Below are 57,671 nucleotides of genomic sequence, written 5' to 3' on the forward strand. Positions count from 1 at the left end.
CCGTCGCCGCCGCTGCCGGGGGCCCCGGTGCCGCCCGCGCCGCCGCCGCCGGCCCCGCCCGCACCCCCGGCGCCGCCGAGGATCTGGCCCGTGTTCACCACAGTCACCGCGCTGGGGCCCGCCAGCGTGAGGCCGGCCCCGCCGGCGCCGCCGCCGCCGCCCGCGGCGTTGCTGCGCGCCGGCAGCAATTCAGCGCCGCCCGCGCCGCCGGCCCCGCCCGCGAGGGTGCCGCTGTGGCTGAAGCCCAGCCCGGGCGTGGTGGCGCGCAGGAACAGCCCGGCGCCGGCGCCGCCGCCGCCGCCGCCCTGGGAGTAGGCATCGCCGCCCTGGCCGCCGGCCCCGCCGGTGAAGACGCCGCTGCTGGAGAAGGTGCTGGAGAGCGGGTCGAGCAGCGTGCCGCCGTGGCCGCCGGCGCCGCCGCCGCCCGCGGCCCAGTAGCCGTGGCCGCCCGCGCCGCCCGCACCGCCGGTGGCATTGCCGGTGGACACCGTGGTGGCCGGACTCATTGCCTCGCCGATCTGGCCGCCGCCGCCACCGCCGCCGTAGCCGTGGGGGCTGGCCTGGGACTGGCCCGCGCCGCCGGCGTCGCCCTGCCACACGCCGGGCAAGACCTGGGTGGTGGAGGCGCCGGCGGCGCCGCCCGCCCCGGGGGTGGCACCGCCGAAGCTGCCGATGTCGGCGGCGGAGCCGGCCGTGGGGCCAGCCTCGGTGGAGGCGCCGCCGTCGCCGCCGTGGGCGTTGACGGTGCTGTCGTTGAGGCCGCCCGTGCCGCCCTGGCCGTCGCTGCCGCCTGCGCCCGCGTGCAGGGTGAGGTCGCCCACGGGCTGGCCGCCGGCGCCGCCCGCGGCGCCGGCGGGCAGCGCCGCACCGGCGGCCAGCAGCAGCACCGACACGGCGATGGCGTGCAGGTGCAGATCGCCCAAGGTGGGGGCGCGGCTGAGGACATTGCCGCGGGCACCGCCACTGCTTGCCGACCGGGCGTGGCCACGCGAGTGTTCGGGTGCAGCGACCCATGCGCCGAGCGACGAATTCCAGAGGGTTCGGAATACTTTGTTCATGGCTTTACCTTTACGCGGCGTGTTCCCGATGACCTGCCAACGGGAGGCGTCGCCCTTGATCCGCATCGGACCGCAAGCGTTCTGCCGTGAGGCCACTGTAGAAATTGCGCCGCCCGCGGGCATGAGCGATGCGCCCCTTCTCCAGGGAGACAAACGCCCCCGACCGTCCTTCTGCAGACCATGACAAAGCGCCTGCCGATGCGAGCAGGCTTGCCTCTCGTCCTACAGGCACCGCGCCGCCCAGCCCCCAGGATCAGGTCATGAGCAAATTGATCCTTGCAAGCGTGAGCGTGGCCGCATGGTGCGCAGCCGCCGCCGCAATGGCGGAGCCGGTGAAGGTGCCTGTCGACAGCGACGAGAAGGGCACCGTCTACGTGGCGCCCAACGTCAACTCCACGGAAACCTCGGCCTACACCAAGGGCGGAATCGTCGGCGTGCAGCGGCCCGACGGCAGCGGCACCTACATCGGTACCGACACCTCCACGCCGCGGCCCACCTACTCGCTGGGTGCGAGCACGGGTGGCAACGTGTCGCTCACAGGCGGTGTGTTGAGCGACGGCAAGAACAACAACGGCGTGAAAGCCGGCGTGACCATCAAGTACTGAGATTCAGCCACTGATATTCAGCCGCGGCGTGCGCCGGGCTTTCCGCTCAACCGATCAGCCGATCGGTCAGACCAACGTGCCGTACACGATGAATCCGTCGTGCGACGCGACCTTGTCGTACAGCGTGCGCCCGGCGGTGTTGGTGACGTGCGTCTGCCAATACACGCGGTGGGCGCCCACGCACTTCACGTGCGCGCACACGCCTTCGATCAATTGCCGCCCCACGCCGCGGCCGCGTTCCGACGGCAGCGTGAACAGGTCCTGCAGGTAGCAGTTCGGTTCGATGCGCGTGGTGCTGCGGTGAAAGAGATAGTGGGTGAGCCCCACCAGTTGCCCGTCGCGTTCGGCCACCAGCGCGTGCACCGGCTCGTAGGCATCGAAGAAGCGCTGCCAGGTTGCCTTGGTGATTTCGTCGGGCAACGCGGTCGGGCCCTCGCGCTCGTAGAAGGCGTTGTAGCCGTCCCAGAGCGGCTTCCATGCCGCATAGTCTTCCGGCGCCGGCGGGCGAATCAGGAGAGAAGAGGAAGAAAGAGAAGAGGTCGTCATGCGTCAGCTGCCTGCACGTTGAAAACATGCGATTGCAACACGACTCGGCTCGGCTCAGCGTCCGAAGAAAGGATTCAGCGCTTCTTCTTCGGCAGGCGATGGATTCGTTCGACCTGCCGCTGCAGCGGTTCGCGGGGCTGAAACGGCGGCGTCCTTGCGCGGCGTGGAAAGGGCGCATGCAGTCGGCGTCACGCCCCGCAGCGGCGGTATGGGCGGAAGCACAGGCGGTTCTCCGGCCGGACCCATCGACCGCTCGAGAAAGTCGAGCATCGTGCGCATTGCGGCGCTGTTGTGCCGGCGCTGCGAATAGGCGGCATACAGCCAGTGGTCGTGCGGCATGTGCTCGCGCAGCACCGGCACCAGAGCGCCGCGCTCCAGGTGCGACTGCGCCAGCGGCTCGGGCACATAGGCCACCCCCGCACCGCGCAACGCCAGTTCGATGAGCGCGACGGCGTCATTGGCTTCCATGCGGCTGTGCACCTGCACGTCGACCGGCTTGCCCTTGGTCTCGAAGGGCAGGTGCGTGGTGGGCTTTACCGAATAGCTCAGCACGTCGTGGCGGGCCAGGTCTTCGGGCACCTTGGGAATGCCGCGCTGGGCCCAATAGGCCGGGCTGGCGCAAACCACCATGTCGAACGGCACCAGCCGGCGCACGATCAGGTTCATGTCGTCGATGCGCCCACCCGTCAGGTGAATGTCGATGCCTTCCTCGATCAGGTCGATCTCGCTGTTGGTGAACACCAGGCTCACGTACACGTCGGGATAAAGCTTGATGAACTCGGCGATCACGTCGGAGAGCCAGCCCGCAATCAGCCCATGCGGCGCGCTCATGCGCAGGCGCCCCTGCGGGTGCGAGCCATGGGCCTGCAGGTCGTTCAGCGTGTTCTCGGCCATGGCAACCAGCTCGGCGCTGCGGTCGAGCAGCACCTGTCCGGCGTCCGTCAGGCTCAGCGAGCGCGTGGAGCGATTCAGCAGGCGAACGCCGCTGCGCTCCTCGAGCTCGGCCACGTAGCGGCTGACCGTGGCTTTCGACATGCCGAGCGAAATGGCTGCGCGGGAGAAGCTGCGCCGGAACGCCACTTCGCGGAATGTTTTGATGAGATCGAGGCCGTCCATGGTGGCTGCATTGTTTCAGTTTCTCCAAAACGCCGCAGAGCGGGGACAACAAGGGCGGTGCGGCCGACGTATGCGGCCGCACTTCACTTCATGCGCGTGCCCCGGCTTATACCGACCGGCCGTCGAAGTGCGTGACGGGAATCGCCTGCAGGTCGATGCCCTCGATGCAACGGATGTTGATGGCTGCCATCGGCTCGCCGGATGGCGCCTTGGCTTCCCCGTAGGGGTGAATGCCGCAGACGGGGCAAAAGCGGTGCTTGATGGCGTGCTTGTTGAAGAGATAGGTGCTGGCGTCTTCGTCGGGCGTGAGCAATTGCATGTTGCTGCGCGGCACGAACCACATCAGCGTGCCCTTGCGCTGGCACATGGAGCAATTGCAGGACATGGCCGAGGCGATGTCGCCCTCGGCCTCGAACTTGATGCGGCCGCAGTGGCAGCTTCCCTGGTATTTCATGCGGGGTGTCCTCTCATCCAATAGTCAACCATTAAGTTGAGTATTGATGGCTGCGGCGGCATTGTCAAGGCCCGCGCCGGAAAACGGCGCCGGCGCTGCCTCTTATTCCGCAGCGATGCCCGCGGCCTTGATGATCTGGCCCCAGCGGCTGAGTTCCGCCAGCTGGAAGCGTGCCAGTTCATCGGGGGTGGAGAGCGCGGCTTCCATGCCGGCCTGCTCGACGAGCTTTTGCACCGCGGGTGTTTCGATGGCGCGGTGCATGAGCGCGTTCAGCCGCTGCACGACGGGAGCCGGTGTGCCCGCGGGCGCATAGAGCGCATTCCAGTAGCCGAACTCGTAGCCCGGCAGCGATTCGGCAACGGCCGGAACGCCCTGCACCAGCGGCAGGCGCTTCGGGCTGCTCACGCCCAGTGCGCGCAGCTTGCCCGCCTTGACGTGGGGGAGGGTGGTGGCAAGGTCGGCAATCATCAGGTCGGTTTGGCCTGCGACCAGGTCCAGCACGGCCGGCGGGTTGGCCTTGTACGGCACGTAGTTGAAGCGGGTGCCCGTCATCTGCTGGAACAGCTCGGTGGCCACCTGTGCGGACGAACTGCCCGAGCCGTAGTTGAGCTTGCCCGGCGCAGCCTTGGCGGCGGCAATCAGTTCGGCCACGTTGTTGGCCTTCACCTGCGGGTTCACCACCAGCAGCTGATAGCCCTTGGTCAGGAGCGACACCGGCGCGAAGTCCTTGATGGGGTCGTACGAGAGTTTTTTCTGCAGGTGCGGGTTGGCCGATTGCGTGGTGTTGGTGGTCATGAACACCGTGTAGCCGTCGGGCTGGGCACGCGCGACAAACTGCGCTGCAATGCCGCCGAAGGCGCCGGCCCGGTTGTCGACGATCACGGGCTGGCCCGTTTCCTTGGTCAGCTCCAGCCCGATGGCGCGCGCCAACCCGTCGGTGGCGCTGCCGGCGCTGGAGCCCACCACGATGGTGATGGGCCGCGCGGGAAAGTTCTGCGCGCTGGCGGCGCCGCAGAGCGGAAGGAGCATGGCAAGTGCCAGGAGCGATCGGCGATGGTTCATTGGTTTGTCCTTAATAGTTATGGAGAAAAAGAGAGAGCGGCAACTTCGAATCCGTGCACTGCCCGAAGAGATCAGCGCAGCAGATTCCAGCCCGACATGAGCGCATGCAGCTGCCGGTGCTGGTGGTCCGTCAGAGGCCATGCCGAAGGCGGGCGGGTTGCGCCGCAGTCGTTGCTCATCAGCTGCAGTGCGGTCTTCACCACGGTCACGTTGGTGCCGTTGTTTTCCTGGGCCCGAAGCTCTTCGAACGGCAGCATCTCGCCGATGAGCCGCATGGCCATTGCATGGTCGGCCGCCTCGAGCGCGTTGTAGATGGCCACCGAGCGCTCCGGCAGCACGTTGATGAGGCCCGAGGTAAACCCGCGCGCACCCACGGCGTAGAACGGCGGTGCCCACACCTCGGCAAGTCCGCCCACCCAGGCCAGCTTGCGGTCGGCCGTGCGGCGCATGGCCTCGGCCAGCACCAGCGGCGTGGGCGAAGCCCACTTCACGCCCACGATCTCGGGCATGCGGCACAGCGCCTCGATGGCGGCCAGGCCGATGTTCTCGTTGCGCAGGTACAGCACCATCGGCAAGCCATCGGCCGCTTCCGCGATCTTTCGCAGGTACGCCACCACGCCGCGCGGCGCAACGAAAGGGTCGGGGGGCTGGTGCACCATCAGCGCGTCGGCACCCGCCGCGCGCGAGGCCTTTGCAAGTGCGCAGGCTTCGTGAATGCTGCGGCCTACGCCGGCCAGCAGGGGCACGCGGCCCGCAATGCACTCGGCTGCCGCATGCACCATGCGCTCGGCCTCGTGCGCCTGCAGGCCGTAGAACTCGCTGGTGTTGCCGTTGGCAACCAGCACATGCACGCCGGCCTGCACGGCACGGTCGACCACCGGCTTGAGGGGCGCAACGCAAATGGTGTCGTCGGCGTCGAAGGGCGTCACCAGAATGCCGGAGATGCCGTTGAGTGCCTCGCGCAACGCGCGGCCTTGGAAAGAACTCATGTCGAATGCAGGAATGGAGAAAGGAATGAAACGCGGAGAACGGCTACTCTAGGAGCCACCGGCAACAGCGTCCAATCCATACATGGGATGCCGCCATTCAAGATTTGAATCGTGTTCCAGCTCACCCAACTCCGATGCTTTGTGGCCGTTGCCACCGAACTTCACTTCGGCCGTGCCGCCGCCTCGCTGAACATGACGCAGCCGCCGCTCACGCGGCAGATCCAGCTGCTGGAGCATGAGGTAGGCGTGCTGCTGCTCGAGCGTGCCGGCGGAAGCGTGCGGCTCACGCCCGCCGGCGCCGTGTTCCTGCGCGAGGCGGAAGACATCTTGCGCCGGAGCCAGGCGGCCACGCTGGCCGCGCGCCGCGCAATGCGCACCGATGCCGGCAGCGTGACCATGGGGTTCATTCCCGCGGCCAGCTTCACCATGCTCCCGCAGCTGCTGGCTACGGTGCGGGCCCGGTTGCCGGACGTGCAGGTGATGCTGCGCGAGATGCAGACCGCCGACCAGATCGAGGCCATCGGCGCCGACCGCATCGAACTGGGCATCGTGCGGCCGTTTGCGCCGCGCAGCTTTACCGAATCTGCCGCGATATTTCGCGAGCCCTTTGTGCTTGCGATACCCGCAGAGCACCCACTGGTGCAGCTTGAATCGATACCGCTGAGCGCGCTCGAAGGTCAGGCCTTCATCGAGTTCTGCCCGTCGGAGTCGCGCTACCTCTACGAGCTCGTCGCCGGGCGGCTGCGTGCCCAAGGTGTCGCGCCTGAAGTGGTGCAGACGCTGAGCCACACGCATTCGATACTGTCGCTCGTGGATGCGGGAGTCGGCGTGTCACTGGTGCCGCGTTCCGCGCAGAAGCTGCGCTATGCCGGAGTGGTGTTCAAGCCGCTGCAGGATGCGGACGGGCTCGATGTCGAAGTCCACCTGGCATGGCGCCGCGGCGGCCGGCACGGCGTTGCCGATACGCTGCGCGCGCTCATCCAGCAGGCTTATCCGGCCCCCGCAAGGCAGTAGGGCCGATAGCGCTGCTTACCTGGGCGCCGGCACTCGCCGAAGGACGTCGTCGTAAGGCGCAAGGTCGAGAAAGGCGATGACCTCGGTCGCGCGCCTGTCTTTCATCCGGAAAATCCACACATAGCTGTTGCTGTACGGCACGCCGTCGGCCGCGGTCGTGCTGCCGTCCCAGTGCACGACAACGTCGTTGCCGTTGGCCCAGATGTCTCTCACCGTGGGGCGGATGGGTGCGGCCAAGCGGTCCGCGAAGGGCTTCACCGCGCGATCCAGAAAATCCTGCCGGCCGCGGTAGGTTCCCGCGGCAGGGCTCGTTCCCTTGATGGTCCAGACCACGTCGGGCGACAACACGTCCTGGAAGAACGTTCGACCGCCTTGGGACCATTGCGTGAACGCCTCGGCGATGAACTGCCGATTGCGCTGCGCTGTCGGCTGCGGCGGATTGGCCAGCGCATCGAAAGAAAAAAGACCGCCGATGCCGAACAGTGCGGCCAGGGCGAGCGACCGCAGGCTGGAAAGATATCGTTGCGTAGTCATGCAAGACTCCTTGATAAAGCAGGTTGACGAACGGCTGAGAACTCCAGGGAAGTCTGCCGCCGCAGGGCCCGCAGCGGTAGCAAGCTTGTCCAGCTTTCTTGTACGATCCTCCGAGAAAGCGGGCCTTGCCACATTGGCCTCATTGCTCTTCCCATGACAGATTCGCTGCTCACGCTGAATGCCGGGTCGTCATCGATCAAGGTTGCGCTGTTCGATGCGGCCGGCGATGACGGCTCGTTGCCCGCCGCGCGCTGGTCGGGTGAGGCCGATGGGCTGGGCGCGGGCCTCAAGGCACGGTTGCGCGTGCAAGACGCAAGCGGCGGCACGCTGCACGATGCGGCGCTCGACGGCGCGCAGGCTTCGCACCAGGGCGCACTGGCCGCGCTGCTCGACTGGCATGCCCGGCAGGGCGAAGGCGGGCGCATTGCCGCGGTCGGGCATCGCATCGTGCATGGCGGAGTCAACTTCATGGCACCGGTGCGTGCCGACGAAGCCGTGCTTGCCGAACTGGCCGCGCTGGAGCCGCTGGCGCCGCTGCACCAGCCGCACAACCTTGCGGGCGTGCGCGCCGCCATGAAAGCCTTTAACGGCGTGCCGCAGGTGTTGTGCTTCGACACCGCCTTTCATGCCGCGCAGCCCGATGTGAACCGCCGCTTCGCATTGCCGCGTGCGCTGCACGATGCCGGTGTGCGCCGCTATGGCTTTCATGGGCTGTCCTACGAGTCCATCGTGGCGCAGTTCGCTCGACTCGCGCCCGAGCTCGCGCAACAACGCGTGATCGTCGCGCACCTCGGCAACGGGGCTTCGATGTGCGCGATGGCGCAGGGCCGATCGGTCGCGACGACGATGAGCTTTTCTCCGCTCGACGGCCTCACCATGGGCACGCGCTGCGGGCAGCTTGACCCGGCCGTAGTGCTCTACCTGATGCGCTCGCGCGGCATGTCGGCGGACGCCGTCGAGAAGCTGCTGTTTCGCGAGTCGGGCCTGCTGGGGCTTTCGGGCGTGTCCAGTGACATGCGCGAACTCGCGGCTTCCAAGGTGCCTACCGCCGCCGAAGCCATCACGCACTTCGTCGAGCAGGTGCTTCAGCACATGGGCAGCCTTGCCTCGGCGCTGCGCGGTGTCGATGCCATCGTGTTCACCGGCGGCATCGGCGAAAACGCCGCCGCATTGCGCGAGCGCATTCTCGAAGAATGCGACTGGCTGGGCGTGAACGTCGATGCGGCCGCCAACGCTGAAGGCGCAACAAGGCTGACCACGCCCGAGAGCCCCGTGAGCGCCTGGGTGTTCAAGACCGACGAAGAGGCCGTGATTGCGCGGCACACCGCGCGGGTGCTGCGCCAGTAGACGAGGCGTTCACTGCCTCGCTGATTCACGCCCAGATCGAAGCTGCCTTACGGCGTTGCTTCGAGAACGCCGTCTTTCGCCAGTCCTTCGCGCGGTTGCTTCTGCACCAGCCAGTTCGTCGCGACCAGCGCAAGAAGAACGGCCACCGCGGCGCAACCGAACACCGATTGCAGCCCGTGGGCGAGCGCGGCCGTCACGGCATCTGCCGCTGCACCGCGCGACAGTGCACCCGGTGGGGCAAGTTCGCGATTGACCAGATGCGCGAGCAGCGCTGCCATCAATGCCACACCCGCTGCGCCGCCAAGGCTGCGCAGCATGATGGGTGCCGCCGTGGCAATGCCCATGTGCTGCGCAGGCGATACGCGCTGCGCCACCACGGTGACGATCGGAAAGAGCAGCCCGAGCCCGAGTCCCAGCGGCAGCAGCGCGGCCGACAACGCCAAGGGCTTTGCAGGCAGCAAGTGCAGCACGCCCGCCATCAGGCCGAAGGACAGCAACATGAGCACGCAGGCTGCACGCGCTATTGAAACAGCGGGCCTCTGTGTGCGCAGCAGCTTGCCGCTGGTGACGGCCGCTACGGTGATGCCGGCCATCAACGGCAGCAGATGCCACGCGGAACCGGTGGGCGACAGGTGCAAGCCAATCTGTAGGTACTGCGGCAAGAACACCACCGCGGCGTAGAGCGCAACGCCGGTCGCCGTTCCGATGAAGCTGACGGCTGCATAGGCCGGGCGCGCGAACAGCGACAACGGCAGCAAAGGGTGCGCGGCTCGCTTTTGCCGCCAGACAAAAGCCAGTGTGAACGTTGCTCCCAGCACCAGCAAAAGCCACAGCGAAACGCGCTCTGGCAGGTTCAACTGGCCGCGCTGGGTGGCCAGTAGAAGCAGGACAAGAGCGGCCGTGAGCAGCACCGCGCCGAGCCAGTCGATGGCCATGCGCTGCCCCCCTTGCGTGGCCGGGGGCTGCGCGGCTGTCGGCTTCGATGGAAGGGTCGATGCAAGCACGCCCCAGGCCAGCGCCGCCGGCGGAACGTTCATCCAGAAAGCCCAATGCCACGACAGGTGCTCCACGAGTGCGCCGCCCATCAACGGGCCGAACATGGTCGAGACACCGTAAGCCGCGCCGAGCAGCGCCTGGTAGCGCCCGCGCTGTTCGGGCGCGAACAGGTCGGGAACGGTCAGCATGGCCAGCGTCATCAAGCCGCCGCCGCCCGCGCCTTGCAGCGCCCGCGCAAGCACCAGTTGCTGCACGTCCTGGCTCGCTCCGCAGGCCAGCGACCCGGCCAGGAACAGGCCGATTGCCAGCAGCAGCATCGGCTTCTTGCCCAGCACGTCAGCCAGGCGCCCGTACAGCGCAATGACCACCGTCGCGGCCAGCAGGTAGGCCGAGAACACCCATGCCAGCGGCCAGCCGCCCGGTAGTTCGCGTGAAATGACCGGCAGTGCAGTGGAAAGAATCGTTTGGTCGAGCGCCGCCAGGACGAGCGTCAGCACGAGCATGGCAAAGGGCAGCAGGGGCGAAGAGGTGCGCAGGGCTTTCATGAAACCGTTCGGTCAGAGCAAGGGGGCGCCAGTGTCCGTAGCCGCAATCTTTTTGTACAGTGCAACATATTGAACATATGATTTCGTATGGCGAACACATACGACCTCAATCTGTTGACCGCGCTCGATGCGCTGCTGTCCACCGGCAGCGTGACGGCCGCCGCCGCGCGCATGCACCTGAGCACGCCCGCCATGAGCCATGCCCTGGCGCGCATTCGCGAGTCGTTTGGCGATCCGATCCTGGTGCGTGCCGGCCGCAAGCTGGTGCCCACCCCGCGCGCCCTTGCGCTGGCAGAGCCCGTGCGCACCTTGCTCGCGCAAGCGCAGGCGTTGCGCGCACCGGCAGATGCGCAAAGCCTGGCGGCGGTGAGGCGGCGCTTCGTTGTGCGTGCACCCGAAGGCATCGCCGTGGTGTTCGGGGCCAGCGTGTCGCAGACGCTGGAAAAGGAAATGCCGCTGGCCTCCCTCCAGTTTCTGCCGGAAACCTACGCTGACCCTGGCGCATTGCGCGAAGGCCGCATCGACCTGGACGTGGGCAGCTTCAGGAGCACTGACCCTGAAACCGAAACCCAGGTGCTGTCAGAGCAAACATTGGTGGGCGCGGTGCGCGCTGGGCATCCGCTGCTCAAGGGGTTGAAGAAAACGCCGATGACGGCTGCCCGGTATGCCGATGCGCGCCACGTCGGTGTTACGCCGCGCCAGGGCGAGCCGTCGCCGGTGGATACGGCGTTGGGCCAGCTGGGCTTGCAGCGTCAACTGGCATTGCTGGTGCCCAGCACTTTTTCGGCATTGATTGCAGCCTCGCGCACGGAGCTTGTCGCCAGTGTTCCCGAGCGCACAGCTCGGAGCATGGCCGCTTCGCTGGGCCTCACCATTTTCGAGTTGCCTGTTGCGGTGCATTCGGAGCCCTTGCGTATGGCTTGGCACCCGCGTCACCACGTCGATCCGGCGCATCGGTGGCTGCGCGAAAGCATTCGGCGGCTGCTCGGCGACCGGCACTGGATTGTGCCGTCCGTCACGTCGCTGACCGGCGCTGCGAAGAAGCGCGTGGTGTGAACGAGGCCGTGTGGCGTCAAGCCTGGAAGTTCAGCCTGAGCCCCGGCGTCGGCCAGTCGTCGATGGCAATCAGCCGTCCGCTGCCCGACAGCGTGACGTAGGCCGTGCGCATGTCGCGCCCGCCGAAGCAGATGTTGGTGGTGTAGCGGTCAGGCAGCGGCACGTGCTCGCAGGTGCTGCCGTCCGGCGCGACGATGGTGATGCCGCCGTGCAGCAGCGTGGCCACGCACAGGTTGCCCAGCGCATCCGCCGCCATCGAATCGAAGCGCTGGTAGTGCCCGCCCGGCGATGCGCACAGCATGCGGCCGCCGTGGGGCGAAGGCCAGCCGTCCTTGCGCACCCGCCCCGGCGCCGTGATGTCGAAAGCCCAGAGCCGCGCGCCTTCGGTCTCCGCGTAATAAAGCGTGCGGCCATCGGGTGACAGCGCGATGCCGTTGGGCGTCATGGCCGGCCGCGCGACGGCATGCACAGCGCTGCCGTCGCTGTGGCCGTAGAACACGCCGCCGCGGTCCATGTCGCGCTCGCGCGTCTTGCCCAGGTCGGTGAAGTAGAAGCCGCCCTGCGCGTCGAACACGATGTCGTTCGGCCCGCGCAGCGCGCTGCCGTCGACGGTGTCGTACAGCCGCTCGGCGTGGCCGGTGGCAAGGTTCACGCGCTCGATGCGGCCGCCCGAATAGTCTTCGGCCTGGCCCGCCGGGCGGTGGCAACCGTCGGCCTCGGTGTGCCAGCGAAAGCCGCCGTTGTTGCAGACGTACACCGCGCCGTCCGGCCCCATGGCGGCGCCGTTGGGGCCGCCGCCCAGGTCGGCCACCACCTGCACCAGCCCGTCGTGCCGTACGCGCGTGAGCGTGCCGCGCGCAATTTCGACCAGCAGCACCGAGCCGTCGTCCATGGCAATGGGCCCTTCGGGAAACTGCAGGCCGGTGGCGAGTTCGCGGATTTGCATCGGAGGCCCCTTTTTCTTTGCAAGGCCACCGAGTTTGCTTCTTCCCGGCTACTTCGTCATGCCTGAATGGGCGTGAGCAGTTTGTCGGGCGTGATGGGCAGGTCGCGCACGCGTCGCCCGGTGGCGTTGTACACCGCGTTGGCAATGGCGGCGGCCACGCTGGTAATGCCGATTTCGCCCACGCCCTTGACGCCCATGCGGTTGACCCGCGTGTCGGTTTCGGGCGCAAAGAGCACCTGCACGTCGCCGATGTCCGCGTTCACGGGCACGTGGTAGTCGGCCAGCGTGCGCGTGACGAAGTGGCCGCTGCGCTCGTCGAGCACCGACTCTTCCATCAGCGCGTTGCCGATGCCCCAGACCACACCGCCGATGATCTGCGACGCCGCGGTCTTGGGGTTGAGAATGCGCCCGGCCGCAATCACCGCCAGGTAGCGCGGCACGCGGACCAAGCCCAGGTCTTCGTCGACCCACACTTCGGCAAAGTTGGCGCCGAAGGCGTAGTGCGACCAGGTGGCGATGTCCGCACCCGGCGCGGCCGTGTTGCTGGCGCGCCATTCGTTCAGCTGGGCCGCCTGCAGCAGCTCCGCCACGCTGGGCTCGCGCACGAAGCGCAGGCTCACCTTCTCGCGCAACTGCTGCTTGGCCACTTCGCAGACCGCAAGCGCCGCGGTGCAAAAAGTGTTGGCGCCCCAGGAGCCGCCCGAACCCGGCGTGGGCGGAAGCGCCGAATCGCCGAGCCGCACCTCGACCTTGTCGAGCGGCAGCCCCAGCGTTTCGGCGGCGGTTTGCGCAATGACGGTGTAGCTGCCGGTGCCCAGATCGGTCGCGCACATTTCCACCACCGCCCGCACGTCGCGGCCGCTGCGCGTGAGCAGCAGGTTGGCCGAGGCGCCGCGGTGCGGTGCGCCGCGGGATGCGGCGCTCATGCCGTAGCCCACGAGCCAGTGGCCCTGCCTGCGGGCGCGCGGCATCGGGCTTCGGTTGCTCCAGCCGAATTTTTCGGCGCCGATGCGCATGCATTCGATGAGCGATCGGCTGCCGAAGGGCTTGCCCGTGTCCAGGTCGGTCTTTACGTCGTTCCTCGCGCGCAGCTCCACGGGGTCGATCTTCAGTTGCTCGGCAAGCTCGTCCATGGCGGATTCGAGCGCAAAGCTGCCCGGTGCCTCGCCTGGTGCGCGCGTCCACTTCGGCGTTTGCACGTTGAGGCGAAAGGCCCGGTGGGTGACCTGCGAGTTCGGCACGTTGTACATCATCCGCGAGATGACGCCGGTCTGCTCCACGAACTCTTCGTGCACCGAAGTGTGGGTGACGGTGTCGTGGCCCAGCCCCGTGAGCCGGCCACCCGCGTCGGCACCGAGCCGCATGTGCTGGCGGTTGTGCTGGCGCAGGCCGACCACCATGAACATCTGCTGCCGCGTGAGCACGTGCTTGACCGGCCGCTTCACCATGCGCGCGGCCAGCACCGTGAGCATGGCGTTGTCGCGCGTGAGAATCTTGCTGCCGAAGCCGCCGCCCACGAAGGGGCACACCACGCGCACGTTCTCGCGCGGAATCTCGAAGGTCGATGCAATGGCGGGGACGGCCTCGCTCACCATCTGCAGCGAGTGGTGCACCGTTACCTTGTTGTCGCCCTCCCATACCGCGACGGTGGAGTGCATCTCCATCGGGTGGTGGTGCTCGATGGGCGTGTTGTACACGGCATCGACAGTGCCCGCCGCGGCCTTGAGGCCCTGGTCGACATCGCCGCGCCGCGTGTCGGTCTTGTAGCCCGCGTTGATGGCGGCCGGCGCGTAGGCGTTGCGCACGTTGGCATCGAAGCCGATGCGCGGCTCGGCCGCGTCGTAGCTCACCTTCACCAGCGTGGCCGCATGGCGCGCCTGCTCGATGGTCTCGGCCACCACGAAGCCGATGAGCTGGCCGTGGTGGTGAATGACCGTGTCCTGCAGCAGCGGCGTGGCGCGCGTGAAGCGGTTCTGCGGCGTTTCGGGCGGAGGCGGCGGCATCTTCGGCGCGTTCTTGTGCGTGAGCACCAGCAGCACGCCGGGCGCTTTTTCTGCCGCCGTGGTGTCGATGTCGCGCACGCGCCCGGCTGCAACAGTGCTGCCCAGCGAAACGCCGTGCACCAGCCCCGGATAAGAAAACTCGGCCGCATAGCGCGCCTGGCCGGTTACCTTCAGGCGGCCGTCCACGCGGTCGACCGGCTGCCCGACGAGGGGGAGGGCTTGTCTGTTCATGCGGTGCTCCTGCTCGTGGTTTCCAGCGCGCGCACCACGGCACGCTTGGCCAGTTCGATCTTGAAGCGGTTGTGCTCGAAGCCCGTGGCACCGGCCAACGCGGCTTCCGCCGCCTGGCGGAACAGCGGCATGCCGGGCTCGGCGCCTTGCAGCAGGGCCTCGGCCTCGCGTGCGCGCCATGGCATGTGGGCCACGCCGCCAAGGCAGATGCGCGCCTGGCGGATGCGGTTGCCCTCCATGTCGAGCGCAGCCGCCACCGACACCAGTGCAAAGGCATAGCTGGCCCGGTCGCGCACCTTCAGGTAGTGCGAGCGCTGCGCAAAGCGGGCGCTCTCGGCCGGCAGGTCGATGGCGGTGATCAGCTCGCCCGGCGCAAGGTTGGCATCGAACTCGGGCGTGTCGCCCGGCAGGCGATGAAACTTCGCAATCGGAATGGCCCTGCGGCCCGATGGCCCCTGCAGCTGCACCACCGCATCGAGCGCATGCAGCGCCTGCGCCATGTCGCCCGGGTAGCAGGCAATGCACTTGGGGCTGGTGCCCAGCACCGCATGGTTGCGGTTGAAGCCCTGCAGCGCGCTGCAGCCCGTGCCCGGTTCGCGCTTGTTGCAGGGCTGGGTCACGTCGTAAAAGTAAGGGCAGCGCGTGCGTTGGCGCAGGTTGCCGCCGTTGGTCGCGGCATTGCGCAGCTGGCCCGAGGCACCCGCAAGAATGGCTTGCGCCACGAGCGGGTAGCGCGCGCGCAGCTGCGGGTGGTTGGCCGTGTCGCTGTTGCGCGCCAGTGCGCCCAGCCGCAGGCCGCCCGCAGGCTGCGCCTCGATGGCCGCCAGCGGCAGGCGGTTGATGTCCACCAGCTGGTCGGGCGCTTCCACGCCTTCCTTCATCAGATCGACGAGGTTCGTGCCGCCGGCCAGGAACCGGGCCCCCGGCTGGGCGGCCGCCTGAACGGCTGTATCTACGTTCGCGGCGCGGGTGAACGCGAAGGGTTTCATGCGCGGCTCCTTCGGCTGGCGCCCGCGCGGGGCATCAGGCTTACTTCGCGCACCGCGGCCACGATGCCGGGGTAGGCGCCGCAGCGGCAGATGTTGCCCGACATGCGCTCGCGAATTTCGGTGTCGCTCAGCTGCACCACCGGCCCCGTGCGCCGGACGTCTGCAGTGACATGGCTCGGCGCGCCTTGCCCGGCTTCGCGCAGCATGCCGACCGCCGAGCAGATCTGCCCCGAAGTGCAATAGCCGCACTGGAAGCCATCGTGCTTGATGAAGGCGGCCTGCATCGGATGCAGCTCGTTGCCGCGCGCCAGCCCTTCGATGGTCGTTACCTCCGCACCGTCGTACGACAGCGCGAGCGCTAGGCAGGAGTTGATGCGCCGCCCGTTGATGAGCACAGTGCACGCGCCGCACTGCCCGTGATCGCAGCCTTTTTTCGTACCCGGCAGCGCCATCTGCTCGCGCAGCAGGTCGAGCAGGGTCGTGCGCGGATCGACCTCCAGCGCATGCTGCTTTCCGTTGACGCGCAGGTTCAGCGCGACGGAGGAAGAAGAAGAGGGCGGCGCCGCATTGGAGCTCGCCGGTGCGGCCGCCGCCACCGAAGCCGCCATGGGCGCCGAGGCCAGAACACCGGCGATGCCGGTCGTTCCGCTTTCCGCAAGAAAGGCGCGCCGGGTCAGCTGGCCTGCGGGCGATGGGAGAAGAAGAGGGAGAAGTGAGGTGTCATCAGGCAAGCCATCGGACTGCCGTTCATCGGAAAGGATGGATGTCATCGTGTGTGGTAGCTGCTGAATGATTCTTCAGCTTAGCTATCGGCAACTTGTTGCAGGCATCGGTTTTTTTTATACCTGCGGGGTGCGCGTGAATGCGTGCGTCAATCCCCTCCGCACCCGCTGCGCTCGAGCACCGGCAGCAGCTGCGGCCCCAGTGACTTCAACAGTTGAGTCGGCAACGCACTCGTGAACCGGTAGCGGGCGGCGTACGGCTCGTTCACGTAGGCCATGATGGTGCCGAAGTAGCGGTCGCCGATCATGAATACGAAAGTAGCCGAGCGGCTGATCTTGCGCTCCGCGCCCGCCCGTCCGCCGCGGTGCCCATAGCGATGGTCGCCGGTGCCCGTCTTGCCGCCGATCTCGATCACGCGGCCGTTCGCATCCACCAGTGCGCCCTTTACGCGGCGTGCCGTGCCGTCTTGCACCACCTGGAAGAGCGCGCGGCGCACCGTCGAGGCCACCTCGGCGGGCAGCACCTGTTCGGCGCTTGCGTCGCGCTGCTCCAGCCGCGTTTCGTAGGGCGTGTCCCGCGCAAAGTGCAGTGCGCCGGCACGTTGCACCGGCCGCCGCACGCCGTCGTTGGCGATGATGCCCATCAGCTCCGCCAAGGCGGCAGGCCGGTCGCCCGATGCGCCGATGGCGCTTGCGTAAGACGGCGTCAGCGATTCGAACGGATAGCCCACGCGCTGCCACGAGCGATGAATTTCCGCAAAGGCGTCGAGCTCGACCAGCTCGCGCAGGCGCTTGTCCTGCGCGCTCTTGTGGCGTGTCTTGAAGAGCCAGGCGTAGACCTCCTGGCGTTCGCTTGCGCTTGCGTTCAGCACATCGGTCAGCGTTGCGCCGGGGTTGCGCCGCATGAAGCCGACCAGCCACAGCTCGAGCGGATGCACGCGCGCCACGTAGCCTCGATCGGCCAGCGACAAGCCGGCATAGGTGGTGCGCAGCGCTCGCAATGCGCGCGGCGATTCGGCGCCGCGGCCCAGCCGCTGCGTAAGCAACTCGTCGAGCCGTGCGTCGCTGGCATCGGGCTCGATCGTGAACAGCGCGCTCGCGAGCCGCGGCGCCGATGGCTTGAGGCCCCGCAGCAGCAGTGCCTCGGCGCCAGCGGGCGACTGGCGCTGGTACTTGCGATAGAAGCGGATGAGAAAGGCCGAGCCCTCACGGTCGGCAAAGCGCGCGAGCAGCTCGCGCCGGCGCGGGTCGGCAAGGTTTTGCAGCAGGTGCTCGGCATCGGATGCGCCGCCGAACATGCGGTGGCGCACCAGGTCGCGCATCAGGCGAATGAACACCAGGTTGACCGAATGCTTGAAGCCCTCGCGCACCGTGATCGATTCGCTGTTGCGCGAGCGCTCGAAATTTTCGAACTGGTGCAGGCCGCCGCCGGTGAAGAAGGCCTCGCCCGGGTTTGCCGAATACTTGCGCTCCATGGCCGCCTCGAGCATCGGCGTAAGGCGGCGATCTTTGGTGCGCTGCAAGTATTGCCGCGCCCACGCACCCAGCGGGTCGCGCGGGCTCGGCTTCAGCGCCGACAGCTCTGCAGGGCTCAGCTCGCCCCAGCGGCCATGCAGCTCGGCCACCAGCTCGAGGTAGCTCACCAGCGTGCGCAGCTTGGCGGTCGAGCCAAGGTCCAGCCGCGCGCCCTGGTTCACGTCGAAGGGCTGGTCGATGTTGTCGGCCTGAACGCGCAGCAGGTTGGCCTGGGCGCCGCGCTCGAACAGCGTAAAGCTGTAGATCAGCGGCGCCGGGTCGGCTCCCGCATCGAGCAGGTGGGGGCCGAACAATCCCGCTGCCTTGGCCGCGGCGGGCATCCGCAGGCCGGCCAGCACCCGCGCCGCGAGCGCCTGCGCTTCGCTGTCCAGGCTGGTTTCGGCCTCCAGGTCGAGCCGCTCCAGGTCGTAGGCGCGCGGCACATGCAGCAGCGTGGAGATGTGCGTGCGCAGCGCGGTCGCGGCCTTGCGCTGCACAAAGTCGGGCCGGGGCGTTGCCGGCAGTTCGGGGCGCAGGTGCAAGGGCACGGCCAATGCCGCATCGCGCAGCACGGGCGTGATCAGGCCCGCCTCGGCCATCAGCCGCAAATAGCTGTCGGTGAGCCGCGCCAGGCCCGTGCCGTCGCCGAGCAGGTGCTGCGACGGTCGGCGCTGCGCAATCATCAGCGACAGCGCCTGCTTGAAGGCCTCCGCTTGGTGCTGCAGCGCTTCGGGCGTGGGCGCCGCGCCCTCTGCGTTGTCGACGAGCAGGCGGTTCACTTCGCTGAAGTCGCGCCCGTACCAGGTCCACAGGCCGTCGCCCAGGCCGTGCACCTCGCCCATGCCCGGGCGCGCGGCCAGCGGCACGGTGTCGAGGTAGTCGACCACGATCTGGCGGCGCCGCGCCAGCGTGTTGTCGCCGTCCTGGTAGGCGCGCACCGAGGCCGACGCCATCTGGCGCAGCTTTTCGCGCACCGACGCGGTGCGGCCTTGCGGCGAATGGCGGTACTTTTCGATCTGCGTGGCCAGCGTGCTGCCACCCGTCGCCGTCCCGCCCGGGTTGAGCACCCGCAGCGCCTGCTCCACGGCGGCCTTGGCAAAGCGTTCCGGGTCGAGCGCGGGGTTGCGCTGCAGCGGCTCCGCGTCGAGCAGGTGGCGGTCTTCGACGAACAGCAGGGCGCTGACGAGCAGCGGCGGCACATCCTCGAAGCGCTCGTAGGCGCGCTTGGGCACGCGTGTGTGCAGCAGCGTCGCATTGCGGCAGTCGCGCACCGTCAGGCCGGCCTGGTTTTTCTCGCGGTAGGGCGTGAAGAGCCCGTGCTCCTGCAGCTCGATGAGCCGCGGCGACATGCGCGCCTGCCGGGTGACCACGTAGCCCTCGGGCTGCAGGCGTTCAATGAAATGGGGAAGATCGTGATAACCCATCCGCTCGTCATACGGCCCGGTCTGGGGAAAGCGGATGGCGTTGCTGGCACCGGCTTCGACCGTGTAGCCGGCACCGCCGGCAAAGTCGCGCCAGAAGGCCGATTGCAGCCGCGAAGTCTTCAGTTCGCTGACGACCGCGAACGCGGCGAGCGCACCCACGACGGTGAGCCCAGTTCCGATCCAGAAGACCTTCTTGAACCTTGTCATGCTCTGCCTCGCACACAGTCCGCAACGCGGATTCGTTCATGGCGATGATGCGCTTTTTGTAGCGCTTTGTGTTGCACATGAGGGGCTTCAAAGCGGGAGAACTACCTATGCGGGCTGCCGGCATGTCGGCATAAAAAGGCGGGTTTCCTGTCGATTCCCGATGGCGCGCGTAATCCTTTTTGCTAGTGCCTAAAGACTCTGGTGGGCTCGTCGTTACTTGACTATCTTTGGACATCGGCTGGCCGGTTCGCGAATGTGCATTCACTTCGTCGGGCCGACCGGTCTTCGATGTTGCAGCCAGCGATGGCGGCAATTGTTCAAGATGCCCGAAGTGGGCGCGATAAACCAGGGAGCGATCAATCATGGCAGTAGACATGTTCATGCGCGTTGAGGGCGCAAACGGCGAATCCAAGGACTCGAACCACAAGGACTGGACGGATATCAAGTCGTTTGCATGGGGAGCGACGCAGCCTGGAAACATGGTCAGCGGCGGTGGCGGCGGTGTGGGCAAGGCAAGCTTCAACGACCTGCAGGTGCTCGCACGCATCGACAAGGCGGCCCCGTCCGTCATGAAGAACTGCGCCAGCGGCAAGCACCTGAGCAAGGTCGAAGTGTCGGTGTGCAAGGCGGGCGGCTCGCAGATCGAATACACCCGCGTCACGCTCGAAGAAGTGCTGGTCACCTCGGTGCAGTACACGGCCGAGCAGGGCAGCGATGCGGTGCTGGTGCAGTTCGCATTCCAGGCCGCCAAGGTCAAGCAGCAGTACTGGGAACAGACCGACAAGGGCGGCAAGGGCGCTGAAACCGTGCTGGCCTGGAACATCAAGGAGAACAAGGAAAGTTGATTTCGCCCGGCACGACCTTCGGATGACCCGCAGTTTCATCGCCCACAGTACGCTGGGCGAGCGCCTCAAGTTCCGCTCGATGACGGGGCAGGAGCGCATCTCCACCCTGTTCGAGTCGCGCGTGCGGCTCGTGAGCGACATGCCCGGCATTGCGCCCGGCCGCATGCTCGGCGAGAACATGACCATCGAAGTCAACCTGGCCACCGAGCTGGGCGGGCCGGGCCGGCGCTTCCTGAGCGGGCAGGTCACGCGCTTTGCCAGTGTCGGCAAGGACGACGGCGACATGCACATGTACGAGGCCACCCTGCGCCCATGGCTCTGGTACGCCACGCGCCGGTCGGACTTCAGGATCTTCCAGTTCAAGACGGCCCCACAGATCCTGCAGGAGGTGCTCTCGCCCTACGGCTTCGTCATCGATGCCCGGCTGGGCGGCAACTACCGCACGTGGGAATACTGCGTGCAGTACGCCGAAACCGACTTCAACTTCGTCAGCCGGCTGATGGAGCAGGAGGGCATCTACTACTTCTTCTCGCACGCCAAGGACGGCCACCAGCTCGTGCTGTGCGACGGCCCCGACTCGCACGCCGAGCTGCCCGGCGGCCCGGTGCGGGTGCCGTACCACGCGGGCGTTCGCGCGGCGCAGATCCTGGAGCAGGACTTCATCGACACCTGGCATCACGCCGAGGACATCGCCAGCGGCCACTTCGCCGCCGACGACTACGACTTCAGGAAGCCCAACGCCAAGATCGACACCATGCGCCGCCAGCCGGCCGGCCACAGCCACGACAGCTTCGAGACGTACGACTGGCCCGGCGGCTACACCGAACTGGGCGACGGCGAGAACTACGCGCGCCTGCGGCTGGAGCAGTTGGCCGGACGCCGCGAACTGATCAGCGCCGAGGGCAACCTGCGCCACATGGCGCCCGGCTACCTGTTCGAACTGACGCGCCATCCGAACGCCGAGGACAACCGGCGCTACATGATCGAGGCGGTGAGCTACGACTTCCGGGAGAACGCCTTGCGCGTGGTCGGCGCCGTGGACGCGGCCTACAGCGAATCGACCAGCAGCACGAGCTACCGGCAGACCTTCGAGGTGCTGCCCGACAACGCGAGCTACCGCACCGCCCGCGTCACGCCCAGGCCGCGCACCACCGGTCCGCAGACCGCCGTCGTGGTGGGGCCGGCGGGCGAGGAGATCCACACCGACGAATACGGTCGCATCAAGGTGCAGTTCCACTGGGACCGCCACGGCCGGCGCGACGAGAACTCGTCGTGCTGGATTCGCGTGTCGCAGACCTGGGCCGGAAGCAACTACGGCGCCATGCACATCCCGCGCATCGGCCAGGAAGTGATCGTCGATTTTCTCAACGGCGACCCCGACCATCCGATCGTTACCGGCTGCGTCTACAACGCCGCCCAGATGCCGCCGTGGGAGCTGCCGCGCCACAAGACGCAGACCGGCTTCCAGACCAACTGGAGCAAGGGCGGCGGCGGCAAGCACATGCTGCGCTTCGAGGACAGCCGAGGCACCGAGCACATCGAGCTGTCGACCGACCACGGCAACACCCACCTGCACATGGGCTACCTGATGAACCAGGGCTCCGGCGTGCAGCGCAGCTACGGCTTCGAGCTGCGCACCAACGAGTGGGGTTCCATCCGCGCCGACAAGGGCCTGCTGCTGACCACCTACACGCAGGACCACGCACAGCGCACTTCGCGCGACAACCCCGACGGCCACGAGCACATGGGTGCCGCGCTCGCGCAAAGCAATGCACTGATGCAGGCCGCGGGCCAGGCCATCTCGTCCACCAAGGCGCTGGTCGGTGCGATCGCGCAGGGCAAGAACCAGACGCTCATGGGGCTGGTGCAGGGCGTGCAGGCCGCGGGCGGCCTCTCGCAAGCCATTGCCGCGCTGGCCGGCGGCGCATCGTCCGAGGCGGGCGTGTCCGACAACCCCGACCCGGCCATGGCCGACGCGCAGCACATGCTCGACCTGTCGCGCAAGATCGACAAGCCCGTCGTCTCCATCGTGAGCCCCGAGGGCCAGACGATGATCAGCCCCAAACCCATCGTCGTGAGTTCGGGGCAGAGCGTGTCGATGCGTTCGACCTCCGCAATGACGATGACCACCGGCGCGCAGCTCACGCAGCTCGCCGCGAAGGGCATGCTCACGCAGGTGAGCGAGGGCGGGCAGGTCAATGTGGTGTCGGATGGCGACATCGTCTCGCACGCGAGCGCGGGCGCCATCAACCTGGTGTCGAAGACCGACGCCTCGGTGACCTCCACCGCGAGCAACGCCAACCTCACCGGTCAGAAGTCGGTGCTGATCCAGGCGGCCGAGCAGGATGTGTTCGTCACGGCCAAGACGAGCATCTCGCTGATCTGCGGCAAGTCGTCGATCGTGCTGCTGGCGGATGGCACGGTGCAGATCAATGGCGTGAAGGGGCTGGTCAACTTCACGGGGGAGTTGGATCAGCGGGGCGGGAAGATCTTTTTGAACTGCGAGGCGCCGATCGGTGCGCCACCGCCCGAAGAGGAAGCGCTGGCCGTTCCCGCCGCACCGTCGGGTGCCGCGCCGGCCGCCCAGCCCGCCGCCACGAAAACCGCTGCAAAGCCCACATTCGCGCCGACGCCCGCGGAAGAGCCGCCCGTCACCGCCGCCAACCTCGCGGTCCCGGCATCGCCGGCCATGACGCCCGCGCAGGTGAACTTCACCGAGCACAACAACAGCTTCGCCCGGCAGTGGAACAACAGCTTTCCGAACGGCAAGAACCAGGAGCAAGCCAGCACGCTGGTGTCGGACAAGAAGGGCCGGGTGTCGCTCGTCAATCCGGTCTCGGGCGACTCCGGTTATGCCAGGCCGGATCTGTCGGTGTCCGGCGGCCAGCAGGTGCTGGGTGTCTTCCACTCCCATCCGAAGGGGACCTACACCGGCGTATCGCTGAGCGGCGGGGACGCGGGCTATCTCATCAACAACCAGCACAACGTCATCCTTGCCCAGAGCGGCGCCGACCAGTTCATGTACATGCGAACGGCCCGGACGCCGGCGTACGTCGATTCCAAGCTGCTCAACGCGACGCAGAACGCGAGGATCGCGGAGCTGATGAAAGAGGGGACCGGAAAGATGAACTTCCCCACGGCCACGCGCGTCGCCGCGCGCGAGACGGCCGAGAAGCTGAACCTGGCGTACTACCAGGGCAGCGGCGGCGTTCTCAATCGCGTGTCGCCGTGATCCCGATGACCCAAGACGAAATACTTGCCAACGAGACCGAGGTCATCCTCGGCGCCGCCGACGAGGCGATCGCCCGGCAGGACTGGGCCGCCGCGCGGCGGCATGTCGCGCGAGGCCTGGAGGCTATCGGCGATCGGTACCTGTCGCTCGCTGCCATCGACTCCACCGGCATGGCGCTGGTGCTGGCGGCCCATGAAGCCGGGCAGGGCCGCGAGCCGGACGCCGTGAACCTGCAACGTGATGTCCTGCATTCGCGCATCGTGCAACTGCGGGCGAAGGCACAAACCGCCGATGCGCCGCCATCTCCTTCTCGCTGACCACCCTATGCGCTACCACCTCAACGAAGGCCAGTTCGACATCCCCGACGACGGTCGCATCGACCGCTCGATGAACGTGCTCGCGATGCCCGACGGCTCGGGCACCACGCTCATCGTGAGCCGCGACGCGCTGCAGACGCAGGAAACGCTGGAGCAGTTCGTCACCCGCCAGATGCGCGACCTGACGCGGCAGGTGAGCCAGCTCAAGGAAGTGTCTCGCGGCGAGGTCGCCATCGGTTCGCCGATGCGGGACCTGCGCGGCATCGAGCTCGTCACGCAGTTCAGGCAGAACGGGCAGGCGCTGTACCAGCGGCAGGCGGTGTGCCAGCTCGCGGCTGCGAGCCGCAACGTGCTGATCCTCACGGCCAGCAGCGCCATTCCTTTCGACGCCGAAGCCCTGGCGATCTGGCAGCGCGCGCTCGCGAGCTTCCAGCCGCGCACCTGAAGCCGCCCACCTCGGTAACGCACCTCGGTAACGCACACCCCATGGCCGGCCAAGCAGCAGCACGCCTGCACGACCCCATCGCCCACACCAACGCCCATGCGAGGTTCTGGGCCAAGTTCGCGGGCGGGTTGGTCGGCGGCATCGCGGTGGGTTTTGCGGCGGGGCTGGCGGCGGCCGCCATCGTTGGCACCGGCGGGCTGGCCGGGCCGCTCGTGGTGGGGCTGGTGGTGGTCGGCGCGCGCGTGGCCGGCGGATACGTCGGCGCGGGGCTCGGCGAGGCGGTGGCCGACGCGCTGGTGCCCGAGACCCTTACTGTCACCGGCAAGATCAGCAGCGGCTCGTCGGACGTGTTCATCAACAGCAAGGGCACGGGCGCGGCGCGCGCTTCACCCGACATACCGATGGACACGGTGACCTGCGCCAACGACTCGCCGCAGATCCTGCTGGCCGAAGGCGCCGAGACCGTCTTCATCAACATGGGCGTGGCCTCGCGCAAGAACGACCACACCGAGTGCGGCGCCAAGATCAGCGATGGCTCGCCCAACGTCTTCATCGGCGGGCCCACCGCCCGCGTGCGCGACGTGGCCGACGAGGTACCGCTGATCTCGAAGATCGCGGTAACGGTCTTCAGCCTTGTGATGATCTACAAGGGCCTGCGCTGCCTGCCCAAGCTTGCGCGGCAGGGCAAGGCCGCGCTGCCTTGCCTCATGGAAGGCGCCATCGGCCTAGGCATCGGCATCCACGGCATGGTCAGCTCCATCGGCAACCCGGTGCATGCGGCCACGGGGGTCAAGTTTCTGGGCGGCGAGAGCGAGCTCGACTTCACACTGCCGGGGCCGCTGCCGATCGTTTGGCAGCGCTTCTACAACAGCCGCGATGCGCGCAGCGGCGGCCCGTTGGGGCAGGGCTGGAGCCTGCCGTATGCAATGGAACTGCGGCTCGACACCGGCTCCGACGGACAACCCGTCGTCGTTCTCGTCGACGACCAGGGCAGGGAGGTGGAGTTTCCCGACATCGAGCCGGGTACCCGGCAATACAGCCTGCGCGAGGGCCTGGACCTGTGCCGCACGGAAGGCGGTTGCTACTTCTTCCACATTCCGGGCGGGCTGTTCTTCATCTTCGGCGAGCCCTCGGCCGGCCACGCGCGCTCGCAGGTGCTGAAGCTCACCCGCATCGAAGACCGCAACGGCAACTTTATCGAGCTGCGCCATGACGCACTCGGGCGCCTGGGTGAAGTGACCGACAGCACCGGGCGCCTGATCGTGCTCGACCATGCGGGCGAGAGCGAGCGGCTCGATGCGGTGCGCCTCGCGGTTGGCGCACCGGGCGAGACCCAGGGCCTGCTCGTCGCCTACCGCCACGACGCGCAGGGCCGCCTTGCCGGCGTGACGGACCGCAGCGGAGCATCGGTGCGCCGCTTCGGCTACGACAGCCAGGGGCTGATGAACTTTCACGCCGATGCGGCAGGGCTGGAGTGCTATTACGAATGGAGCGAATGGGCCGGCGCCGCGAACGAGGCCCGCGTCGGCCGCCATTGGACCAACGACGGCCAGCGCTACGACATCGCCTACGCCGCCCTGCTGCCCGAAGGTGCAAGCGGCGCCGAGGATCCGGCCACCGCCATCGGCGAGACCCGCGTCGTCGACCAGCTCGACCGCGTCTTCGTCTGGCGCTGGAACGCGGAGCACCAGCTTACCGCGTATACCAACGCCGAAGGCCAGCACTGGCAGGCGCACTACAACGAGCTGCACCAGCTCGTCGCAATGACCGAGCCCCACGGCGCGATCACCCGCTGCGCCTACGACGCACAAGGCTTCATGAGCAGCCGCACCGACGCCTTGGGCCGCACGCACAGCACCGGCTGGACCGAGTCCGGCCTGCCGTGGCGCGAGACCCTGCCCGACGGCAGCGCCTGGACCTATGCCTACAGCGACGAGGGCAACCTGGTGCGCGAGACCGACCCGCTCGGCCACGTCACCGAATACAGCTACGACAAGCGCGGCCTGCCCATACTGGTGACCGATGCCAGGGGCGGGCGCAACCGCATGGCCTGGAGCGAATGCGCGCAGCTGCTCGCGCTCACCGACTGCTCCGGCAAGACCACGCGCTATGCCTACGACGGCTGGGGCTGCCTGAAGACCATTACCGATGCGATGGGCCAGCAGACGCGGCTCACGCACGACGCCATGGGGCGCCTGCTGGCCGTCTCGCAGCCCGACGGCAGCCACCAGGCCTTTCACCGCGATGCGGCGGGCCGCCTGGTTGCCGCCACCGACGCGCTGAGCCGCACCACCCGCCTCGCGCTCGGCCGCCGCGGCGAGCCGCTGCTGCGCGAGGATGCCGAGGGCCGGCGCATGGCGTGGAACTACGACAGCGCCCAGCGGCTGCAGTCGCTCGTCAACGAGAACGGCATGCGCTTCGAGTTCGTCCGCGACGAGGCCGACCGCGTGGTCGAAGAGCGCCGCGTGGGCGGTACGCGCGTGCAGGTGGCCTACGACGCAGGCGGCTGGCCCGTCGCCATTACCCACTTGCCCGGCATCGGCGACGAAGACCTCGCGCTCGATGAACCGCAAGCGGGCCAGCGCCGCGTGGCGCAGCCGCTGCGCACCGAGCTGTTACGCGACGCCGTGGGCCGGCTGGTCGAGAAACGTACCGCCACCCATTGCTACCGTTACCGCTACGACGTGCTCGACCGGCTCATCGACGCAGTCAAGCTCGAAGTTGTGAGCGCGGGGGCCGGCGAGGCGCCACCAACGCTGCGCCCGCTGCACCGCACCTGCTTCGTCTACGACAAGCTTGGCCGCCTCGTCGGCGAAACCGCCGTCGACGAAGTCAGCGGCGAGCGCCACGAACTGCGCCACGAGCACGATGCGCTCGGCAACCGCACGCGCACCCTCCTGCCCGCGCTCGCGGGGCAGGAGGGGCCCGTGCGCGGGCTGAACTACCTGCACTACGGCTCGGGCCACCTGCACCAAGTCAACTTTTCGCTGCAGCACGGCGATGCGCCCGCCGTGCACCAGCTCATCAGCGACATCGAACGCGACGACCTGCACCGCGAGACCGCGCGCAGCCAGGGCGCGATCTCCACCCGCTTCGCGCTGGACCCCATGGGCCGCCGCGCCGCTGCCTGGAGCCAGCCGGCATCGCTCGCCGCGCCCTTCACCACGCGGGACGCCGCCTGGCGCCAGGCCATCGACAGCGCCGGCACCCCGCACGCCCGCCTGCTCGACGGGCTGATGAAGGAGTACAGCTACGACCCCGCGGGCGAACTGCGCCAGAGCCGTCATTCGCTGCAGGGCACCACCAGCCGTCGCTACGACGCCACCGGGCGCATCGATGAAACCGTGCGCATGCCACCGACGCCTTCCGCGCATGCGGCGCATGGTGCGGCCAACCAGGAACGCTTTGCCTACGACCCCGCCGGCAACCTGCTCGACGCGTCGCTTGCAGGCCCGGCAGCGCAGGGCGGCGTGTCGGGCTACGTGCGCGACAACCTCGTGCGGGTGTTCGAGGACAAGCGCTACATCTACGACGGCCACGGCCGGCTCGTGCGCAAGAAGTCGGGCAGGCACACCGAGCAGCGCTTTGAATGGGACGACGAAAGCCGCCTTGCGGCCGTGCACACGACGCGCCGCCCGCACACCCCCGAGGCCACCACGCAGGTCACCCGCTTCGACTACGACGCAATGGGGCGCCGCGTGGCCAGGCACGATGCGTTCGGCTGCACGCGCTTCGTGTGGGAGGGCCTGCGGCTGATCGAAGAGCGGCGCGGCTCGCAGGTGGTGAGCTACGTGTACGAGCAGGGCAGCCATGTGCCCATGGCACGGCTCGACGCGAAGGCCGAGCCTGCCGCGGCGGCATCGACCGCGCGCATCCTGCACTTCCACAACGACACCGCCGGTTTGCCGGAGGAGTTGAGCAGCGGCGACGGCAACCTGTGCTGGCGCGCGAGCTACAGGACCTGGGGCGCGACCGTCATCGAGCAATGGGAAGTCACCGCGCTGGACGGCCGCTCCGCCTGGCCGGGCGAAGAGGCGCCGCAGCCCGCCGAGCAGAACCTGCGCTTCCAGGGGCAGTACCTCGACCGCGACACCGGCCTGCACTACAACACCTTCCGCTTCTACGACCCGGACATCGGGCGGTTCATCAGCCCCGATCCGATCGGGCTGGAGGGCGGCATCAACCTGCATGCGTATGCCGACAATCCCATCGGATGGGCCGACCCGCTGGGCTGGTGTGCGCAGACGCTCAAGCAAAAGTACACCATCCTCCGCTCCAAAGGCCTGACCCCCATCGAGGCCGTGTCGGTCGCCAGGAACGGAACCTACACGCCGAAGTCACGAGAGCACCTGGGCCATTCCAACCACCATGCCAATTCGTCGCCGCAAGCAGGCAAGGGGCGGTTCCGCGTGGGCGAGGGCGGACAGAAATTCACCGACGAGGTCATTTACGCCCCGGGCACCGTCGTCACCCGGCAGGGCGCGCCCAACGCGTCGCGACTGCGCTTCGAGAACCCCGACCTCGGCCGCACCACGGGGCGGGCAACCGACAACGTCACCCCCGTGCGCGGCGGGCGCGTTGTGCTCGAGAAGCCGGGCGGCGGCCCGGTTCATGCCGAGCGAACCGTGGTGACACAATTTCCCCAATGAACCCGACACTCCGAAAACTCGAAGCGCTCGCCGCCGAAAGAAAGTTTGCCCCGCTGCCCGACGCAAGCACGCCCGAGGTCGACGCCGTGCGCGAAGCCCTGGGCGCGGGCAAGACGCGCGCGGTGGCCCGTGCACCGGGGAACGACCTGTACTCGCACCTGATCGAGTGCGAATTCAACAGGGAGATGCGCGCCCGCTTTCTCATACGGTTCGACCTGCGCGTTTTCGTCGTCCTGCCCTATGTCATGAACGGGCGCGTCTGGGAACTGGCGACAGAGCACCCGAAGCTGCAGGCGCTGTGTGCGCCCCTCGTGAGCATGCTGCTGGAGCGCAAATTCGAGCAGATCACCTTCGCCGAGGCCATGGAGCCCCTTGCGGAAGACGCCATGTTCGACCAGGGGTTTATCGACAACACCGTGCTCGCGTACTTTTTCGAAAGCCTCTGAAAAAAAGCCTGCGTCGCGCCATTCAAGGGCTGAGCGTCGTTCTCACCCCACCGCCTTGATCGTTCGCTCCCGCCCGGCCTTCGCCAGCATCGACGCCACCGCGCACGAGGCCAGCCGCGCCGGCTCCGAGTCGGCCCGGCTCGTCAGGATGACCGGCACCCGGGTGCCCAGCACAATGCCCGCCGCATAGGCCCCGCCCAGGAAGGTGAGGCTCTTCGCCAGCATGTTGCCCGCGTCCAGGCTGGGCACGATCAGCACATTGGCGCGGCCCGCCACCGGCGAGACGATGCCCTTGATGCGCGCCGCCTCGGCGTCGATGGCGTTGTCCATGGCCAACGGCCCGTCGAGCTGCGCGCCGGTAATCTGCCCGCGGTCGGCCATCTTGCACAGCACGGCCGCGTCGAGCGTGGAGGGCACCTTGGTGTTCACCGTTTCCGTGGCCGAGAGAATCGCCACCCGCACGGCAGGCATCTGCAGCGCATGCGCAAGGTCGATCGCGTTCTGCACGATGTCGACCTTTTCTTCGAGTGTGGGCGCGATGTTGATGGCCGCGTCTGAAATGATGAGCGGCTGCGAGTGGCCCGGAATGTCCATCACGAAGCAGTGACTGATGCGCCGCGACGTGCGCAGCCCGCCCTCGCGCCGCACCACCGCGCCCATCAGCTCGTCGGTGTGCAGGCTGCCCTTCATCAACGCATCGACCTCGCCGCGCAAGGCCATGGCTACGGCCGCGTCGGCTGCGGCGTGGCTGTGGGGGGTGTCGACGATGGGGATGTTGGAGAGGTCTGCGTTGGCCTCGCGTGCCGCGGCTTCGATCTTTGCGCGGGGGCCGATGAGCGTGGGGGCGATGAGGCCGAGTGCGGCTGAAGCGAGGGCTGCTTCGAGGGATACGGCGTTGGCTGGGTGGACGACTGCGGCGCGCAGCGGTGGGAGGGCGCGGGCTGCGGTGATTAGGCGGTCGTAGTGGGGGTGGGAGGTGGAGGGCGAGGGGGCCATGCGGGTTCCGAGCGTGGGTGGTTCTGGAAGTTTGCAGTAACTGACTGGAGAACTTCCGCCCAAAGCGGAAGGTGCGTCGAGATAGTTAACGAATGCCAATCTCACGGCAAATCGTTAACAAGTTACACCACAATGTGTCCATTCCAAGCAATGAACACAATGAGTCCCATCCACGCGGCGCGCGAGTACGTTTTAGAAGCCGTCCAGAAGCCCGCGCTCGCGAGCGCTCTGCCCGATTCGATCAAGTTCAAGATCCGCAGCGCTGGCATATGGGTGAGCCGTTTCAGACGGGTAGGGGACTTGTTCGTATACCTGAAGCGATTTAACGGGAGTACGCAGGACGGCCTTTCTGAAGAGATGCGCGCGCTTGGGCTCCAAACGTTCGAGGACATCGTTGACCCCTTTGAAAGGCGATTCGCCGATTGGGTTGGTGATCGGTTTCGAGCATCGGATTTCGTCATCGGCGAGACGTACAGCTCGCATGACATCCTGATCTTTGCGGGGATCTACGACACCCGCACTGAGGGGATGCTGGTCATTGAATCAGGTGGTCAACCAACGGCAGTCGTCATCAAGGCGACCATGAGCGGCGGCAAGTACAACAACGCGTGGCTGGAAGAAGGCCAACGGCTGAAGTACTACCTGAAGAGCATCACTCGGAACGGCGTCGTGCAATTTGGGGAGCACTTCAAGCCCAACGCGGCGGTCTTGAACGTGCCGGGCTTGCCAGTACTCGCTTTCGTGCGACAAACGGAGGACGATCCGTTTGTTTATGCCGGGGCTTTCTCGAATCAGCAGATGCACGATGAGCTGGACGGTGCGAAGTGGTTTGAGCTTGCACTTATGGGCTCTGATGATTTGATCGCCGACGCGGTCTATGTGCAGCGAGAGTTGCAGGACCGTGTGGCTCAAGCCTCGACGCGGCCAAGGCAAGAGCGTCTCGCACGCTTGGCCAATGCGCCAAAGAAGCCCAAGATCATTCGGACCGTTTCAACGGCATTTGTGAGAAATCCCGACGTAGTCGCCGAAGTTCTCTTTCGAGCGGGGGGACACTGCGAAGGATGCAAGAAGCCGGCGCCATTTGTCAGCAAGGCCACGGGCGATCCATTCCTAGAGGTGCATCACATAACGCCGTTGGCGCAAGGTGGGGATGACACGGTGGACAACGCCTGGGCTCTTTGCCCCAACTGCCATCGCGAAAAACACTTCGGCTAGTACCAAAGCGTTTCGACCAGTCGCCCCTGCGGGTGATTGGGAGGCTTGCATGACGATTTCTTATGTCGGATCCGTGATCCTAGTCACAGAATTGCAGGCGTAGAATGTACGCCAATGGCGTATGTTTTGACGCATGCTCACCGTCGTTGAAACCCCAACCTTCCAGAAGCTATGGCCGAACTATTGGACAGAGGACGAGCGAGGCGAGTTTGCAGCCTACATCTCCGCGAACCCGAATGCCGGAGATCCCGTCCAGAAGTCGGGCGGGGTGCGCAAGGTGCGCTGGAGCCGGGCCGGTTCAGGCAAGAGTGGCGGCGTGCGAGTTGTGTACTTCAACCGCAAGAGGCCCGGTGAAGTCGTCTTACTGTTGATCTACGCCAAAGCGAACCTCGATTCGATCTCTGGCGAAACCTTGAAGGAGTTGCGTGATGCCGCAGAAAAAGCCTATGAGTGATGCCGAGCTGGCTGCCTTCGAAGCGAGCCAGGACTTCGAGGCTTTGCTTGTGCAGTCGGCGCGCGAAATGGGCGCCGGGAAAACGCGCAAGGTCTACACGCCTGTTGTTGCGGCGCGCGAGAACGCGGGGTTGTCGCAAGCCGGCTTTGCCGCGCTGCTCGGTGTGTCGGTGCGCACCTTGCAGCAGTGGGAGCAAGGCCGCCGCGAACCGACGGGCGCAGCGAAGACGCTGATTGCCATTGCCGAGAAGATGCCCGAAGCGCTCAGGGCGGTTGACCCGGACTACAAGGCGCCGCGACGTGTGCTTGGTCGTGCGAAGGCCAAGCAGATCAAGGCCTGAGCTTCTGCATCGTCGAGCGCCGCGATGATCGCGGTCGTGTGCTCAAAGTCGATGCGATCCCCAATTTGTTCACTACATGGAGTCTTCCGCTAGCGCGCTTCTCTCCATACATTTGAAGGACCGCCGCGTCTCACGGCGGGACATCGAAATGCACACCGCAGCGATGTTGATGTGAGGCACAAAAGGCGACGGCCAAGGTGCGCTAACACCATGGCCGTCTAACCAAGTGACGTGCAACAACTTCGCAGGAGCGCACACCAAATGGCTGATCGAATTATCGCCGGGCAACACACGTCCGAATCCGAGGACGCAACCCATCAGCAGGATGCGTCAGACATTCTTGAGAACAAGTTGTCCCAACTGCAATCTTTGCTGAGTTGCTGCTATGGGGACTGCAGCGAATGGTTCGACGCGATTGGGGGTAGGCATCGAGACAACATCATGTGGATTGCTGCAGACCTGACGGCCGACGCCACTCAGCTTTTACAGGTACTGCTGAAACGAATCGAAGCGGCGAGTCAACCGAAAGCTTGAAATCATCAGTCGGTGGGTGTCTCTGCCCACCGGCAGTTCTCAGGGGTGGAGCGCAGTGAGCGCATCGGGCGACAGCCGCACGCGGAAGTAATTTGCAGTCTCTTCGTCGCTGCAATAGACGTAGCACCCCTTCATGTCGCGCGTCATCGGCGTGCGGTAGGTGTTCTTGATGATCAGGTCCGCCTCCGCTACAGCTTTATCTGGATCGGCCTTGAGCCGCGCCTTATAGCCACGCAACGTCTTGTCGTATCGATCCCGTGCCTGCGGCACCGTCACGACACGCCCATCACGAACGATGAGGTCCGGTCCGATGATGACCCCGATGGAGTCCAGCTCCAACCCCTGGCAGCCAAGCGATTGTCCGATCTTTGCACATCGAGTAAAAGCCAACCCGCGAGTCGAGCGGCACACCGCAAGAGACGCTCATCGCAATGGACAACGCTGCCGTGGCAACTCACCCACAATGTGCCTCCTGGCCCGCAGATCGCCGGATGTTGTTCAACCGGCAGCGGCGACTTCTCAGTTCGCTGTGCGCCCGCCACCAAACCCAACTAAACCCGGCTAAAACTGAGTCAAGCAGACTATACTGATGAGCACGCCGACTCGCGGCCGCGTCGTACACCAGGATTAGGAAATGGAAGACCGCTGGCTCTCTGTAGATGAGATGGCCGAGTACCTCGGCGTATCGAAGGACACCGTATACACCTGGGTGACAGGCAAGGGCATGCCTGGGCACAAGGTCGGGCGATTTTGGAAATTCAAGAAAGACGATGTTGATGCATGGGTGCGCGCCGGTGGCGCGTCTTCCAGTAGCGACGACTTCGATGAAAAGGGAACATCCCATGGCTAGGCAGCCGACAAACAAAAAGACCGCTGCAGATGACGCGGGCAACAGCGACAGCGATGTGGCTGTTGAGAAGAGCGACGCTCCGGAAATCGCCGAAGGGAAGATCTTTGACTACATCACCGGCGAACTCCTGAAGGACAGCGACAAAGAGCAAGTTCGCCAGCGCATCGCGCGGGCCATCATCCATGAGTACGGCATCGCCGCCGAGGACATGGAGCCCGACTTCAAGATCAAGGTCGGTGGCAAAAATCGCAAGCTCGACATCGCCGTGTTCCAAGCGGGCACGGCGCATGTCGCAGAGAACATGTACCGCGCGGTCATGGTCGAAAAGGAGCCGAAAGTCGGCACCAAGGGCGCGTACCGGATGCGTGACCCCGACGAGGCGCGCAAGGAGTTCGAAGTCCTCGAAGCAGCGATGGCCGAGGTCGAAAGCTGCAAGTACGGGCTGTGGACGAACGGCCTGGAGTTCTTCTTCTTCCAGAAGGAGATCACGCGCTTCGACACCAAATTTAAACCCATTGGCGACTGGCCTATGGGTGACGAAAGCATCGGCACGCGCGAGGCGGCATCGCTCGCGAAGATGCGCAGAGCCGACCCGGTCATGCTGCGCATTGCGTTCCGTCGTTGCCACAACTACATCCACGGTAACGAGGGCATGCCGAAGGATGCTGCGTTCTGGCAGTTCCTCTACCTCATCTTCTGCAAGATGTACGACGAACGCCGTGTCGGCGAGCACCGAGATTTTTGGGCCGGCCCCTATGAGCCGTTTGAACCAGCGGGCCAGAAGGAAATACGTCGCCGTATCCTGCCGCTGTTTGAGGCAGTGAAGCGTGCTTACCCGGATTTGTTCAAGGGCAACGAGGAGATCACGCTGTCAGACCGTGCACTGGCGTTCATCGTGTCCGAGTTGTCACGCTACGACTTCGCGCGTACCGATGTCGATGCCAAGGGCGCGGCCTACCAAGAGATCGTTGGCACCAACCTGCGCGGCGACCGTGGCCAGTACTTCACGCCGCGTGGCGCCATCCGCTTGGTGGTTCAGATGCTGGCCCCTAAGGAGAACGAGCGCATTCTCGATGTGGCCTGCGGGACCGGTGGCTTCCTCGTGGAGGTTTTGAACTACATCAACAAGGTCTTTCACGCAGAGAAGCACGTGAAGGCGGGCGACGAGAACACCGAAGAGTTCATCTCCATCCGTGATCGTCTCGCCAACTACGCGGCGAAGAATTTGTTCGGTGCTGACTTCGACCCGTTCCTGGTTCGGGCCGCACAAATGAACGTGATGATGGCAGGCAACTCGCTCGGGCACATGTATCACATGAACTCCTTGGAGTTCCCAGTCGGGCACCTGCCTGGCATCAAGCTCGCGTTCGACGAAATTCCGCTGGGCTCGATCGACGTGATCGCGACCAACCCACCATTTGGTTCCGATATCCCCGTCACCGAGCGAACGATTCTCGAACAGTACGAGTTGGCCCGCCGGTGGGAGCGGCAAGGCACCGACTTTGTGATGACGCAGAACATCAAGCCGGCGGTCTCGCCGGAGGTTTTGTTCATCGAGCGGTGCATCCAGTGGCTTAAACCAGGTGGGCGCCTAGGCATTGTTTTGCCCGACGGCATCTTGGGCAACCCAGGCGACGAGTACATCCGGTATTGGATCCTGCGCCACTGCTGGGTCTTGGCCAGCATCGACCTCCCTGTCGAGTCCTTCATCGTGGAGGCAAACGTCAACATCCTGACCAGCCTGCTCTTCCTTAAGAAGAAGCCGCCTGCAGTGATTCAGGCAGAAGACTTGGGTAGCAAGAAGGACTACCCGGTCTTCATGGCCGTTGCCGAAAAGGTCGGGTTCGATCGCCGCGGCAACACGCTGTTCAAGCGCCAGCCGGATGGCGAAGAAATCCTTGTGGATGTCAGTCACGAAGAGAAGGTGCGGATCGGCGGAAAGATGCACGTGCGGACCTTGCATCGCAAGGAACGCATCCTCGACGATGACCTCCCTGCCATTGCGGCCGCCTACGCTGAGTTTCGTGCAACGCACCCGGAGCCCAGCAAGTGATAACGCGCCTCGAAGCCACGCGCTATCGCTGCTTTGAACGGTTGGGCGTCGACGTGGGCGCCTTTTGTGTGCTGGTGGGGGCCAACGGATCAGGAAAGACCACGTTGCTTGACCTGCCTGGACTGCTCGGCGACCTGCTGCGCGCAAGCAATATCGCCTCGCCATTCATGGACCGGCGTCCAGACCTGCCACCGCGCGCAGGGAGTCTGAGCGAGCTGGTTTTTGCCGGGAGAGGCGACGACTTCTCGCTCGCGGTAGAGGCGCGCCTTCCCGATGTCGTTCAAGCCAAGGTGCTTGAGGGCATGTTCACGCGATTGCGATCGGAGAAGTCACGCTTGGCGTTCCAAGAGGATCGGCGACGCTGGCCCACTCACATCCGCTATGAGATCGGCCTGCGGATTTCGAGCGACCGCGAACTGCATGTCATCAACGAATACCTGTTCGTCTTCCCTGAAGGCCACGGCCCTGACAGGCGCCTGGGTGGGTTCCATGGAGTCTCCGCCGAAGGCAACAGGCATTGGCGACTGATTCTGGCGCGGGAGTTTGGCCACGAGGCTGAGTTCACGCCAGAAGTGCCTGCCAGCAGCGGCAAAGTGCGCGTTGCAAAGGCTGGGCTACCGCCCACCTTGCTCGCCATGCCACGCGTCATTTTCGAAACAGAAGCCGAATACCCGGCCGCGCGTTGGCTTCACAGCCTGCTGACAGCTGACGCGGTTTTCCTGGAACCCAACTGGCCTGCTATGCGCACGGCCAGCCCGCCGGGGCTCCCGAAGACCATCACCGCTGACGGTCGCAACACCCCCTGGCTCGCTCTCAACCTCAAGCGGGAAGGCGCTGCTGACGATGCGCCGGCAGACTACCGCAGCGAGCGCTACGGCGATTGGATCGAGCACGTCCAAACCGCGCTGCCGCAAGTGGCTGACATCGACGTGCGCGAACGGGAGGATGACCACCATGCCTATTTCGTTGTGCGATATCGAGGCGATTTCACGGTGCCGTCTGCCGGGCTTTCCGACGGCACCTTGCGCATCCTCACGCTCACACTGCTGCCCTATTTGAGGAAGCATCCGGCCATCCTCGTGACGGAGGAGCCGGAGAACGGTATCCACCCTCGTGCTATCGAGGCCGTCCTGCAGTCGCTCTCTTCGATGTATGACAGCCAAGTCTGGGTCTCTTCGCATTCGCCAGTCGTGCTTGTCAGAGCCAAACTAGATCAGTTGCTGTGTGCCCGCATTCAAGGGGACGGCGGAGTTGAGATCGTGGTGGGCACAGACCATCCGCGCCTCAAGGAGTGGCGTGGCGGAATTGATCTTGGAAGTCTGTTCGCGGCAGGGGTGTTGGGATGATGGTCAAGCGCCCCTGTGTCATCTTGGTTGCCGACAGCAACATGGCCGCTGCGTTTCGCGGCTACTTCAATCGAGATCGATGGGACTTGAGCCTTGGCTGCGCTCAGTTCGAGATCAATACGGCGATCGGTGGTGACCTGATCGTCGATGAGGGCGGCAACGACCCCGGCGTCTTCACCAAGGGCCACGAATTGCTACGCCCATACCAGCGCAGTCACGAACGTGCGTTGGTTGTCTTGGACTGCGAATGGGATGGGTCGCCAGGACGGGCCGTCATCGTTGAACGCGTTACCGAGCGCTTGGTTGAAAGCGGCTGGACTGCGGAGGCCGTCAAGGTGATCGCAATCGAGCCAGAACTTGAAAACTGGCTGTGGCAAGACAAGCCCCAAGTCGCCGATGTCTTGCGGTACCGTGGTGGAACCAGCCTCCGGCAGTACTTGGCTGATCATGGATGGTGGCCGATTGGTGCGGCGAAGCCCCCGCGTCCCAAGGAAGCTGCCGAGTGGGTGTTGCGGCAGACGGGGCAGCCTCGCTCATCAGCAATCTACCAGCGGCTCGCGAGCCTTATTTCCGTACATGGCTGTAGCGACGCCGCGTTCGCTGAGATGCATGGCGCCCTTCAGGCTTGGTTTCCAGTCCCTGTATGAGCATGACATTTGTTGCCTTTCCGAGTGCCCGAATAGTCAGGTCCTCCTGGTTGCAAGAGGGGGGCCGACGCCTCGACTGCAACCCCTACATGTCCGGAGCGCTAGAGGCGCGCGCCACCCTGCGGGAGGCGTCTCTAAAGAAGGAGCATTTGATTGACCTTACGACTGGGCATAGTGGGGGAATCTATAACGGCCCAATGTTTCGCAGAAACTATGTTCAGTCAGCTGACTATGGCGTGCCCTTCATTAGTAGCGGATCAATGCTTCGCGCCGACCTGTCGGATCTCCCGCTATTACGAAGGAAAGATGCCGAATCGTCGCGACTTGCGTATCTCCGACTAAATGCGGGAACAACGCTTATATCCTGTTCAGGAACTATTGGGCGGATGACTTATGTCCGTCCGAGTATGCAGGGAATGTGGTCGTCGCAAGACGTGCTGAAGATTGTTCCTGATAGGTCGCGGGTCCGGCCAGGATATCTATACGCTTTTCTTTCGAGCAAATATGGCGTACCGCTGGTAGTAGCCGGAACGTACGGCGCAATAATTCAACATATCGAGCCAGAGCATGTCTCAGCAATAGAAATACCTCGCCTTGAGGATTCGATCGAGAAGCGCATTGATGAGAAAATCTCACGCGCTGCGAAACTACGTGACAAGGCGCAGATTCTTTTGAATCAAGTCTCTACTGAATTCGACTCGATTCATCCGGACCTATCTTCAATCGGACCACGTCTGGGGACAACGTCTACTGTCTTGTCGAGTGAAGTTCAAGGCCGCCTCGATGCAGAGTTTCATAATCCGTTGGTCGTAAAAATTCGCAAGACGCTTAGTTCGGGGGACAGCATTTCTATCGGCGAGTGGTGCGATAGCGTATTCCTGCCTGGTATTTTTAAGCGCATTCACGTGCCTGGTCCGGAGTCTGCGGAGCTGTACTTCACTGGATACAGTTTGTATTGGAACGAGCCGGAGCCGAAGGGATATTTATCTAAGATAACTAAGTTGTTTAGGCAAGTGCAACTAAGTGAGGGCATGGTCTTGGTGCAAGCATTTGGCCAAGAAGGAGGCCTTACAGGAAAGCCTGTATGGGTGGGAAAATTCCTTGCAGGCAAGACCACCACCCATATGCTCGTCCGTTTGGTGGTTAAAGATCTCAGTCGAGCAGCAGTGCTGTTTGGATTTCTCAATTCTCGGATTGCCTATAACCAAATTGCCTGCTTGACCTATGGCGGATCAATACCGCACTTTGACGAGGCAGGAATAAGGACCGTGCTTATGCCAAGACTTGACGACGAGCGTGCGCAGTCGATCTCTAGGCGTGTTCTCGAAGCAGTAGGGGCGCGCGACGAAGCACTAGGCCTTGAATTGGAAGCTCGACGAGAAGTTGAGGATACGATTGCCGGAGCAAAATGATGGCGAAGGTCATCCCGATTGGTCAACCGGTAAACGACGCAGAGAGACTAGCCATCGCCCATCTGCGCGACCATCTTCCTGATAGCTATGTTCTCCTCCACAATTTCGAGATTGATCGACAAGGCGAGCGCTTCGAAGTCGACATCGCGCTTCTAGCCCCTCAGGCGGTTTATCTGGTTGACGTAAAAGGAACGCGAGGGCTGATCGACGTTCACGGCGCCCGGTGGTACCCGGAAGGACGTCAGCCGTATCCGTCTCCGCTCGCCAAGCTTCGCAGCCACTCGAAGATCGTCAAAGGGCTGATCACGTCCTCCCATCCCGGCCGGCCGGAGCTGGATGGCATCTACGTTGCCGCCGTCGTGCTGCTCACTGCTCCGGATGCGCACCTCGTTGACCCTGCCGACATCGACTCGAGGAGCGTCGTCAAGCTGAAGGACGCCGAACGGTTCTTCAAGGACACGACCGGCATACCAGCTGGGCGCAATAAGAGCATCAGCGCTTTCCACTCGCTGATTCGCCATGCGCTGAATGTGAAGGCAAAACCGACAAGCGGCCGACCCGTTTACGGCCACTGGCAGGTCATCGAACGATTGGGCGCCACCGACTACTACACCGAGTCCCGCGCTCAAAACACCTTCGCTGGCGGCACCGCGCGGGTTCGCGTCTACAAGGCCGACCCGTACCAGCCTGAACCGCAGCGCGTGGCGGAGGCAAACCGTATCCAGAATGCCTACCGTGCGCTGGCCGAACTGCCGCTGCATCCGAACATCGTTTCGGCGAGAGATTTCTTCGAAGCAGAGGATGATCAAGCCTACATCTTGATTCTCGATGATGCCCCGGGGCAGGCGCTAACTGTGCACATGGCGCGCCCGCAAATGGCGCTGACCATCGATCAGAAGTGGCGTGTGGCCAAGGACCTGTTTTCCGCCTTGAACCATGCGCATTGCAAGGGCGTCATTCACCGAAACCTTACACCGAGTGCGCTCATCGTTGGGCAAGACGGCACGACGCGGTTGACCGATTTTGACTTCGCCAAGCCGATGCGCGACCGTACGACGACGATCGCCGCCGACATCATTGACCTCGTCGAGATTGCGTATGTCGCCCCAGAGGCCTATCGCGAGCCTAGCGCCGCCGTTGCGGCCTCTGACATTTTTTCGGCGGGGCTGATTCTCTATGAGCTGTTCACAGGGGAGAAGCCGTTCAACGGTAGCCCGCAAACGGCCTGGGATGCGGATGGCGTCTTCCCGACAGCACCTTCCGTATTGGAGTCCGGGCTGACGAAGGCCGTGGATGCTTGGTTGCAAAGCCTGTGTGCGTTTGCCGCAGATAAGCGGCCCACCGCCGAGCAAGCTCTGTTGTCACTTTCGGATTTGCTGGCGCCGACGCCAGCCAGACCAGAGAACTCAGCCGGGGGGGATGCGCTGGCGCCAGGCGAAACCGACGGGCCCGAGCTGGACTATCGTAATTTGCCTCAAGGACATGCACTCACGCACAAGTTCATCATCGAGAAGAAGCTCGGGCAAGGCACCTTCGGCGTTGTCTACAAGGTGATAGACACGCTGGGTGACGTAGCACGAGCATTGAAGCTGGTGGTCAGCGACCGTCATTCCACGCTGGAGCGGCTGAAAAAGGAATACCGCCACCTCGTACAGATTCCGGATCACCCCAACGTGGTCCGCGTGCTGGATGCTGACGTGTTACCCGGCCCGAAGGGCACTCAGGTTCCCTTCATGGTGTTCGAGTACATAGAAGGAGCAGATGTCGGCGACATGATCCAGCAGCGCCTGCTAGCCCCGGAGGATGCGCTGGAGTTGGGAAAGCAGGTAGTCGAAGGCCTGGTCCACCTCCATCAGCAGGGCTTTCACCACTGCGACATTAAGCCGCGCAATTTGCTCTGGACCCAGAAGGGCGCAAAGATCATCGACTTCAACGTCTCGGTTCGATCGGACGATCGCGAAACGCGCGGAGGCGGCTCCAGGCGATACCTGCCACCTGATTTCGACCCCGAGATCATTGCCCACAACGGAGAGCGTGCTGACCGCGATGTGTATGCGCTGGGCCTGACGCTCTACGAGGCACTCACTGGTCAGTATCCATGGGACACTTCTGAGCCACCGACGACGTCGGCGCCGGACCCACGAGAGCTGTCGGGCTTTGCAGACCTGTCGCCTGAGTTTGTGACCGTCGTGATGCGCGCGATCGCGCCTAAGCGCAGCGATCGTTGGCACTCCGCGCTGGAGATGCGTACGGCCCTGAATGATGTTCACCAAGCACGGCGGCCGACACCCCAGTCTGTTAGCGCTGAAGCCGTTGCCACCGCGTTGGCTACCGGCACGCCGGTGTTGTTTCAGTCGGCACCGAACACCAACGCGTTTGTCGGTCATCTGCTCTCGCTCTACAGCCAAAGTGCAAAGAGCAACGCCGGCACGCGTGGCATGGATGCTTGGGGCGAAGCGGTCTATGTCGATACCGATCTCGACCGCAAATTGCTCCCGGCGGTACTTGCGGGCGAGTTCAGGCTTGTTCTGATCACCGGCAACGCGGGCGACGGGAAGACTGCCTTTCTTCAGCACCTGGAGCGCCAAGTCGAACACCAGGGCGGGCTGGTCAATCGGAGCCTGCCCAATGGCAGTTCGCTTGCGCTGCAAGAGCGTCGATTTCTCATCAACTATGACGGTAGCCAGGACGAGGGTGCCAAGGACAACGATCTTGTGCTCCGCGAATTTCTGTCTCCGTTTGTGGGGTCTGTGCCAGAAGCCTGGCAGCCTGTTGAGACGCGGTTGATTGCGATCAACGAAGGGCGATTGGTCGATTTCCTGGCGCAGAACGCGGCGGACTTTCCCGCACTCACCGCGCTTGTGCAGCGAGGTCTTGCTACGGGCGACGCCGATCACCGTGTTGCGGTCGTCAACCTCAACCTTCGCAGCGTGGTCGCCAATTCACAGGACGGTTCGATCTTGGAGCGCACGATAAAGCGCATGACGCTGGCCGGCCACTGGGCCGCCTGCGATCAGTGTGATATCAAAGACAAGTGCTACGCGCTGCACAACGCTAGGAGTTTTCAGGACGAAACCGCTGGGCCCCGCCTCATCCAGCGGATGCAGATGATCTTCACGATGACGCACCTGCGCGGACGACTGCACATCACGATGCGCGACCTCCGCTCTGCGCTTTCGTTCATGCTGATCGGCAATCGCGACTGCGGAGACATCCACGCCTTGTACGAGCGAGCGGACCGCGAGGCGATTGTGCGGAGCTTCTACTTCAATAGCTGGATGGGGGGTGGGCAGCCAAACGCAGACCGCTTGTTGTCACTGCTCTCCGAGATCGATGTCGGCCAGCAGGAAGATCCGCGCTTCGATCGTGGCCTGGACTTCATTCAGCCCGATGACCGCATGTTGTTCCGGTTCGATCGGCGCGCGGGCTACGACTTCAAAGTTCTTCAGGGCCTCTTCGAGGATCTCCCGCGGGGAGCGGGCGTCAGCACGGTACGTATTCGGGCGAAGCGTCACCGCGACTATGTTGCGATGACCCGGCGCAAACAGTTCTTCGAGCGGCGCGACGGCACATGGGAGCGGATGCTGCCGTACCGCTCGGCCAAGCAGATGGTCGACATCGTGAAGGGTGAAGAGTCTGTTGAAGGCCTGATCACAAAACTGCTGAGCGCTATCAATCGCGGTGAGGGCCTGCAGCGTCCAGAGCGGCTGGGTGCCAATCTCGCACTTCAAGTTCGACAGGTCGAAAATGGGACCGTCCGAAGCTACCGGCTTTTCCCTGCCGACCGATTTGAGCTGCAGGTAGAAGATTTCGCACAGCAAGCGCGCTTCGTAGAGCACTTGCCAACTGGTCTGAGGCTCCGCTTTCGACCAGCTGACAAGAACGCCATCAACAGCGACTTGGTGATCAATCTGGATGTGTACGAGATGCTGGTGCGCCTGAACGAGGGCTATCGACCGAGCGTTGAAGAGATGCAGGGGTTCTACCTGTGCCTCGGCGTCTTCAAGAATAGCCTGAACGCGCAACCGTACCGAGAAATCTTGCTTACCACCAGCGGTCATGATTTCTATATGGTGGCCCGTCATGACGACGGTCGGATCGAGATGCGGCTGGCCCAAGGCGAAGGGGAGAAGGTCTGATGGCGCTTCAAAAGAAAGATCGAGAGTTCAGGCTGACGAAGATCACCTACCTGGACTTCAAGATGATCGAAATGGATCGGGTACTGACCGGTCTGTTCGAGCGGCTTGAGCACGGCGGCTACCCCAGCGTGTTTCGCGACAAGCGCGAACTGACGGTAGAGCAGTTCGTTGACGAAATCTTGGCCGAGAAGGAGAAGTTTGTCGGGTTTTCAGATCATCGGGACATCGTCGTGCGCTGGGTTGAAACCCATCTGATGGACATCGTCAATCGCGGGCGCGCCAATCAAGTGGTTGCCGGGCCCAGGCCGCTGCACGGCTACACGTATCGGTTCCGCAACCCCAAGCACTCGCGCGACTATGGCGCCGCCCAGCACCTGTACCAGATGCTGCACCACGCGCGAGGCAACGCCGGTGCTCACGCCATCGAGCACCTGAAGAGTTTCTTCTTTGAGGGCTTCAATAAGGTCACGCGCGAGCTGGACAGCAAGGCGTTGAACGACATTGAGACGGCGACGCTGCTGCACTTCCTTGGGCAGCGCAAAGACACCGCCAACACCAAAGAGGGCGGCGACCGTTTCGCGCCGATGTGTGTCGGCGCGGCTGATCTGATGGCCGAGGACGTGCAGCGACTTCTGCTCTACCGCAACTTCATGCCTCGCGCGGTGATGGTGGAGTACCTCAAGCTGCTGCTGTCGTTTCACCTCGGGCTCTTTCACCTGCGCTTGCTCAAGCTGCTATCAGCATGGGAGCGTTTGCAGAAGGCTGATGCACTTTGTTCTGAGGCTACATGCCCGATGCGGCCCCGCAGCCCGGTGGAGCCTCAAGGGGATTGCCCGTACAAGCTTGAACTGTTCGTTGACTTGACGGGCAACGCTGAATCTCCGGCAGCTCAGATAGCCCAGCAGAGTGCTGACGGCTACGTGCGGCGCATTCCAGGATTCATCCGCTCCTACTTCGTGGCGAAAAAGCTGGACGAGTTTGGTGACTTCTTAATCTCGCGCGGTAAGTTGATTCGACCGAACAACAAGCCGCTGCCGTTGAGTGAGGTGTTCGCGCTTCAAGGGCCCGCCTTCGCTGACGAACGCGAGAAGTACTTTAACGCGAGGCTGCAGGACCTTGGGGATTCGCTCGCAGACGACGAGGGCGCGCTGGATGCCGACACCGCCGCCCTACTGAAGCTCGGCCTGAGCGACTTCGAGACATACATCGAAATAATCGTCGCGCAACGAGGAGAGTTCCACCGCAAGTACATCATCCAAACCTTCGACGCGATGCTACAAAAGAACAAGCCTGGTGCATTGATGGCACAGCCGAGGGCTAGACACGCGCCGCGAAGGTTTGTGCTGGACAGCCGCCTGTTGGAAGTACTGCTGCAGATTGCCGTGCTTCAGGTTGGTGAGGGTGGGTACCGTACTGGGGAGATGCGCATTGATGACCTGTTGAAGTTCTTGCGCGAAAGGTATGGCCTCTACATCGACCAGCTCCCCCAGAGGGAAGGCTTTGGGATGCCCTCGATTGAAGAGCGAAAAGCGCTGCGCCTGAACCTTCAAGCATTTACTGCACGGCTGCGAGAGATCGGGTTCTATCGCGACCTGTCGGATGCATACGTGACGCAGACCGTGGTGCCGCGGTACGCGATCCGCCCGGAAGAGCCGGGAGTCGGCACATGACCAAGGGCCTTCGAGAGCTGACGCAGGACGACTTCAACGCTGCCCTTGAGGCGGTGCTGCTGCCAGACCTGCTCGAGTTGCTGTCCAAGCGCACCGCAGGCCATTGCATGCGAGTGACAGACTTGGATCGTGACTTGATGCTCCGTTTGTGCGGCGCGCTTCGAAGCCGCAACACCGGCGCGACGATCGTGATCTTGGCTGACGAGGCCTTGCGCGCGCAAGCGCCCGACTTCGCCGTTTCGAGCACCAAGCTCGTTGAGTTGCGGAACCCTCTGCCCAACGACGAGCTGCGGCCGCCGCTACTGGTTTTTGTGCCGAACGACCTTCGCGCCTCTGCGGAGGATTCATTCGGCGTTGCGACCTTCGAAGATGTCCCTGTCGGCGATGTGTATCAGAAGCTCACACAAGATCTGAATGGCGAACTGCCATTGGCTGTTCGGGCCGCTGTTGAAGTCGCCCTGAACAGTTTGGAGGGCGAGCGTTGGCCGTACGCTGATTCCGCTGCGACCGCTCGATTCTTGCTGACGGGCAAGCTTAACGAGTTCGATCCGCCGGCGATCGGCGCCGCATTGTTCGAGCTGGGCCTGGTGCCTGACTTCGAATGGCTCGCGGACCCGGAGCGTGCACCAGCTCGACTCAACCGCAATCTCGAATGCATGCGGACGATCACGTGGTCGACCCGAACCGAACGTGCGCGCGCATTGGAACTGGGCTTGGATGACCCAGCCTTCTGCAAGAGGCTGGGAGACTACTTCGCCGCTACTTCGGTGGCTAGCCCGCGCGAATGGACGCGTAGGATCGTTCAGGATGCTCAGAACTGGCCGCTCGCATTCAATCGCTGGCTCTTCGAGGACGGTGGCGTCGACCCCGACGCGATCTACATCGGCAATGTTGAGCTGCCCGATATGGCCGTCGTCGCCGACGACAACACCGACCCAAAACTGGCTGAGTTGATCGGCCAGCGGGTCTTGCCGGTCGCAAAGAACGGGCAGAAGAAATTCTCGGTCACGTTCCACGTTGAACCGGTTCCTTCAAAGGTTCAAGGCCTGAGCCGGTTTGTCGCGGAGGTTGTCTCCCGCGACAACGGGCCAACTGGTTTCCGGCGAAGAAAGGCGGCGTGGACGCAGAACCGTGATTCATCAACCATTACCTTCTCCAGCATCAACAAGGTGGACTGGGAGGAAGGTTGGCACCTCATTCGCATCTTTGCAGAGACCGATGAAGGTGAGCGAGTTCCTCTTCAGGATGGCAACGGACTGCATTTGCCGCGGGTGGCTAAGGGCGACCAGGAAATGCCGAATGAGAGCGGCCTTTTCTATGTGCTGACAGAAGAAGACATTGAGGTAGACCCACCGCAGCGGGCAATCCCCCGAGAGCCGAGCCTGATTCACGCTTTGTTTCGCGCCAAGTTTGGCGCCGTGCTCCAGGACCGGGACCCAGACACCATCACGGCGGGCGAATGCTCGTGGGTTGAGCGGCACGGGCGCCAATACATCACCGGAGCGGATTCGCTCGAGATCAAACTTGGCAAGGAGGGGCGCGCGAACGTGCTGGTGTCAAGCGAGCTTGCGGCACTTGAGCGAGCATTTTTGAGCGATCCACACAGCACCAATCGGATGCGACTCGAGATTGCCGCGTCTGGCCTTGTGACGCGCACTAATCAGTCCTTCCCATGGCCGAACTCCGACGAGGCGCAACGCTTCTGCGGGGCGCGGGCGGCTTTCTTCTCGGCCGTGATCGATGGAGAGAAGCAGCTGGTGATGCAGGGCGCAGACCTCATCGGCCTCAAGGAGCTGGCGCAGAACTACGCTGCTGGCTATGTGGCGTGGCTTGAAGCAGTCCTGGCAAGGGCTGCATCCGGAGATGAGACTATCGCTCGTTCTGCGTTTGATGAACTGAAGGAAGCGCTAAGCCTGGACACAGTGTCGTTGCTGCTCCGCGACTACCGAGGCAAGCAACGTGACGCGATACTGTTGGGGCCGATGCATCCGCTGCGCGCACTATGGCACACCGCATGGGCGAGCACAGCAGCGTTGTGGTTGAGCCAGGCTCGCAAGTGCGACAAAGAGTTCGTCGTGCCAACCCGCGACGCGCTGCTTCGCCAACTGGCGCCCTCCGGTCTACCGGCTGTCGTGCTCACTCAAGAGTTGGGACGAAGCTACGTCAGTGTAGACAACGTGAACCCGTTTTGGTCGCTCTATGCTTCGAACGACGAGCGCGACCCTCGCGGATTGATTGGGGAGGCTTGCGCCGCACTCGGTCTGCCAGAACCGTCCATTGGCGGCGCCGCAATCGATGCGCACTACATCGCCACGCGCATCCAGCGATATCTGATTCAGCATCCTTACGTTCGCACGCTGACCATCAACGCCTTCAACGCCGGCAGAGCAACCGCCATTGCAGATGTGCTGCTAGTGATGCAAGGCGACCTGGCGTTTGCTGATCTGCGGTACGACATCCGGCTCTTTGCCCTAGACTCCGAGGCACCCGGCACTGGCGAGGCGTTGGTCGAACTGCTGGCGCCTGACTCGGGCGTCACAGCGCGAGAGGCCGATGCCTTCTCCACGCCGACAGAGAGTCACCTTCACCCAAAGCTGCGGCTGGCGATTCGATCGATCGAGGACTTCCGGCAGAACCCTGAGGGTCATCCGGCGCACCTGTCTTTCCTATTCGACCAGTTTCCGACCGAAGAGGTACGCGCCGAAGATGCACAGGCGCTGGATGCGGCTTCGTTCGTCCATGGCCTAATTCAGCCCTTCGCGGTGGACTACAACGAGTTCGATGAGCTCATCACCTGGTCTCGTCGGCCGCTGCACGGCAATGCCCGCGCGCTCCCCGGCTGTGAAGAGCTTACCGACCTACTGTCCACGGCGACGAGACTACTCTCAGTAGCGTCTGCATCGGCCTCGCGCAACCGGTTCCTGCCGAATTCGCGCCCAGTTGTCCTGCTAAGCCTCAAGGCAGAGGACCGCGCGTTTCTGCACCAGGTTCATGAGGTGAGCGACTGGGTACTGACCATTGACCGCAACCTTGGGATCGAATTCTTCGATCATCGCCGGCATGCGACGCGCCCCGACTATCTGATCGATCATTCGCCGGATATGGCGAACGCGCTGAGTCATAGGTTGGCCATCACGTCGCGATCAGTAACTGAGCTTGAGGCGTTGCTTTCACCGATCCTGAAAGACTATGGGCTACCGGCCACAGAACGGCACGCCGTCATTCTGCTTGAGCAGTTGCGCTCGCTTTCCGGGCGCTTGGCGCTGAAGTTGCTCTCTTCGCCCAACCAACGGGCGGAGACCTTAGGACTCGCTCTAAGCCGCCTTTTCCTGGAGCATCAGCGCGTTTTTGAGAACCAGATCGTCGTTCCGCTGGATGCGCACTTGGACCTCTATTCGGCGCTGAAGAAGAATGCCGACGAATTGGGAGACGAGGTCAGCTTCCGGCGGACGGATCTCGCACTCTTCGACCTTGATCCGACAAACCGTCGCATCACGTGCCGGCTCGTTGAGGTGAAGTGCTATCGAAGCGCTGGCGACCTGTCGGTGTACGAGCAGCTGAAGAGTTCGATCGCAGAGCAGGTCCAACAAAGTGAGTATGTGATCGGGTACCACTTCGACCCTCATCGGCAGGCAATCGATCGACCGGATCGTTCGATAAAAAACAGGGATCTTTCGGCGCTGCTGGAGTTCTATCTTGACCGTGCGCTTCGTTATGGCCTTGTGGCTCTGGACGCAGGGGATGAGGCGCGCTACTTCCTGCGTACTCTCGACGCATCCGACTATCGACTCGAGTTCACACGCAGTGCGTTGATCTTTGATTTCAGTAAGGGGGGAGTTGAGGCATCGACTGTTGAGAACGGGATCGAGTACCACCGAATCGGTTTTGACCTAGTGGCGCAACTAGTTGAATCGGCCGTGCGCGATACCGAGACCATTGCGGGCACGGCGAACGCATCCGCGCGGGAACTGCATGTCGAAGTGACACAGGAATTGATTCGACGTCGTTCTATGGCAAGCGCTGTACCGACGTACGAGACCGCCGCCTTCATCAGCCCCCGGCGAGATCGGACCATGGCTTGGCTAGACAATGAGCCGGCGAGCACAGGCGCTAGGGAGCCATTGTCGGCCGACCCGCAGATTGCCGTTCTTGCCAAGGAACGTACAGCTGAATCGCAGTTGTCAGCAAAGACGGCGTCTCTTCCCAGCCCCGTGATTCTTGCGACCGCACCGATGCCTCCTACGTCACCACAGCCCTCGGTTGATCAGGGAGCGGTTCAGCCATCGGTGCTTACGCCGATGGCCCAGCAGCCAGCGACCATTGCCGCGCACGCGAGTCAGCAGACGGTGCCGTTCGACATCATGCTTGGTACTTCCGGCGCGTCGCCGCAGTACGGAATCTTGGGCGAGGCGAATGGTCGCCGAATCGCCCTGGATCTCAATCAGACGCACACGATCAGCCTCTTTGGCGTTCAAGGTGGCGGCAAGAGCTACACGCTCGGCACGATCGCCGAGATGGCGTCATTGGCGATTCCGAACATCAACGTGCTGCCCCATCCGCTGGCGACGGTGATCTTTCATTACAGCCCGACGATGGATTACAAGCCAGAGTTCACGTCGATGGTGGCTCCGAACTCCGATGAAGAGCAGTTGCGGCTTCTTCGTGATGTTTACGGTGCTAGCCCGGCTGCGCTTTCAGATGTGCTGCTGTTGGTTCCGAAAGACAAGCTTGAAGAGCGGCAGGGCGAGTATCCGGGGGTTCAGGTGCAACCACTGCAGTTCGGTGCGAGCGAACTCAAGGCCGGGCACTGGAAGTTCTTGATGGGCGCAGTGGGCAGCCAAGCGACCTACATTCGTCAGGTCATGCGCCTGATGAAGCAGATGCGGGATGACATAACACTGGCAGGCCTGCGGGCCGGCATCGAAGCTTCGTCCATACCCGACCACCTCAAGGAAATGGCGAGAACCCGCCTTGACTTTGCGAACGACTACATCGCCGACGGTGCTTCGATCCGCGAGGCCGTGCGTCCTGGTCGACTGATCATCGTGGACGTGCGCGACGAATTTATTGAGAAGGACGAGGCACTAGGGCTTTTCGTGGTGATGTTGCAGCTGTTTGCAGATGCGAAAGCAGACGGACAGGCGTTCAACAAGCTCGTCGTCTTCGACGAAGCGCACAAGTACATCGAGAGCCCCGATCTTGTTGCTGGTTTGATCGAGGTTGTTCGCGAGATGCGCCACAAGGGTGTCAGCATCATGGTTGCGAGCCAAGACCCACCGTCCGTGCCGGTTGCGCTCATAGAGCTTTCGTCACAGGTGATCTTGCACAAGTTCAACTCACCGGCCTGGCTCAAGCACATTCAGAAGGCGAATGCCGCCCTGGCCAACCTGACTCCAGAGCGAATGGCTGCCCTGAAGGCTGGCGAGGCATTTGTCTGGTCAAGCAAGGCTTCTGATGACGCGTTCTCAAAGGGGGCGATGAGGATTCGGTGCAGGCCCCGGGTGACGGAACATGGGGGTGCAACGCGTGTCGCGGTTGGGGATCTCCGTTAGCTTTGTAGCTCGCAAAACCTATTGGTGCTCGCCTCACGTTGGCCCGGTGCCCACTATGCAAGCCGATACAAACGGCCGGATGGTAGCGGCATAGCCAAGAAAAAAGTAAGCCTGCTCACATTTCTGTAGCAGGCTTACTTGAATTGGTGCCGGAGAGATGAATCGAACACCCGACCTTCTCATTACGAATGAGCTGCTCTACCGACTGAGCTACACCGGCGAAGCCTCGGATTATAGCAATACCGTCAGGCCTTTTCGGCGTGGTACTGCGTCAAACGCTCGACTTCGTTACGCGAACCCAACATCACGCTCACGCGCTCGTGCAGTTTGGTGGGCTTCAGGTCCAGGATGCGCTGCTTGCCGTTGGTGGCCGCGCCGCCGGCCTGCTCCACCAGCCAGCTCATGGGGTTGGCCTCGTACATCAGGCGCAGCTTGCCGGCCTTTTCGGGCTCGCGCTTGTCCCACGGGTACATGAACACGCCGCCGCGCATCAAGATGCGGTGCACGTCGGCCACCATGCTGGCAATCCAGCGCATGTTGAAGTCCTTGCCGCGCGGGCCTTCCTTGCCGGCCAGGCATTCGTCGATGTAGCGCTTCATGGGCTCGTCCCAGTGGCGCATGTTGCTCATGTTGACGGCAAATTCCTTGGTATCGGCCGGAATCTGGATGTCTTCCTGCGTGAGCACAAAGCTGCCTTGCTCGCGGTCGAGCGTGAACATGGCAACGCCGTTGCCCACGGTAAGCACCAGGGTGGTTTGCGGGCCGTAGATGCAGTAGCCGGCGGCCACCTGCTGGGTGCCGGGCTGCAGAAAGTCGGCTTCCTGCACGCCGGGGGTGTCGTCGGGCTTCTTCAGCACGCTGAAGATGGTGCCAATGCTCACGTTCACGTCGATGTTGCTGCTGCCGTCGAGCGGGTCGAACATGAGCAGGTATTCGCCCTGCGGGTAGCGGTTGGGCACCACGTAGATGCTGTCCATCTCTTCGCTGGCCATGGCCGCGAGGTGGCCGCCCCATTCGTTGGCTTCAATCAGCACTTCGTTGGCGATGATGTCCAGCTTCTTCTGGATTTCGCCCTGCACGTTCTCGCTCTCGGCGGTGCCGAGCACTCCACCCAGTGCGCCCTTGTTGACGGCCTGGCTGATGCTCTTGCAGGCGCGGGCCACCACTTCGAGCAGCAGGCGCAGCTGGCCGGGAATGAGGCCGTCGGCGCGCTGCTGTTCGACGAGGTAGCGGGTGAGGGAGATCTTCTGTTGTTGATGAGCCATGTGCTTGTGTGTTCCTTGCTTGTTAGTTACCGGCCAGGGCGCGGGTCACGACTTCATGCGTGTCCTTGCTCAGGTCGGGCTTGGCGGCCACGCGGGCAATGGCTTCGCGGGCGGCGCTGCGGTAGGGCTCGGCAAGCTTGCTCCAGCGGTCGAGCGCGCGGGCGAGGCGGGCGGCCACCTGGGGGTTGATGGCGTCCAGCTCTATGACGCGGTCGCTCCAGAACACGTAGCCGGCCGCGTCGGGGCGGTGGAATGCTCCGGGGTTGGCGCTGCAATAGCTGAAGATCACGCTGCGGGCACGGTTGGGGTTCTTGATGGAGAAGTCCGGGTGCTTCATCAGCTGCTTCACCAGCGGCAAGATGTCGCCGCCGCGGTCGGGCGCGCCGGCCTGCAGCGAGAACCACTTGTCGATAACCAGCGCCTCGTCCTTGAAGATGGCATGGAAGCGCGCCAGCGCCTGGGCGGCCAGCGTGTGGCCCGAGGCCACCAGCGCGTTGAGCGCGTTGAAGCGGTCGGTCATGTTGCCGGCGTCTTTGAAGCGCTGCAGCGTCTTGCCGGGCCACACGGTGTCGCCCGAAGAGCGCGCCGCAAGGCACAAGAAGTTCAGCGCCATGCCGGCGAGCGCGCGGCGGCCCGACGAGGTCGGGTCGGGCGTGTAGGCGCCGGTGTCGTGGTTTTCTTCGTAGACCTGTTGCCAGTCCTGGAAGAGGGCGGTGGCCAGCTGGGCGCGCATGGCTTCGCGCACCAGGTGCACGCGCTGCGGGTCGACCACGTCGAGCTGCTCGGAAATATAGGTTTCCGAAGGCAGGGTGAGCACCAGTTCCTTGAAGGCGGCGTCGAGCTTGGGGTTGCGCAGCACGCTGCGCATGGCGTCCAGGTACGCGTCGTTCAGCACCGGGGTGGTGTCGGTCGCCAGCGCCGCAATGCCTTGCAGCGCGGCGCGCAGGCCCAGGCGCTGGCCGGCTTCCCAGCGGTTGAAGGGGTCGGGGTCGTTGGCCAGCAGGGTGAGCAGCTGGGCGTCGGTGTATTCGAAGTCCAGAATCACCGGCGCACTGAAGCCGCGCAAGATGGAAGGCACGGGCTCGGCGTCGAGGCCGACAAAGGTAATTTGCTCGCCGGCACGCGAAAGCACCACGGTGCGCGTGCCCCGGCTCACTTCGTTCTCGCCTTCGAGCTGCAGCGGCAGTTCGCGCCCGCTGGCATCGAGCAGGCCGATGTTCACCGGAATAACGAACGGTTCCTTGGTCGGCTGGCCCGGCGTGGGCGGGCAGCTTTGCACCACGCTCAGGGTGTAGCTGCGGTTCTGCGCGTCGTACACGCCGTGGGCCGCAAGGCGCGGCGTGCCGGCCTGGCTGTACCAGCGCTTGAACTGGGGCAGCAGGCGGGCCAGTTCTGAGTCGGGGTTGGCGTCGGCAATGGCTTGCGCAAAATCGTCGCAGGTCACGGCCTGGCCGTCGTGGCGTTCGAAGTACAGCGTAATGCCCTTCTCGAAGCCCTTGCGGCCGACCAGCGTCTGCATCATGCGGACCACCTCGGCACCCTTTTCATAAATGGTGACGGTGTAGAAGTTGCTGATCTCGATGTAGCTGTCTGGCCGCACCGGGTGGGCCATGGGGCCCGCGTCTTCGGGGAACTGGGCGGTGCGCAGCACGCGAACGTCTTCGATGCGCTTCACGGCGCGGGCCGAAGCGTCGGCGCACAGGTCCTGGCTGAACTCCTGGTCGCGGAAGACGGTGAGGCCTTCTTTCAGCGAGAGCTGGAACCAGTCGCGGCAGGTCACGCGGTCGCCGCTCCAGTTGTGGAAGTACTCGTGGCCGACCACGCTTTCGATGTTGCTGTAGTCGGCGTCGGTGGCGGTGGCCTGGTTGGCCAGAACGTACTTCGTGTTGAAGATGTTCAGGCCCTTGTTCTCCATGGCGCCCATGTTGAAGTCGCTGGTGGCCACGATCATGAAGCGGTCCAGGTCCAGCGGCAGGCCGAAGCGGGCTTCGTCCCACAGCACGGAGTTGACCAGCGAGTTCATCGCATGCTCGGTCTTGTCGAGGTCTCCGGCGCGAACGTACACCTGCAGCAAATGCCCCTTGCCGTTGCGGGCGGTAATGCGCTGCTCGCGCGCCACCAGCTTGCCGGCCACCAGGGCGAACAGGTAGCAGGGCTTCTTGAAAGGGTCGACCCACTTGGCGAAGTGGCGGCCTTCGGGCAGCTCGCCTTGCTCGACCAGGTTGCCGTTCGAAAGCAGCACGGGGTAGGCGGCCTTGGCGGCGCGCAGCGTTACCGTGTACATCGCCATCACGTCCGGACGGTCCAGGAAGTACGTAATGCGGCGGAAGCCTTCGGCCTCGCACTGCGTGAAGAAGGTGTCTTCGCTCACGAACAGGCCCATCAACTTGGTGTTCTTGATGGGGCAGCAGGTGGTGAAGATCTCGAGCTCGAAGGCATCGGGCAGGCCGTCGATCACGAGCTGCTCGCCTTCCATGCGGAACGATGCGCCCTGGCCGTTCACCAGCACGCGGGCCAGGTTCAGCTCGTCGCCGTCCAGGCGCAGCGGCTGGGCCGGCACGTCGGGGTTGCGGCGCAGTTGCATGCGGTTGAGCACGCGGGTCTTGGCGGGGTCGAGGTCGAAGGTCAGGTCGACGGTGTCGATCCAGAATGCCGGAGCGGCATAGTCTTCGCGGCGAATGGCAATCGGTTGCCCTTGGGCGTCACGCTGCAGCAGCATCGAGTGTCTCCAGAAAATTCGAATGGGCGAGTTCGTCGTAGTCGCGAACGGCGGCAATCACATGGGGGCCGGCAAGTTCGGCGGCGGTATGGGTGCTGCACACGGCCACGGCACGCATGCCGCCGCGGCGCGCAGCCTCGATGCCGAAGGGCGCATCTTCAAACACGATGCAGCGCTCGGGCGCCACGCCAATGCGGCGCGCGGCTTCCAGGAAAATCTCGGGCGTGGGCTTGCCGGCAAAGCCTTCGTCGCCGCCCACAATGGCCAGCGGCAGCGGGTCCATCTTCAGGCGCGACATCGCAAACTCGATGTTGTGCCGGTCGCCCGCCGTGCCCACGGCCACCTTCAGGCCGCGCGCGACGGCGGCCTTGGCAAAGGCGGTAAAGCCGGCAACTTCGGTGAAGTTGTCGCTGAACATGGCGCGGTAGATTTCTTCTTTTTCGTGCACCAGGGCCTGGCATTCGGCGTCGGCCAGCTCGCGCTCGAACAGCTCGCGCATGCACTCGGCGCCGGTGCGGCCCGTAGTGCGCGCAAGAATGTCGGTCACGTCGAGCTTCAGGCCGTGGCGGGCCACAAACTCCACCCACGAGCGCGCATGCCACGGCATGGAGTCGATCATGGTGCCGTCCATGTCGAAGATGAAGGCTTCGACCTTGTCGTGGGTCAGGCTCATCGATTACACGCCTTGCTTCAGCGAGGCTTCGATGAACACGTCCAGGTCGCCGTCGAGCACCTTTTGCGTGGCCGAAACTTCGACGTTGGTGCGCAGGTCCTTGATGCGGCTGTTATCCAGCACGTAGCTGCGAATCTGGTGGCCCCAGCCCACGTCGGTCTTGCTGTCCTCGAGCTTTTGCTGCTCTTCCTGGCGCTTGCGCATCTCGTGGTCGTACAGGCGCGAGCGCAGGCGCTTCCACGCCACGTCGCGGTTGCTGTGCTGGCTGCGGCCATCCTGGCACTGCACCACGATGCCGGTGGGGATGTGCGTCAGGCGCACGGCCGAGTCGGTCTTGTTGATGTGCTGGCCGCCCGCGCCCGATGCGCGGAAGGTGTCGGTGCGCACGTCCGAAGGGTTGATGTCGATCTCGATCGAATCGTCGATTTCCGGGTACACGAAGATCGAAGCAAAGCTGGTGTGGCGCCCACCCGACGAGTCGAACGGCGACTTGCGCACCAGGCGGTGCACGCCGGTTTCGGTGCGCAAGAGGCCAAAGGCGTAGTCGCCTTCCACCTTGATGGTCGCGCCCTTGATGCCGGCGGTGTCGCCGGGCGTTTCGTCTTCGATCTGCGTCTTGAAGCCCTTGCGCTCGGCGTACTTCAGGTACTGGCGCAGCAGCATGCTGGCCCAGTCGCAAGCCTCGGTGCCGCCGGCGCCGGCCTGGATGTCGACAAAGGCGTTGAGCGGATCGGCCGGGTTGTTGAACATCCGGCGGAATTCGAGCTGCTTGATGTCGGCTTCGAGCGCGGCGGCGTCATCGGCAATGGACTGCAAGCCGTCCATGTCGCCTTCTTCCTTCGACATCTCGAAGAGCTCGGCGTTGTCCGACAGGCCGCTGGTCAGGCGGTCGAGCGTCACGACCACGTCGTCGAGCGATTTCTTCTCGCGGCCGAGTTCCTGGGCCTTCTTGGGGTCGTTCCAGACGTTCGGGTCTTCGAGCGATGCGTTGACCGTCCTCAGACGTTCGGCTTTGGCATCGTAGTCAAAGATACCTCCGTAAATCGACCGCACGAACGCTCAGGTCCGCGAGCATTGCGCCGATTTGGTTGATTTGTTCTGCGTCCATGGGGTGTCCTGACTGTGTTCGGGGGAAACCGGGCATTTTCTCATGGACCGAACAACCGCCGAGGAGAGCCCCTGTATTGCTCCTTCCCCCGCTGGGGGAAGGCTGGGATGGGGGCTGCCCCCTGCATTCGGCGCGGCTTGTCCTTTTGGCGCCGTCGTGCCCCCACCCCAACCCTCCCCCGGAAGGGGAGGGAGGAAGGCGAAGTCAGAACGCGGGGACCAGCGAGCCCTTGAACTGGGTCTCGATAAAGCTCTTCACCTCCGGCGACTGGTAGGCCGCCACCAGCCGCTTGGCCCAGGGCTTGTCCTTGTCGGCGCGGCGAACGGCAATCAGGTTGGCGTAGGGGCTTTTGGCCGATTCCTTGATGACCGCGTCTTTGTTCAGCGAGAGGCCGGCCTTCTCGGCGTAGTCGTTGTTGATGGCGGCAATGGCCAGGTCGTCGAGCGAGCGCGGCAGCTGCGCGGCGTCGAGCGGCACGAGCTTGAGCTTCTTGGGGTTGCTCACCACGTCGAGCGGCGTGGCGGTGTTGTTCTTCACCGCCTCGGGCTTCAGCGTGATGAGATTGGCCGACTGCAACAGCAGCAGCGCGCGGTTGCCGTTCGACGGGTCGTTCTGGATGCCGACCGATGCGCCGTCCGGCAGCTGGTCGATCGACTTGATCTTGCGCGAGTAGAAGCCCAGCGGCGCGGTAATGGTGAGGCCCACGGGCACGATGTCGAAGCCGCGCGCCTTGTTCTGGTTGTCGAGGAAGGGCTGGTGCTGGAAGGCGTTGGCGTCCAGGTCGCCCGAGGCCAGCGCCGCGTTGGGCAACTGGTAATCGTTGAACACCACGAGCTGGATGTTCAGGCCGTCTTTGGCGGCCACCTTCTTCACCACGTCGAACACCTGCTCGGCGCTGCCGACCGAAATGCCGACCTTGACGGTGTTCTTGTTGTTGTCCTGCTGCGCAAAAGCGGCGCTGCCGGAGAAGAGGGCGGCGGCCAGCGTGGCGAGGAAAAGGCTGCGGCGGCGAAAAGAGTTCTGCATAAATGGCTCGTGCGATCACAAAAAAAGGGAGGCGCGAATGTCGCATCGACAGGCGCGTTTGGGAACGAACGAATGCGCATATCGATATGGCCTCTGCCGGCGATGTGTGGCTGGCCTTATGTGGTTTTTCGCATAAGCACGAGACGATTTGTTCGTTCCCTTTTGTGGTCTTTGTTTTCATACTCGGCACCTTTTTGCGAACTCCGCGACCTGCTTTCACGCGGGCCGTGCCTCTTTCTCCATGACCCACCCATCACCCGATGCGGCCCGCGACACCAACGCGGCGCCGGTCATCCGTCTTCAATCGGTGCAGAAGTCTTTTGCCTTGCCCAATGGCGAGGTGTTCGACGCCGTGCAGTCGCTCTCGCTCGACATCCAC

Annotated in this window: 43 protein-coding genes and 1 tRNA gene (1 of these 44 running past the window's edge); 23 read left to right on the forward strand and 21 right to left on the reverse strand. The window is 64.2% G+C overall.

What is annotated here, in order from left to right; translation table 11 throughout:
- The coding region (locus ABIC94_RS11535; RefSeq protein WP_354373157.1) for an ESPR domain-containing protein at positions 1 to 1,058 on the reverse strand (1,058 nt) is incomplete at its 3' end.
- Positions 1,059 to 1,318: 260 nt separating this feature from the next.
- Here ABIC94_RS11535 and ABIC94_RS11540 point away from each other — a divergent pair.
- Complete coding sequence (locus ABIC94_RS11540) at positions 1,319 to 1,663, forward strand: hypothetical protein (RefSeq protein WP_354373158.1); 345 nt, start codon at positions 1,319 to 1,321, stop codon at positions 1,661 to 1,663.
- Between the two features lie 66 nt (positions 1,664 to 1,729).
- Here the strand turns inward: ABIC94_RS11540 and ABIC94_RS11545 are convergent, their stop codons facing one another.
- The 5 genes from ABIC94_RS11545 to ABIC94_RS11565 form a co-directional block, all read right to left on the reverse strand.
- Complete coding sequence (locus tag ABIC94_RS11545; protein ID WP_354373159.1) at positions 1,730 to 2,209, reverse strand: GNAT family N-acetyltransferase; 480 nt, start codon at positions 2,207 to 2,209, stop codon at positions 1,730 to 1,732.
- A gap of 54 nt (positions 2,210 to 2,263) precedes the next feature.
- Positions 2,264 to 3,325, reverse strand: a complete 1,062-nt coding sequence (locus ABIC94_RS11550; protein ID WP_354373160.1) for a LysR family transcriptional regulator — start codon at positions 3,323 to 3,325, stop codon at positions 2,264 to 2,266.
- Positions 3,326 to 3,431: 106 nt separating this feature from the next.
- On the reverse strand, positions 3,432 to 3,779 hold the full coding sequence (locus ABIC94_RS11555) for a GFA family protein (protein WP_354373161.1): 348 nt from the start codon (positions 3,777 to 3,779) through the stop codon (positions 3,432 to 3,434).
- Positions 3,780 to 3,881: 102 nt separating this feature from the next.
- Positions 3,882 to 4,841 carry a Bug family tripartite tricarboxylate transporter substrate binding protein gene (locus tag ABIC94_RS11560; RefSeq protein ID WP_354373162.1) on the reverse strand — a complete coding sequence of 320 codons (960 nt, stop codon included), beginning with the start codon at positions 4,839 to 4,841 and terminating at the stop codon, positions 3,882 to 3,884.
- 71 nt (positions 4,842 to 4,912) lie between these two features.
- Complete coding sequence (locus ABIC94_RS11565) at positions 4,913 to 5,830, reverse strand: dihydrodipicolinate synthase family protein (protein ID WP_354373163.1); 918 nt, start codon at positions 5,828 to 5,830, stop codon at positions 4,913 to 4,915.
- A gap of 111 nt (positions 5,831 to 5,941) precedes the next feature.
- On the opposite strand from ABIC94_RS11565, the gene ABIC94_RS11570 reads away from it, so the two are divergent.
- Positions 5,942 to 6,844: a LysR substrate-binding domain-containing protein gene (locus ABIC94_RS11570; protein WP_354373164.1), complete on the forward strand. Its 903-nt coding sequence runs from the start codon at positions 5,942 to 5,944 to the stop codon at positions 6,842 to 6,844.
- Positions 6,845 to 6,859: 15 nt separating this feature from the next.
- Here ABIC94_RS11570 and ABIC94_RS11575 read toward each other — a convergent pair whose 3' ends face one another.
- The gene (locus tag ABIC94_RS11575) at positions 6,860 to 7,378 is read right to left on the reverse strand and encodes a nuclear transport factor 2 family protein (RefSeq protein ID WP_354373165.1); all 519 of its coding nucleotides are present in this window, start codon (positions 7,376 to 7,378) and stop codon (positions 6,860 to 6,862) included.
- A 153-nt stretch (positions 7,379 to 7,531) separates the two neighbouring features.
- Between ABIC94_RS11575 and ABIC94_RS11580 the strand changes: the two genes are divergently transcribed.
- Positions 7,532 to 8,725 carry an acetate/propionate family kinase gene (locus tag ABIC94_RS11580; protein ID WP_354373166.1) on the forward strand — a complete coding sequence of 398 codons (1,194 nt, stop codon included), beginning with the start codon at positions 7,532 to 7,534 and terminating at the stop codon, positions 8,723 to 8,725.
- A gap of 47 nt (positions 8,726 to 8,772) precedes the next feature.
- On the opposite strand, the gene ABIC94_RS11585 is transcribed toward ABIC94_RS11580, so the two are convergent.
- A complete protein-coding gene (locus ABIC94_RS11585) occupies positions 8,773 to 10,266 on the reverse strand; it encodes an MFS transporter (RefSeq protein WP_354373167.1) in 1,494 nt (497 codons plus the stop codon).
- Between the two features lie 87 nt (positions 10,267 to 10,353).
- Here ABIC94_RS11585 and ABIC94_RS11590 point away from each other — a divergent pair, with 87 nt between their 5' ends.
- Positions 10,354 to 11,322: a LysR family transcriptional regulator gene (locus ABIC94_RS11590; protein WP_354373168.1), complete on the forward strand. Its 969-nt coding sequence runs from the start codon at positions 10,354 to 10,356 to the stop codon at positions 11,320 to 11,322.
- 16 nt (positions 11,323 to 11,338) lie between these two features.
- Here the strand turns inward: ABIC94_RS11590 and ABIC94_RS11595 are convergent, their stop codons facing one another.
- From ABIC94_RS11595 to ABIC94_RS11615, 5 genes are all read right to left on the reverse strand, one after another.
- On the reverse strand, positions 11,339 to 12,268 hold the full coding sequence (locus tag ABIC94_RS11595) for an SMP-30/gluconolactonase/LRE family protein (protein ID WP_354373169.1): 930 nt from the start codon (positions 12,266 to 12,268) through the stop codon (positions 11,339 to 11,341).
- A 56-nt stretch (positions 12,269 to 12,324) separates the two neighbouring features.
- A complete protein-coding gene (locus ABIC94_RS11600) occupies positions 12,325 to 14,502 on the reverse strand; it encodes a xanthine dehydrogenase family protein molybdopterin-binding subunit (RefSeq protein WP_354373170.1) in 2,178 nt (725 codons plus the stop codon).
- On the reverse strand, positions 14,499 to 15,491 hold the full coding sequence (locus ABIC94_RS11605; RefSeq protein ID WP_354373171.1) for an FAD binding domain-containing protein: 993 nt from the start codon (positions 15,489 to 15,491) through the stop codon (positions 14,499 to 14,501). Before ABIC94_RS11605 ends, ABIC94_RS11600 begins: the two co-directional genes overlap by 4 nt.
- Complete coding sequence (locus tag ABIC94_RS11610) at positions 15,488 to 16,261, reverse strand: 2Fe-2S iron-sulfur cluster-binding protein (RefSeq protein ID WP_354373172.1); 774 nt, start codon at positions 16,259 to 16,261, stop codon at positions 15,488 to 15,490. Before ABIC94_RS11610 ends, ABIC94_RS11605 begins: the two co-directional genes overlap by 4 nt.
- A 101-nt stretch (positions 16,262 to 16,362) precedes the next feature.
- A complete protein-coding gene (locus ABIC94_RS11615) occupies positions 16,363 to 19,359 on the reverse strand; it encodes a transglycosylase domain-containing protein (protein WP_354373173.1) in 2,997 nt (998 codons plus the stop codon).
- Positions 19,360 to 19,721: 362 nt separating this feature from the next.
- Here ABIC94_RS11615 and ABIC94_RS11620 point away from each other — a divergent pair, with 362 nt between their 5' ends.
- From ABIC94_RS11620 to ABIC94_RS11645, 6 genes are read left to right on the forward strand one after another with little or no spacing between them, the layout of a single operon-like run.
- The gene (locus ABIC94_RS11620) at positions 19,722 to 20,204 is read left to right on the forward strand and encodes an Hcp family type VI secretion system effector (RefSeq protein WP_354371198.1); all 483 of its coding nucleotides are present in this window, start codon (positions 19,722 to 19,724) and stop codon (positions 20,202 to 20,204) included.
- A gap of 22 nt (positions 20,205 to 20,226) precedes the next feature.
- On the forward strand, positions 20,227 to 23,436 hold the full coding sequence (locus ABIC94_RS11625; protein WP_354373174.1) for a type VI secretion system Vgr family protein: 3,210 nt from the start codon (positions 20,227 to 20,229) through the stop codon (positions 23,434 to 23,436).
- Between the two features lie 5 nt (positions 23,437 to 23,441).
- Complete coding sequence (locus ABIC94_RS11630; protein ID WP_354373175.1) at positions 23,442 to 23,753, forward strand: hypothetical protein; 312 nt, start codon at positions 23,442 to 23,444, stop codon at positions 23,751 to 23,753.
- A gap of 7 nt (positions 23,754 to 23,760) precedes the next feature.
- Positions 23,761 to 24,198 (forward strand): DcrB-related protein, encoded by a 438-nt coding sequence (locus ABIC94_RS11635; protein ID WP_354373176.1) that lies wholly within the window; start codon positions 23,761 to 23,763, stop codon positions 24,196 to 24,198.
- A gap of 41 nt (positions 24,199 to 24,239) precedes the next feature.
- Positions 24,240 to 28,847: an RHS repeat-associated core domain-containing protein gene (locus ABIC94_RS11640; RefSeq protein WP_354373177.1), complete on the forward strand. Its 4,608-nt coding sequence runs from the start codon at positions 24,240 to 24,242 to the stop codon at positions 28,845 to 28,847.
- Positions 28,844 to 29,293 (forward strand): hypothetical protein, encoded by a 450-nt coding sequence (locus ABIC94_RS11645; RefSeq protein ID WP_354373178.1) that lies wholly within the window; start codon positions 28,844 to 28,846, stop codon positions 29,291 to 29,293. Before ABIC94_RS11640 ends, ABIC94_RS11645 begins: the two co-directional genes overlap by 4 nt.
- A gap of 42 nt (positions 29,294 to 29,335) precedes the next feature.
- Here ABIC94_RS11645 and ABIC94_RS11650 read toward each other — a convergent pair whose 3' ends face one another.
- Entirely contained in the window at positions 29,336 to 30,289 is a 954-nt protein-coding gene (locus tag ABIC94_RS11650) for a bifunctional enoyl-CoA hydratase/phosphate acetyltransferase (RefSeq protein ID WP_354373179.1), read from the reverse strand.
- Positions 30,290 to 30,448: 159 nt separating this feature from the next.
- Here ABIC94_RS11650 and ABIC94_RS11655 point away from each other — a divergent pair, with 159 nt between their 5' ends.
- The 4 genes from ABIC94_RS11655 to ABIC94_RS11670 all read left to right on the forward strand — a co-directional run bounded on the left by ABIC94_RS11655 (position 30,449) and on the right by ABIC94_RS11670 (position 32,832).
- The gene (locus ABIC94_RS11655; RefSeq protein ID WP_354373180.1) at positions 30,449 to 31,504 is read left to right on the forward strand and encodes an HNH endonuclease; all 1,056 of its coding nucleotides are present in this window, start codon (positions 30,449 to 30,451) and stop codon (positions 31,502 to 31,504) included.
- Between the two features lie 133 nt (positions 31,505 to 31,637).
- On the forward strand, positions 31,638 to 31,958 hold the full coding sequence (locus tag ABIC94_RS11660; protein WP_354373181.1) for a type II toxin-antitoxin system RelE/ParE family toxin: 321 nt from the start codon (positions 31,638 to 31,640) through the stop codon (positions 31,956 to 31,958).
- Positions 31,951 to 32,298 carry a helix-turn-helix domain-containing protein gene (locus ABIC94_RS11665; protein WP_354373182.1) on the forward strand — a complete coding sequence of 116 codons (348 nt, stop codon included), beginning with the start codon at positions 31,951 to 31,953 and terminating at the stop codon, positions 32,296 to 32,298. Before ABIC94_RS11660 ends, ABIC94_RS11665 begins: the two co-directional genes overlap by 8 nt.
- Positions 32,299 to 32,559: 261 nt before the next feature.
- A complete protein-coding gene (locus ABIC94_RS11670) occupies positions 32,560 to 32,832 on the forward strand; it encodes a hypothetical protein (RefSeq protein WP_354373183.1) in 273 nt (90 codons plus the stop codon).
- Between the two features lie 39 nt (positions 32,833 to 32,871).
- On the opposite strand, the gene ABIC94_RS11675 is transcribed toward ABIC94_RS11670, so the two are convergent.
- Positions 32,872 to 33,171 (reverse strand): DNA/RNA helicase domain-containing protein, encoded by a 300-nt coding sequence (locus ABIC94_RS11675; RefSeq protein WP_436317991.1) that lies wholly within the window; start codon positions 33,169 to 33,171, stop codon positions 32,872 to 32,874.
- Positions 33,172 to 33,466: 295 nt separating this feature from the next.
- Between ABIC94_RS11675 and mads1 the strand changes: the two genes are divergently transcribed.
- From mads1 to mads8, 8 genes are read left to right on the forward strand one after another with little or no spacing between them, the layout of a single operon-like run.
- On the forward strand, positions 33,467 to 33,682 hold the full coding sequence (gene mads1, locus ABIC94_RS11680) for a methylation-associated defense system helix-turn-helix domain-containing protein MAD1 (protein WP_354373185.1): 216 nt from the start codon (positions 33,467 to 33,469) through the stop codon (positions 33,680 to 33,682).
- Positions 33,675 to 35,735, forward strand: coding sequence for a methylation-associated defense system DNA methyltransferase MAD2 (gene mads2, locus ABIC94_RS11685; RefSeq protein ID WP_354373186.1), 2,061 nt, complete (start codon positions 33,675 to 33,677; stop codon positions 35,733 to 35,735). Before mads1 ends, mads2 begins: the two co-directional genes overlap by 8 nt.
- The gene (mads3, locus tag ABIC94_RS11690; protein ID WP_354373187.1) at positions 35,732 to 37,081 is read left to right on the forward strand and encodes a methylation-associated defense system AAA family ATPase MAD3; all 1,350 of its coding nucleotides are present in this window, start codon (positions 35,732 to 35,734) and stop codon (positions 37,079 to 37,081) included. Before mads2 ends, mads3 begins: the two co-directional genes overlap by 4 nt.
- A complete protein-coding gene (gene mads4 / locus ABIC94_RS11695) occupies positions 37,078 to 37,728 on the forward strand; it encodes a methylation-associated defense system protein MAD4 (RefSeq protein WP_354373188.1) in 651 nt (216 codons plus the stop codon). Before mads3 ends, mads4 begins: the two co-directional genes overlap by 4 nt.
- A 2-nt stretch (positions 37,729 to 37,730) precedes the next feature.
- A complete protein-coding gene (gene mads5 / locus ABIC94_RS11700; RefSeq protein WP_436317992.1) occupies positions 37,731 to 39,140 on the forward strand; it encodes a methylation-associated defense system restriction endonuclease subunit S MAD5 in 1,410 nt (469 codons plus the stop codon).
- A complete protein-coding gene (mads6, locus tag ABIC94_RS11705; RefSeq protein WP_354373190.1) occupies positions 39,140 to 43,279 on the forward strand; it encodes a methylation-associated defense system protein kinase MAD6 in 4,140 nt (1,379 codons plus the stop codon). The genes mads5 and mads6 overlap by 1 nt, the downstream gene beginning before the upstream one ends.
- Positions 43,279 to 44,949: a methylation-associated defense system protein MAD7 gene (gene mads7 / locus ABIC94_RS11710; RefSeq protein WP_354373191.1), complete on the forward strand. Its 1,671-nt coding sequence runs from the start codon at positions 43,279 to 43,281 to the stop codon at positions 44,947 to 44,949. The genes mads6 and mads7 overlap by 1 nt, the downstream gene beginning before the upstream one ends.
- Complete coding sequence (gene mads8 / locus ABIC94_RS11715; protein WP_354373192.1) at positions 44,946 to 50,501, forward strand: methylation-associated defense system ATP-binding protein MAD8; 5,556 nt, start codon at positions 44,946 to 44,948, stop codon at positions 50,499 to 50,501. The genes mads7 and mads8 overlap by 4 nt, the downstream gene beginning before the upstream one ends.
- A 144-nt stretch (positions 50,502 to 50,645) precedes the next feature.
- Here mads8 and ABIC94_RS11720 read toward each other — a convergent pair.
- The 6 genes from ABIC94_RS11720 to ABIC94_RS11745 form a co-directional block, all read right to left on the reverse strand.
- A tRNA-Thr gene (locus ABIC94_RS11720) sits at positions 50,646 to 50,721 on the reverse strand.
- Between the two features lie 25 nt (positions 50,722 to 50,746).
- Positions 50,747 to 51,766, reverse strand: a complete 1,020-nt coding sequence (locus ABIC94_RS11725) for a class 1 fructose-bisphosphatase (protein ID WP_354373193.1) — start codon at positions 51,764 to 51,766, stop codon at positions 50,747 to 50,749.
- 22 nt (positions 51,767 to 51,788) lie between these two features.
- On the reverse strand, positions 51,789 to 54,485 hold the full coding sequence (gene pepN, locus ABIC94_RS11730) for an aminopeptidase N (protein ID WP_354373194.1): 2,697 nt from the start codon (positions 54,483 to 54,485) through the stop codon (positions 51,789 to 51,791).
- The gene (locus tag ABIC94_RS11735) at positions 54,469 to 55,158 is read right to left on the reverse strand and encodes an HAD family hydrolase (RefSeq protein ID WP_354373195.1); all 690 of its coding nucleotides are present in this window, start codon (positions 55,156 to 55,158) and stop codon (positions 54,469 to 54,471) included. The genes pepN and ABIC94_RS11735 overlap by 17 nt, the downstream gene beginning before the upstream one ends.
- A 3-nt stretch (positions 55,159 to 55,161) precedes the next feature.
- A protein-coding gene (gene prfB, locus ABIC94_RS11740; RefSeq protein WP_354373196.1) for a peptide chain release factor 2 occupies positions 55,162 to 56,266 on the reverse strand; the annotation gives its coding sequence in 2 pieces (ribosomal slippage) (positions 55,162 to 56,184 and positions 56,186 to 56,266; 1,104 coding nt in all).
- 204 nt (positions 56,267 to 56,470) lie between these two features.
- Entirely contained in the window at positions 56,471 to 57,292 is an 822-nt protein-coding gene (locus ABIC94_RS11745; RefSeq protein ID WP_354373197.1) for a MetQ/NlpA family ABC transporter substrate-binding protein, read from the reverse strand.
- A 241-nt stretch (positions 57,293 to 57,533) separates the two neighbouring features.
- On the opposite strand from ABIC94_RS11745, the gene ABIC94_RS11750 reads away from it, so the two are divergent.
- Positions 57,534 to 57,671 carry the 5' portion of a methionine ABC transporter ATP-binding protein gene (locus ABIC94_RS11750; RefSeq protein WP_354373198.1) on the forward strand. 738 nt of this gene lie beyond the right edge of the window, so the window shows 138 of its 876 coding nt (coding positions 1-138); the start codon lies at positions 57,534 to 57,536; its stop codon lies off the right edge, out of view.

This window comes from Variovorax paradoxus, from assembly GCF_040544635.1.
Taxonomy (GTDB): Bacteria; Pseudomonadota; Gammaproteobacteria; order Burkholderiales; family Burkholderiaceae_C; genus Variovorax; species Variovorax paradoxus_R.

What these genes read in the sequence shown, in the direction of transcription:
- ABIC94_RS11540 (WP_354373158.1), top strand. Translation starts at nt 1,319, where the DNA reads ATGAGCAAATTGATCCTTGCAAGCGTGAGCGTGGCCGCATGGTGCGCA.
- ABIC94_RS11545 (WP_354373159.1), bottom strand. Translation starts at nt 2,209, where the DNA reads ATGACGACCTCTTCTCTTTCTTCCTCTTCTCTCCTGATTCGCCCGCCG.
- ABIC94_RS11550 (WP_354373160.1), bottom strand. Translation starts at nt 3,325, where the DNA reads ATGGACGGCCTCGATCTCATCAAAACATTCCGCGAAGTGGCGTTCCGG.
- ABIC94_RS11555 (WP_354373161.1), bottom strand. Translation starts at nt 3,779, where the DNA reads ATGAAATACCAGGGAAGCTGCCACTGCGGCCGCATCAAGTTCGAGGCC.
- ABIC94_RS11560 (WP_354373162.1), bottom strand. Translation starts at nt 4,841, where the DNA reads ATGAACCATCGCCGATCGCTCCTGGCACTTGCCATGCTCCTTCCGCTC.
- ABIC94_RS11565 (WP_354373163.1), bottom strand. Translation starts at nt 5,830, where the DNA reads ATGAGTTCTTTCCAAGGCCGCGCGTTGCGCGAGGCACTCAACGGCATC.
- ABIC94_RS11575 (WP_354373165.1), bottom strand. Translation starts at nt 7,378, where the DNA reads ATGACTACGCAACGATATCTTTCCAGCCTGCGGTCGCTCGCCCTGGCC.
- ABIC94_RS11580 (WP_354373166.1), top strand. Translation starts at nt 7,532, where the DNA reads ATGACAGATTCGCTGCTCACGCTGAATGCCGGGTCGTCATCGATCAAG.
- ABIC94_RS11585 (WP_354373167.1), bottom strand. Translation starts at nt 10,266, where the DNA reads ATGAAAGCCCTGCGCACCTCTTCGCCCCTGCTGCCCTTTGCCATGCTC.
- ABIC94_RS11590 (WP_354373168.1), top strand. Translation starts at nt 10,354, where the DNA reads ATGGCGAACACATACGACCTCAATCTGTTGACCGCGCTCGATGCGCTG.
- ABIC94_RS11595 (WP_354373169.1), bottom strand. Translation starts at nt 12,268, where the DNA reads ATGCAAATCCGCGAACTCGCCACCGGCCTGCAGTTTCCCGAAGGGCCC.
- ABIC94_RS11600 (WP_354373170.1), bottom strand. Translation starts at nt 14,502, where the DNA reads ATGAACAGACAAGCCCTCCCCCTCGTCGGGCAGCCGGTCGACCGCGTG.
- ABIC94_RS11605 (WP_354373171.1), bottom strand. Translation starts at nt 15,491, where the DNA reads ATGAAACCCTTCGCGTTCACCCGCGCCGCGAACGTAGATACAGCCGTT.
- ABIC94_RS11610 (WP_354373172.1), bottom strand. Translation starts at nt 16,261, where the DNA reads ATGACATCCATCCTTTCCGATGAACGGCAGTCCGATGGCTTGCCTGAT.
- ABIC94_RS11615 (WP_354373173.1), bottom strand. Translation starts at nt 19,359, where the DNA reads ATGACAAGGTTCAAGAAGGTCTTCTGGATCGGAACTGGGCTCACCGTC.
- ABIC94_RS11620 (WP_354371198.1), top strand. Translation starts at nt 19,722, where the DNA reads ATGGCAGTAGACATGTTCATGCGCGTTGAGGGCGCAAACGGCGAATCC.
- ABIC94_RS11625 (WP_354373174.1), top strand. Translation starts at nt 20,227, where the DNA reads ATGACCCGCAGTTTCATCGCCCACAGTACGCTGGGCGAGCGCCTCAAG.
- ABIC94_RS11630 (WP_354373175.1), top strand. Translation starts at nt 23,442, where the DNA reads ATGACCCAAGACGAAATACTTGCCAACGAGACCGAGGTCATCCTCGGC.
- ABIC94_RS11635 (WP_354373176.1), top strand. Translation starts at nt 23,761, where the DNA reads ATGCGCTACCACCTCAACGAAGGCCAGTTCGACATCCCCGACGACGGT.
- ABIC94_RS11640 (WP_354373177.1), top strand. Translation starts at nt 24,240, where the DNA reads ATGGCCGGCCAAGCAGCAGCACGCCTGCACGACCCCATCGCCCACACC.
- ABIC94_RS11645 (WP_354373178.1), top strand. Translation starts at nt 28,844, where the DNA reads ATGAACCCGACACTCCGAAAACTCGAAGCGCTCGCCGCCGAAAGAAAG.
- ABIC94_RS11650 (WP_354373179.1), bottom strand. Translation starts at nt 30,289, where the DNA reads ATGGCCCCCTCGCCCTCCACCTCCCACCCCCACTACGACCGCCTAATC.
- ABIC94_RS11655 (WP_354373180.1), top strand. Translation starts at nt 30,449, where the DNA reads ATGAGTCCCATCCACGCGGCGCGCGAGTACGTTTTAGAAGCCGTCCAG.
- ABIC94_RS11660 (WP_354373181.1), top strand. Translation starts at nt 31,638, where the DNA reads ATGCTCACCGTCGTTGAAACCCCAACCTTCCAGAAGCTATGGCCGAAC.
- ABIC94_RS11665 (WP_354373182.1), top strand. Translation starts at nt 31,951, where the DNA reads ATGAGTGATGCCGAGCTGGCTGCCTTCGAAGCGAGCCAGGACTTCGAG.
- ABIC94_RS11670 (WP_354373183.1), top strand. Translation starts at nt 32,560, where the DNA reads ATGGCTGATCGAATTATCGCCGGGCAACACACGTCCGAATCCGAGGAC.
- mads1 (WP_354373185.1), top strand. Translation starts at nt 33,467, where the DNA reads ATGGAAGACCGCTGGCTCTCTGTAGATGAGATGGCCGAGTACCTCGGC.
- mads2 (WP_354373186.1), top strand. Translation starts at nt 33,675, where the DNA reads ATGGCTAGGCAGCCGACAAACAAAAAGACCGCTGCAGATGACGCGGGC.
- mads4 (WP_354373188.1), top strand. Translation starts at nt 37,078, where the DNA reads ATGATGGTCAAGCGCCCCTGTGTCATCTTGGTTGCCGACAGCAACATG.
- mads5 (WP_436317992.1), top strand. Translation starts at nt 37,731, where the DNA reads ATGACATTTGTTGCCTTTCCGAGTGCCCGAATAGTCAGGTCCTCCTGG.
- mads6 (WP_354373190.1), top strand. Translation starts at nt 39,140, where the DNA reads ATGGCGAAGGTCATCCCGATTGGTCAACCGGTAAACGACGCAGAGAGA.
- mads7 (WP_354373191.1), top strand. Translation starts at nt 43,279, where the DNA reads ATGGCGCTTCAAAAGAAAGATCGAGAGTTCAGGCTGACGAAGATCACC.
- mads8 (WP_354373192.1), top strand. Translation starts at nt 44,946, where the DNA reads ATGACCAAGGGCCTTCGAGAGCTGACGCAGGACGACTTCAACGCTGCC.
- ABIC94_RS11725 (WP_354373193.1), bottom strand. Translation starts at nt 51,766, where the DNA reads ATGGCTCATCAACAACAGAAGATCTCCCTCACCCGCTACCTCGTCGAA.
- pepN (WP_354373194.1), bottom strand. Translation starts at nt 54,485, where the DNA reads ATGCTGCTGCAGCGTGACGCCCAAGGGCAACCGATTGCCATTCGCCGC.
- ABIC94_RS11735 (WP_354373195.1), bottom strand. Translation starts at nt 55,158, where the DNA reads ATGAGCCTGACCCACGACAAGGTCGAAGCCTTCATCTTCGACATGGAC.
- ABIC94_RS11745 (WP_354373197.1), bottom strand. Translation starts at nt 57,292, where the DNA reads ATGCAGAACTCTTTTCGCCGCCGCAGCCTTTTCCTCGCCACGCTGGCC.